Source organism: Bacillus sp. BS3(2021) (assembly GCF_021043345.1).
In the GTDB taxonomy this organism is placed as follows: Bacteria; Bacillota; Bacilli; order Bacillales; family Bacillaceae; genus Bacillus; species Bacillus paralicheniformis.
Genome location: NZ_JAJNDM010000014.1, coordinates 1 through 57,671, shown reverse-complemented (window position 1 = coordinate 57,671; position 57,671 = coordinate 1). Strand labels below are relative to the sequence as shown.

General features: G+C 47.6%; 56 protein-coding genes and 2 pseudogenes (1 of these 58 running past the window's edge). 18 read left to right on the top strand and 40 right to left on the bottom strand.

From position 1 onward, the window contains the following. The 9 genes and pseudogenes from LQ247_RS21455 to fabL form a co-directional block, all read right to left on the bottom strand. Positions 1–677 carry the 5' portion of an ABC transporter permease gene (locus tag LQ247_RS21455; RefSeq protein ID WP_231006586.1) on the bottom strand. It extends 325 nt beyond the left edge of the window, so 677 of the gene's 1,002 nt are visible here — the first part of the coding sequence; it begins with the start codon at positions 675–677; its stop codon lies beyond the left edge, outside the window. A gap of 13 nt (positions 678–690) precedes the next feature. Continuing rightward, positions 691–2,289 (bottom strand): ABC transporter substrate-binding protein, encoded by a 1,599-nt coding sequence (locus tag LQ247_RS21450; protein WP_231006585.1) that lies wholly within the window; start codon positions 2,287–2,289, stop codon positions 691–693. Next, positions 2,286–3,242 carry an ABC transporter ATP-binding protein gene (locus tag LQ247_RS21445; RefSeq protein ID WP_048350613.1) on the bottom strand — a complete coding sequence of 319 codons (957 nt, stop codon included), beginning with the start codon at positions 3,240–3,242 and terminating at the stop codon, positions 2,286–2,288. Before LQ247_RS21445 ends, LQ247_RS21450 begins: the two co-directional genes overlap by 4 nt. Continuing rightward, positions 3,239–4,219: an ABC transporter ATP-binding protein gene (locus LQ247_RS21440; protein WP_023855992.1), complete on the bottom strand. Its 981-nt coding sequence runs from the start codon at positions 4,217–4,219 to the stop codon at positions 3,239–3,241. Before LQ247_RS21440 ends, LQ247_RS21445 begins: the two co-directional genes overlap by 4 nt. Before the next feature lie 130 nt (positions 4,220–4,349). Further along, complete coding sequence (locus LQ247_RS21435) at positions 4,350–6,092, bottom strand: ABC transporter ATP-binding protein (protein ID WP_080131291.1); 1,743 nt, start codon at positions 6,090–6,092, stop codon at positions 4,350–4,352. A gap of 75 nt (positions 6,093–6,167) precedes the next feature. After that, the gene (ntdP, locus tag LQ247_RS21430; protein ID WP_003179942.1) at positions 6,168–6,698 is read right to left on the bottom strand and encodes a nucleoside tri-diphosphate phosphatase; all 531 of its coding nucleotides are present in this window, start codon (positions 6,696–6,698) and stop codon (positions 6,168–6,170) included. Positions 6,699–6,861: 163 nt separating this feature from the next. Then, a complete protein-coding gene (locus tag LQ247_RS21425; protein WP_003179940.1) occupies positions 6,862–7,107 on the bottom strand; it encodes a YgaB family protein in 246 nt (81 codons plus the stop codon). Positions 7,108–7,282: 175 nt separating this feature from the next. Continuing rightward, a pseudogene (locus LQ247_RS21420) lies at positions 7,283–7,432 on the bottom strand (gamma-type small acid-soluble spore protein); the annotation flags it as partial. An 83-nt stretch (positions 7,433–7,515) separates the two neighbouring features. After that, on the bottom strand, positions 7,516–8,268 hold the full coding sequence (gene fabL, locus LQ247_RS21415; RefSeq protein WP_020450629.1) for an enoyl-[acyl-carrier-protein] reductase FabL: 753 nt from the start codon (positions 8,266–8,268) through the stop codon (positions 7,516–7,518). Between the two features lie 82 nt (positions 8,269–8,350). Here fabL and LQ247_RS21410 point away from each other — a divergent pair, with 82 nt between their 5' ends. Further along, complete coding sequence (locus LQ247_RS21410; protein WP_020450628.1) at positions 8,351–8,575, top strand: hypothetical protein; 225 nt, start codon at positions 8,351–8,353, stop codon at positions 8,573–8,575. Between the two features lie 25 nt (positions 8,576–8,600). Here LQ247_RS21410 and mutY read toward each other — a convergent pair whose 3' ends face one another. Next, positions 8,601–9,686 (bottom strand): A/G-specific adenine glycosylase, encoded by a 1,086-nt coding sequence (gene mutY / locus LQ247_RS21405; protein WP_020450627.1) that lies wholly within the window; start codon positions 9,684–9,686, stop codon positions 8,601–8,603. A 206-nt stretch (positions 9,687–9,892) separates the two neighbouring features. Here mutY and LQ247_RS21400 point away from each other — a divergent pair, with 206 nt between their 5' ends. After that, the gene (locus tag LQ247_RS21400; RefSeq protein WP_023855996.1) at positions 9,893–10,876 is read left to right on the top strand and encodes a metal-dependent hydrolase; all 984 of its coding nucleotides are present in this window, start codon (positions 9,893–9,895) and stop codon (positions 10,874–10,876) included. Here the strand turns inward: LQ247_RS21400 and LQ247_RS21395 are convergent. From LQ247_RS21395 to LQ247_RS21380, 4 genes are all read right to left on the bottom strand, one after another. Further along, on the bottom strand, positions 10,873–13,458 hold the full coding sequence (locus tag LQ247_RS21395; protein WP_231006584.1) for a YfhO family protein: 2,586 nt from the start codon (positions 13,456–13,458) through the stop codon (positions 10,873–10,875). The genes LQ247_RS21400 and LQ247_RS21395 overlap by 4 nt on opposite strands. Then, positions 13,455–13,856, bottom strand: coding sequence for a GtrA family protein (locus LQ247_RS21390; RefSeq protein WP_020450624.1), 402 nt, complete (start codon positions 13,854–13,856; stop codon positions 13,455–13,457). Before LQ247_RS21390 ends, LQ247_RS21395 begins: the two co-directional genes overlap by 4 nt. Beyond that, positions 13,825–14,784 (bottom strand): glycosyltransferase family 2 protein, encoded by a 960-nt coding sequence (locus tag LQ247_RS21385; protein ID WP_020450623.1) that lies wholly within the window; start codon positions 14,782–14,784, stop codon positions 13,825–13,827. Before LQ247_RS21385 ends, LQ247_RS21390 begins: the two co-directional genes overlap by 32 nt. A gap of 742 nt (positions 14,785–15,526) precedes the next feature. Beyond that, positions 15,527–15,796, bottom strand: coding sequence for a YfhJ family protein (locus LQ247_RS21380; protein ID WP_026580622.1), 270 nt, complete (start codon positions 15,794–15,796; stop codon positions 15,527–15,529). Positions 15,797–15,926: 130 nt separating this feature from the next. Here LQ247_RS21380 and LQ247_RS21375 point away from each other — a divergent pair, with 130 nt between their 5' ends. After that, positions 15,927–16,076, top strand: a complete 150-nt coding sequence (locus LQ247_RS21375) for a small, acid-soluble spore protein K (RefSeq protein ID WP_003179924.1) — start codon at positions 15,927–15,929, stop codon at positions 16,074–16,076. Between the two features lie 26 nt (positions 16,077–16,102). Continuing rightward, positions 16,103–16,273 (top strand): YpzG family protein, encoded by a 171-nt coding sequence (locus tag LQ247_RS21370; RefSeq protein WP_003179922.1) that lies wholly within the window; start codon positions 16,103–16,105, stop codon positions 16,271–16,273. 29 nt (positions 16,274–16,302) lie between these two features. Here LQ247_RS21370 and LQ247_RS21365 read toward each other — a convergent pair whose 3' ends face one another. Both LQ247_RS21365 and recX read right to left on the bottom strand, forming a co-directional pair. Continuing rightward, positions 16,303–16,617, bottom strand: coding sequence for a YfhH family protein (locus LQ247_RS21365; protein ID WP_224146587.1), 315 nt, complete (start codon positions 16,615–16,617; stop codon positions 16,303–16,305). 4 nt (positions 16,618–16,621) lie between these two features. Further along, a complete protein-coding gene (gene recX / locus LQ247_RS21360; protein WP_231006583.1) occupies positions 16,622–17,413 on the bottom strand; it encodes a recombination regulator RecX in 792 nt (263 codons plus the stop codon). Between the two features lie 68 nt (positions 17,414–17,481). Here recX and LQ247_RS21355 point away from each other — a divergent pair. From LQ247_RS21355 to LQ247_RS21340, 4 genes and pseudogenes are all read left to right on the top strand, one after another. Further along, a pseudogene (locus LQ247_RS21355) lies at positions 17,482–18,362 on the top strand (TIGR01777 family oxidoreductase). Between the two features lie 266 nt (positions 18,363–18,628). Continuing rightward, a complete protein-coding gene (locus LQ247_RS21350) occupies positions 18,629–19,159 on the top strand; it encodes a GNAT family N-acetyltransferase (RefSeq protein WP_043054191.1) in 531 nt (176 codons plus the stop codon). Positions 19,160–19,226: 67 nt separating this feature from the next. Beyond that, a complete protein-coding gene (locus LQ247_RS21345) occupies positions 19,227–19,340 on the top strand; it encodes a YfhE family protein (protein ID WP_023856002.1) in 114 nt (37 codons plus the stop codon). A 68-nt stretch (positions 19,341–19,408) separates the two neighbouring features. Beyond that, the gene (locus LQ247_RS21340) at positions 19,409–19,603 is read left to right on the top strand and encodes a YfhD family protein (protein ID WP_020450618.1); all 195 of its coding nucleotides are present in this window, start codon (positions 19,409–19,411) and stop codon (positions 19,601–19,603) included. Positions 19,604–19,636: 33 nt separating this feature from the next. Here LQ247_RS21340 and LQ247_RS21335 read toward each other — a convergent pair whose 3' ends face one another. The 7 genes from LQ247_RS21335 to LQ247_RS21305 form a co-directional block, all read right to left on the bottom strand. Further along, entirely contained in the window at positions 19,637–20,215 is a 579-nt protein-coding gene (locus LQ247_RS21335; protein ID WP_020450617.1) for a nitroreductase family protein, read from the bottom strand. Positions 20,216–20,317: 102 nt separating this feature from the next. Beyond that, positions 20,318–21,214: a PhzF family phenazine biosynthesis isomerase gene (locus tag LQ247_RS21330; RefSeq protein WP_020450616.1), complete on the bottom strand. Its 897-nt coding sequence runs from the start codon at positions 21,212–21,214 to the stop codon at positions 20,318–20,320. A 112-nt stretch (positions 21,215–21,326) separates the two neighbouring features. After that, positions 21,327–23,879: a bifunctional lysylphosphatidylglycerol flippase/synthetase MprF gene (gene mprF / locus LQ247_RS21325; RefSeq protein WP_023856445.1), complete on the bottom strand. Its 2,553-nt coding sequence runs from the start codon at positions 23,877–23,879 to the stop codon at positions 21,327–21,329. Between the two features lie 180 nt (positions 23,880–24,059). Continuing rightward, positions 24,060–24,590, bottom strand: a complete 531-nt coding sequence (locus tag LQ247_RS21320; RefSeq protein ID WP_079289356.1) for a YfiT family bacillithiol transferase — start codon at positions 24,588–24,590, stop codon at positions 24,060–24,062. Between the two features lie 14 nt (positions 24,591–24,604). After that, positions 24,605–25,216, bottom strand: coding sequence for an NUDIX hydrolase (locus tag LQ247_RS21315; protein WP_048350617.1), 612 nt, complete (start codon positions 25,214–25,216; stop codon positions 24,605–24,607). Further along, a complete protein-coding gene (locus LQ247_RS21310; protein WP_231006582.1) occupies positions 25,213–25,806 on the bottom strand; it encodes an NAD(P)H-dependent oxidoreductase in 594 nt (197 codons plus the stop codon). Before LQ247_RS21310 ends, LQ247_RS21315 begins: the two co-directional genes overlap by 4 nt. 128 nt (positions 25,807–25,934) lie before the next feature. Then, complete coding sequence (locus LQ247_RS21305) at positions 25,935–27,407, bottom strand: extracellular solute-binding protein (RefSeq protein ID WP_231006581.1); 1,473 nt, start codon at positions 27,405–27,407, stop codon at positions 25,935–25,937. 50 nt (positions 27,408–27,457) lie between these two features. Here LQ247_RS21305 and LQ247_RS21300 point away from each other — a divergent pair, with 50 nt between their 5' ends. Beyond that, the gene (locus LQ247_RS21300) at positions 27,458–28,303 is read left to right on the top strand and encodes a helix-turn-helix transcriptional regulator (protein WP_161513130.1); all 846 of its coding nucleotides are present in this window, start codon (positions 27,458–27,460) and stop codon (positions 28,301–28,303) included. Here the strand turns inward: LQ247_RS21300 and LQ247_RS21295 are convergent. From LQ247_RS21295 to LQ247_RS21280, 4 genes are all read right to left on the bottom strand, one after another. Then, positions 28,300–29,847, bottom strand: coding sequence for a glycoside hydrolase family 43 protein (locus LQ247_RS21295; RefSeq protein ID WP_231006580.1), 1,548 nt, complete (start codon positions 29,845–29,847; stop codon positions 28,300–28,302). The genes LQ247_RS21300 and LQ247_RS21295 overlap by 4 nt on opposite strands. Then, positions 29,837–31,435, bottom strand: coding sequence for a glycoside hydrolase family 43 protein (locus LQ247_RS21290; protein ID WP_101561783.1), 1,599 nt, complete (start codon positions 31,433–31,435; stop codon positions 29,837–29,839). The genes LQ247_RS21295 and LQ247_RS21290 overlap by 11 nt, the downstream gene beginning before the upstream one ends. A 160-nt stretch (positions 31,436–31,595) precedes the next feature. Beyond that, entirely contained in the window at positions 31,596–32,456 is an 861-nt protein-coding gene (locus LQ247_RS21285; RefSeq protein ID WP_231006579.1) for a VOC family protein, read from the bottom strand. Further along, the gene (locus LQ247_RS21280; RefSeq protein WP_020450606.1) at positions 32,428–32,886 is read right to left on the bottom strand and encodes a DoxX family protein; all 459 of its coding nucleotides are present in this window, start codon (positions 32,884–32,886) and stop codon (positions 32,428–32,430) included. Before LQ247_RS21280 ends, LQ247_RS21285 begins: the two co-directional genes overlap by 29 nt. Before the next feature lie 230 nt (positions 32,887–33,116). Between LQ247_RS21280 and LQ247_RS21275 the strand changes: the two genes are divergently transcribed. The 3 genes from LQ247_RS21275 to LQ247_RS21265 all read left to right on the top strand — a co-directional run bounded on the left by LQ247_RS21275 (position 33,117) and on the right by LQ247_RS21265 (position 35,271). Beyond that, a complete protein-coding gene (locus tag LQ247_RS21275; RefSeq protein WP_020450605.1) occupies positions 33,117–33,455 on the top strand; it encodes a winged helix-turn-helix transcriptional regulator in 339 nt (112 codons plus the stop codon). Between the two features lie 153 nt (positions 33,456–33,608). Next, positions 33,609–34,586 carry a glycosyltransferase family protein gene (locus LQ247_RS21270; RefSeq protein ID WP_026580630.1) on the top strand — a complete coding sequence of 326 codons (978 nt, stop codon included), beginning with the start codon at positions 33,609–33,611 and terminating at the stop codon, positions 34,584–34,586. 106 nt (positions 34,587–34,692) lie between these two features. Then, complete coding sequence (locus LQ247_RS21265; protein ID WP_026580631.1) at positions 34,693–35,271, top strand: class I SAM-dependent methyltransferase; 579 nt, start codon at positions 34,693–34,695, stop codon at positions 35,269–35,271. 149 nt (positions 35,272–35,420) lie between these two features. On the opposite strand, the gene LQ247_RS21260 is transcribed toward LQ247_RS21265, so the two are convergent. From LQ247_RS21260 to glvA, 3 genes are all read right to left on the bottom strand, one after another. Next, positions 35,421–37,013: an alpha-glucoside-specific PTS transporter subunit IIBC gene (locus LQ247_RS21260; RefSeq protein ID WP_025810194.1), complete on the bottom strand. Its 1,593-nt coding sequence runs from the start codon at positions 37,011–37,013 to the stop codon at positions 35,421–35,423. Between the two features lie 15 nt (positions 37,014–37,028). Then, a complete protein-coding gene (locus LQ247_RS21255) occupies positions 37,029–37,799 on the bottom strand; it encodes a MurR/RpiR family transcriptional regulator (RefSeq protein ID WP_020450601.1) in 771 nt (256 codons plus the stop codon). A gap of 107 nt (positions 37,800–37,906) precedes the next feature. Then, the gene (glvA, locus tag LQ247_RS21250; RefSeq protein WP_020450600.1) at positions 37,907–39,256 is read right to left on the bottom strand and encodes a maltose-6'-phosphate glucosidase; all 1,350 of its coding nucleotides are present in this window, start codon (positions 39,254–39,256) and stop codon (positions 37,907–37,909) included. Positions 39,257–39,438: 182 nt separating this feature from the next. Here glvA and LQ247_RS21245 point away from each other — a divergent pair, with 182 nt between their 5' ends. Beyond that, entirely contained in the window at positions 39,439–39,768 is a 330-nt protein-coding gene (locus LQ247_RS21245) for a YnfA family protein (protein WP_161513128.1), read from the top strand. Here LQ247_RS21245 and LQ247_RS21240 read toward each other — a convergent pair. From LQ247_RS21240 to LQ247_RS21220, 5 genes are all read right to left on the bottom strand, one after another. Beyond that, on the bottom strand, positions 39,765–41,600 hold the full coding sequence (locus tag LQ247_RS21240) for a sigma-54-dependent Fis family transcriptional regulator (RefSeq protein ID WP_101561778.1): 1,836 nt from the start codon (positions 41,598–41,600) through the stop codon (positions 39,765–39,767). The two genes, LQ247_RS21245 and LQ247_RS21240, sit on opposite strands and share 4 nt — an antisense overlap. Before the next feature lie 102 nt (positions 41,601–41,702). Continuing rightward, positions 41,703–43,079, bottom strand: coding sequence for a dihydrolipoyl dehydrogenase (lpdA, locus tag LQ247_RS21235; protein ID WP_216922033.1), 1,377 nt, complete (start codon positions 43,077–43,079; stop codon positions 41,703–41,705). 18 nt (positions 43,080–43,097) lie between these two features. Continuing rightward, positions 43,098–44,225: a dihydrolipoamide acetyltransferase family protein gene (locus LQ247_RS21230; protein ID WP_231006578.1), complete on the bottom strand. Its 1,128-nt coding sequence runs from the start codon at positions 44,223–44,225 to the stop codon at positions 43,098–43,100. A gap of 22 nt (positions 44,226–44,247) precedes the next feature. After that, a complete protein-coding gene (locus LQ247_RS21225; protein WP_231006577.1) occupies positions 44,248–45,282 on the bottom strand; it encodes an alpha-ketoacid dehydrogenase subunit beta in 1,035 nt (344 codons plus the stop codon). Positions 45,283–45,303: 21 nt separating this feature from the next. Then, complete coding sequence (locus tag LQ247_RS21220) at positions 45,304–46,278, bottom strand: thiamine pyrophosphate-dependent dehydrogenase E1 component subunit alpha (protein ID WP_231006576.1); 975 nt, start codon at positions 46,276–46,278, stop codon at positions 45,304–45,306. Positions 46,279–46,489: 211 nt separating this feature from the next. Here LQ247_RS21220 and LQ247_RS21215 point away from each other — a divergent pair, with 211 nt between their 5' ends. From LQ247_RS21215 to LQ247_RS21195, 5 genes are all read left to right on the top strand, one after another. Next, complete coding sequence (locus LQ247_RS21215; RefSeq protein ID WP_231006575.1) at positions 46,490–47,041, top strand: DJ-1 family glyoxalase III; 552 nt, start codon at positions 46,490–46,492, stop codon at positions 47,039–47,041. A 267-nt stretch (positions 47,042–47,308) separates the two neighbouring features. Continuing rightward, positions 47,309–47,683 carry a DUF2294 domain-containing protein gene (locus LQ247_RS21210; RefSeq protein ID WP_016886253.1) on the top strand — a complete coding sequence of 125 codons (375 nt, stop codon included), beginning with the start codon at positions 47,309–47,311 and terminating at the stop codon, positions 47,681–47,683. A gap of 175 nt (positions 47,684–47,858) precedes the next feature. Then, the gene (locus LQ247_RS21205) at positions 47,859–49,391 is read left to right on the top strand and encodes an NADH dehydrogenase subunit 5 (protein ID WP_231006574.1); all 1,533 of its coding nucleotides are present in this window, start codon (positions 47,859–47,861) and stop codon (positions 49,389–49,391) included. Then, positions 49,388–52,009 carry a DUF2309 domain-containing protein gene (locus LQ247_RS21200; protein ID WP_231006573.1) on the top strand — a complete coding sequence of 874 codons (2,622 nt, stop codon included), beginning with the start codon at positions 49,388–49,390 and terminating at the stop codon, positions 52,007–52,009. Before LQ247_RS21205 ends, LQ247_RS21200 begins: the two co-directional genes overlap by 4 nt. An 11-nt stretch (positions 52,010–52,020) precedes the next feature. Beyond that, positions 52,021–52,527 (top strand): carbonic anhydrase, encoded by a 507-nt coding sequence (locus LQ247_RS21195; protein WP_231006572.1) that lies wholly within the window; start codon positions 52,021–52,023, stop codon positions 52,525–52,527. Between the two features lie 34 nt (positions 52,528–52,561). Here the strand turns inward: LQ247_RS21195 and LQ247_RS21190 are convergent, their stop codons facing one another. From LQ247_RS21190 to LQ247_RS21170, 5 genes are all read right to left on the bottom strand, one after another. After that, positions 52,562–53,404, bottom strand: coding sequence for a PRD domain-containing protein (locus LQ247_RS21190; RefSeq protein WP_020450591.1), 843 nt, complete (start codon positions 53,402–53,404; stop codon positions 52,562–52,564). A gap of 42 nt (positions 53,405–53,446) precedes the next feature. Continuing rightward, positions 53,447–54,820 carry a sucrose-specific PTS transporter subunit IIBC gene (locus tag LQ247_RS21185; RefSeq protein ID WP_231006587.1) on the bottom strand — a complete coding sequence of 458 codons (1,374 nt, stop codon included), beginning with the start codon at positions 54,818–54,820 and terminating at the stop codon, positions 53,447–53,449. A 317-nt stretch (positions 54,821–55,137) separates the two neighbouring features. Beyond that, positions 55,138–55,878 (bottom strand): YfjL-like protein, encoded by a 741-nt coding sequence (locus tag LQ247_RS21180; protein ID WP_020450589.1) that lies wholly within the window; start codon positions 55,876–55,878, stop codon positions 55,138–55,140. Continuing rightward, a complete protein-coding gene (locus LQ247_RS21175; RefSeq protein ID WP_026580644.1) occupies positions 55,871–57,076 on the bottom strand; it encodes an MFS transporter in 1,206 nt (401 codons plus the stop codon). The genes LQ247_RS21180 and LQ247_RS21175 overlap by 8 nt, the downstream gene beginning before the upstream one ends. 103 nt (positions 57,077–57,179) lie before the next feature. After that, positions 57,180–57,503 carry a YckD family protein gene (locus LQ247_RS21170; RefSeq protein WP_231006571.1) on the bottom strand — a complete coding sequence of 108 codons (324 nt, stop codon included), beginning with the start codon at positions 57,501–57,503 and terminating at the stop codon, positions 57,180–57,182. Positions 57,504–57,671 lie beyond the last annotated feature (168 nt).

Here is a 57,671-nt window from a genome sequence, read left to right as displayed (position 1 = left end):
TCTATCATGCTGGCCCTTGTAATTCTCGCAATGATCGCGGCGGGAATGGTGGCAAGAGCGGTTCCCGGCAGAATTAAATGGCGGATGGTTTCTGCAAACTGATCAAATCTTCCGTGTAAAAGGGTGTCCAGTGTATGAATGTAAGTAAAGGCTTCGACCGGATTTCTGACATTCTCCCTTCCCGTTGTCGGCAGCCAGCCGAGCTCGATCGAAAAGAACCACTGGCCCATCAGACCAAGCCAAAAAATCGGCATCGACACGCCAATTAAAGCAACCAGCATCGCAATATAGTCGAATACCGAATTCTTAAACCACGCGCTGATGATTCCGGCATTCACACCGACAAACACTGCGATCAGCATCGCGAAAAAAGCAAGCTCGAGAGTGGCGAACAAATACGGCTTTATTTCTTGCGTAATCGCCGCTCCCGTGCGGATTGATGTCCCGAGATCCCCTTTCAGCAAATCCCCGATATATCTGGCGTATTGCACATACCACGGCTGATCAAGGCCGAGCTGGATGGTCAGCTGCTGCACCGCTTCCTTTGTCGCCCTCTGGCCGAGAATAACCTGGGCGGGGTTGCCGGGAATAAAGCGGATGACCGAAAAAACGACCAGTGTCATGCCAATGAGAACGGGGATCAGCATCCCCGTCCGTTTTAAACAGTACGCAAGCAATGGCTGTCACCACCTATTTAAACTCTACGCCGGACAATACTTCACTCCCTGTCGGATGCGGAGCATATCCTTCGATATCTTTTGAACCGGCCAAAATCGGCGTGGAATGGACAAGCGGAATCCAAGGCGATTCTTCATGGAGGAGCTCCTGCGCATCTTGATACAGTTTATTTCTCTTCTTTTGGTCAGGGTCTGACTGCGCTTCGATTAAGATGTCATGAAGCTCGTCATTGCTGAAGTACGTATAGTTGTTACCGCCGATATTATCTTTATCAAGCAGGGTATAAATGAAGTTGTCCGGATCTCCATTGTCTCCGGTCCAGCCCATCAAAAACGCGTCAGCTTCCCCTTTGCTCACCTTATCCAAATACGTCGCCCAGTCGTAAGTGACGATTTCCGCTTTGACGCCGATTTTTTCGAAGCTTGATTGAATCACTTCGGCTATTTTCATACCGTCCGGCATATATGGCCGCGGAACAGGCATTGCCCAAAGCTTCATTTTAAACCCGTCCGGGAATCCGGCTTCTTTTAAGAGTTCTTTTGCCTTTTTTAAATCATACGGATATTCCTTTATCTGATCGTTGTATCCTTCAAGTGAAGGAGGGAGCGGGTTTTTGGCAGATTCGGCGAGGCCTCCGTAGAAGGAATCGATAATCGCCTGTTTATCAACAGCATGATTCAGCGCCTGGCGGACCAGCTTATTGTCAAATGGTTTTCTTGTCGTCGTCATTCCGAGATACCCGACGTTCATTGAAGGCCTTTCAAATGTTTTCAGATTGGCGTCTGCTTTGATGCTTTCGATATCAGACGGATTGACGCCGTCCATTAGGTCGATTTCGCCCGTCTTCAACGCATTTAAGCGGGCTGAGTTTTCAGGAATGGCTCTGAAAATGATCTTCTGCAATTTCGGTTTGCCTTGATCCCAATAGTCTTCATTTTTTTCAAGAACGATCCGGTCGTTCGGCTTCCATTCGACAAATTTGTAAGGGCCCGTGCCGACGGGGTGCTCCCTGAATTTTTCGCCGTATTTTTCGATGGCGGCAGGACTCGCAATCCCGAATGAAGTCATGGCAAGGTTCTTTAAAAACGGCGCTTGCGGGCGTTTTAAAATGAACTGAATCTTATGGTCGTCGAGCACTTTTATATCTTTGATGACATGCCCCTCATCTTTCTTATAGCCTCCGAACATGCCGTAGTAAGGAAATTTTTCTTCATCCCCGCTCATCCACCGCTCAAAATTGTATTTGACGGCTTCTGCATTAAAATCCGTTCCGTCATGGAATTTCACGCCTTGCCTCAGCTCCAGTGTGTAGGTCAAACCGTCATCTGAAGCGTCCCATTTGACCGCGAGGCCTTCCTTCAGCGTAGTGTCTTGTTCTCCGTAATTCAGCAAGGTCTCAAACATATTGATCGTCACTTTAAACGCTTCGCCTTCTGTCGTTGTGATCGGATCAAGCGATGTTGAATCACCGCCTCTGCCGATGATCAGCGTATCTTTTCCCCCGTTCGTCTCTCCGTCGTTTTTTCCGCTTTCGTTACCGGAGCATCCCATTAAAAAAGCGGAAACAGACAGAATCATTCCCAAACAGATCAGCCAGCTTTTCTTTTTCATCGTACTGCCTCCTTATTGGTAAAATGGCATGCGACATAATGCCCGTCCGCAGTCTCTTCAAGAGGCGGCTCCGCTTCCAGACAAACCGCTGCCCGCTTCATGCATCTGCTGTAAAAAGGACAGCCCTTTTCACTCATGCGGGGCGCGGCAATATCCGGTGCCGTATGAACCGCTTCGCCTTTGCCGATGACCGGTACTGCCGCTAACAGCGTTTCTGTATACGGGTGTTTCGGCTCTCTAAATAACGATTCGGCGTCCGCCATCTCGACGATCTTTCCGAAATACATCACGGCCACCCTGTCGCTGATATAGCGAACGACTGCGAGATCATGAGAAATAAACAGAAACGTTAAATCGAATGCCTCCTGCAAATCATTCAGCAGATTTAAGATCTGCGCCTGAACGGATACATCAAGCGCGGAGACAGGTTCATCGGCAATGATTAGTTTTGGCTTAGTGATCAGCGCTTTTGCAATGCCGATCCTTTGCCTCTGACCGCCGCTGAATTGGTGTGCGTACCGGTCGCCGTATGAAGCATCAAGGCCGACAATTTCAAGCATCGAGCGCACGACCTCTCTCCTTTCCGCCTTCTTTCCGAGTTGATGAACGATCAGCGGTTCTTCCAAAATATCCTTTATTTTCATGCGCGGATTTAACGAAGCGTACGGGTCTTGAAAAATCATTTGTATATGCCTTCTCATATTGCGAAGATCTTTTGCATCAAGGCCTGTCATCTCCTGCCCGAGAAAAGTCACCTTTCCCGAAGTCGGTTCGGTCAGCCGCAATATCGATTTTCCTAAGGTCGATTTTCCGCAGCCGGATTCCCCGACAACCCCTAAGATTTCGCCTTTTTCAACTGACAGTGTAACATCATCTACCGCTTTCACGATTTTCTTACGGGACACGCGGTAATACGTTTTCAGCTCTTGAACGCTCAGCAGTTCGCGATTCATGTGAAAACACCTTCCTCTTCATAGAGAAAGCAGCTTACAGCATGATCATCCTTCAGCTTGTTCAATCCAGGCGCTTCTTCAATGCAGCGTTCATGTTTATGGGGGCATCGCGGCGCAAACATACAGCCTTTTTTAATCGATCCCGGCTTCGGCACCTGCCCCTCAATCGAAGACAGCCGCTCGGATTTGTCTGTGAATGCCGGAATAGAGGCGAACAAGCCTTTTGTATAAGGGTGTTTCGGACTGTCAAAAACAGCGGTGACACCGCCCTCTTCAACGATCCGGCCGGCATACATGATCATCACGCGTTCACATGTATTGTGAACGACGCCAAGGTCGTGGGTAATGAGGAGAATGGCTGTGTTAAATTCGGCATTGAGCTTTTTCAGCAGGGACAGAATCTGGGCCTGGATGGTGACGTCGAGAGCTGTTGTCGGTTCATCGGCGATCAGCAGCTTCGGTTCGCAAATTAATGCCATTGCGATCATGACCCGCTGCCTCATGCCTCCCGACAGTTCGTGGGGATACTGCTTCATCAGCTGGTCCGCCCTCGGCAGGCCGACGGTTTCCAGCATTTGAACGGCTTTTCTTCTTGCTTCTTTTTTATGAATATTGGTATGGCTGGAGAGTGCTTCTGTTAATTGATCGCCAATTGTGAAAAGGGGGTTGAGGGAGGTCATCGGCTCTTGAAAAACCATTGCGATGTCATTGCCGCGCATCTGTCTCCATTCTTTTTCAGACTGCATGAGAAGATCTTTGTTTTGAAACTTGATCCGGCCCGTCGTCCGGGTGTTTGCGTTCAGCCCCATTAAAGCCAAAGAGGTGACGCTCTTGCCGCAGCCGGACTCTCCGACGACTCCCATGATTTCTCCGGGATGGAGATCGAAAGAAATGCCTTGCACAATCGGGGTTTCAGACTTTTTCTGGTGAAACGAAATCGACAAATCCGATACTTCAAGCAATTTTTCTTTTGTCACTTATACACCTCCGGAGCTTGTATTTTTTAAATTGTATTTAGACGGGATAGGAAATATGTACGAAATTTGCATGGAAAGAAAAAGCCTGACAATCGTTCGGCTTCAAACGAAAGTCAGGCTTTTGGCGGTTTTAGTTTAATTTTTGAATGGTAAATAAATGCTTATAGTGGCCGTCGCGGCTCATTAATTCGTCATGTGTGCCGACTTCCGCGACACGTCCGTTTTCGATGACGACGATTTTGTCAGCGTGGGTAATCGTCGACAATCTGTGGGCAACGATAAAGGTCGTCCGGTCTTTCGCGAGCTTTTCCATCGCTTCCTGAATATAGTGCTCGCTTTCAAGGTCAAGCGCTGATGTCGCTTCATCCAAAATTAAGAGAGGCGGATTCTTCAGGAACACCCTGGCGATTGATATCCGCTGTTTTTGGCCTCCGGACAGCTTGACGCCCCTTTCTCCGACCTTTGTATCATAGCCTTGCGGCAGTTCCATAATAAAATCGTGGGCATTCGCGGCTTTTGCCGCTTCAATGATGTCTTCCATCGAAGCTTCGGGATTTCCGATCGATATGTTTTCACGTACCGATTCGCTGAATAAAAATGTATCCTGAAGCACCATGCCGATTTGGTTTCTAAGGCTCTGCGCCTGGTAATCGCGCACATCGATGCCGTCAATCTCCAGGCTTCCGGCTGAGACATCGTAGAATCTCGGAATGAGGCTGACGAGCGTTGATTTTCCGCCTCCGCTCATCCCGACGAGTGCGACCGTTTCGCCCCGTTCGGCTTTCAGAGAAAGATTCTGCAGAATCATTTCTTCCGACTTTTCGTATTGGAAGGAAACATTTTTGAATTCAACAATTCCTTTTAACCGCTCTGCTTTTACAGCATTGGGTTTATCTTTTAATTCATACGGTTCATCAATAAATTCAAACAGCCTGTCCATCGATGCGATCGACTGCGTCAATGTTGTCGACGAATTGATCAGGCGGCGCAGCGGGTTGTAGAGGCGTTCAATATATCCGAAAAACGCCACCATCGTTCCTACAGTAAGGGACCCGTGAATCACATAGTAACCCGCAACCGTAATGATGATCAGCGGAGCGAGGTCTGTAACCGTATTGACGACGGCAAACGTTTTGGCATTCCAGGCCGTATGGCGGATTGCTTTGCCGAGAAAATTCGCGTTCTCGTGATCAAATTGCTTCTGTTCATAATCCTCGATCGCAAAACTCCTGATGACAGGCATCCCCTGAACCCTTTCATGAAGGTGGCCCTGCACCTCGGCCAGCGCCTGGGAACGTTCTCTCGTCAGCTTTCTGAGCCTGCCGTAGAAGAATTTAACAGACAGTCCGTAAAGCGGAAACAGCACGATCGAAATAAGCGTCAGCTTCACATCCATCGTCAGCATGATGGCGATGGCGATAAAAATCGTCATCACGTCAAGCCATACGTTCATCAACCCGATGATGACAAATTCCTTTGTCTGCTCGACATCGTTGATGACCCTTGAAATGATTTCTCCTGCGCGGGTGTTTGCATAATACCTGAGGCTCAGCTTTTGAATGTGTGCAAACAGCTTGTCCCTGATATCATAAAGCACCTTGCTTGCCGTCCACTGTGCGAAATATTGCCGATAGTATTCGACAGGCGGCCGAAGCACCAAAAAAATGGCGAACATAACCGCCATTACCATGAATAATGTGGATGTTTTTTCTTCAGTGGTTCCGCTCCCCTGGATGATGTCGTCAACGACGTATTTCAGCAGAAGCGGGATGACCAGCGGAATAGAAAATTTAATAATACCGATTAAAACCGTCAAAACGATTTTCCATTTATACGGCTTCACAAATTCCATGTACCTTCTGATTACCCCCACACGTCTTCCCCCCTCTATATCTTGATGTGTGAGTACACCGCAAAAAACCTGTTGGTCTCAACAGGTTTTTCAGGTTTATTTTGTATAATGCAAATACCGTTCATACCAAATATCAATAAATTCAGATGCAAACGGGCCTTTTCTTTGGTGTATCCAATGCAGCAACGTATTTAAGTGGTACCTTAAAATGCCGTCGATTTCCTTCGGATAATTCATCGCCTTTTTATGATCCGCGTACTCATCTTCATCAAGAATATGATACGTCATATCCGGAAAGACTTTCACGTCTAAATCATAGTCGATGTATTTGATGGCTTCATCGTCCAAAGCAAACGGCGAGCTGATGTTGCAATAGTAATAAATCCCGTCTTCGCGAAGCATGCCGATGACGTTAAACCACTGCTTTGCATGGAAATAACAAATTGCGGGCTCTCGCGTCACCCATGTCCGGCCGTCAGATTCTGTGACCATTGTCCGGTCATTGGCGCCGATGATGCACAATTCCGTTGCTTTTAAAATCGTTGTTTCATTCCAAATCCGATGAATCTGTCCATTGTGCTTATAGCTATGAATTTGAATGGTTTCTCCTTCCTTGGGAAAGCCCATGTTTTTCTCCCCTACTTTCTTTGCAAAAGCCTTACAAGTCAGTGTGTCACATCGCCTGTCCGACAGTTCTTTTATTTATTATAACGTTTGAAAATAAAAAATGAAAATAAAACAGCCACTCCCGAACAGGAATGGCTCTTTTCTAAAAACGATAAAGAGAGGCTCATGCTTCGATTCTTTGATAAGCCTGAATCACCTGCTCCGTCTGCTTTTGGAATAAATCCTGAATTTGAGCAAGATCTTTCCGCTTCTGGGATATATCTTCCCGGATCGATAAAAGCTGGGCTTTCTTTTCAAGGGCAGCCAATTCTTTTTCAATTTTCTGGCATCTTTCAATCTCCGCTTGCAGATACAGCAGCTTATCCATAATCTCCATCTGCCCCTGAACCAAGTTTTCAAATTCCGGCATTCGGGATCCTCCATTCTATGCTCTACTCCATTTATTGCCTAACTAACATTTCTCTATACATGCCGGATGTCCTTTGACTGATTCTGGCTAAGATTCGGATGTTTTGTCGGATCAAAAAAACGAAAAGAAAAAAGCACCTCATCCGATGGTGAAGTGCTTTTTCCTGTTTCAGTGATTAGCTGTTTTGCTGTTTTTTTTGCTCAGCTTGTTGGTTATTTTGTCTTACTTGCTGCGCGTCAGTTTCGCTGGCAAATTCAGTGCCGAACTGACCACCTTGTGCAGAAGCTTGGTTTTGTTGTCTTACTTTTTGTGCGTTTGTTTTGGATTGTTGGTTAGCCATTGTATATCACCTCCACGACCATTAGATTGTGCAGGAGGATGATATCCTATTCATTGAACGCGAAAAATTTACACGAGCAGTGAACGGCCGCCGTCAATAATGATCGTCTGTCCGCGGATCATATCCGCTTTCCCTGACGTTAAAAATTCCACCGCATCGACCATGTCGCTAATCTCAACCATGCGGCCGGCAGGCGTATTTTGCCGGGCATCTTCCAAAAGTTCTTCGCGGTTCGGGAAGTGCTTCAGGGCGTCTGTATCGATCGCGCCTCCGGAAACCGCATTGACGATGATGTTTTTCGCCGCAAGCTCAACAGCGAGATATCTTGTCAATGATTCAAGCGCAGCTTTTGAAACGCCGACTGTCGTATAGTTTTCCAAATAACGGATCGAACCGAGCGAACTGATGCTCACAATGTGGCCGCCTCCCGTTTTCTCCATCAGCTTTGCCGCTTCCTGCGCGCAGAATAGCAGAGCTTTCGCATTGATGTTCATCGTCCAGTCCCAATGGCTTTCCTCAAGCTCCATGACGGGGCGTAATACGCCGGATGCAGCATTGTTGACGAACACGTCCAGTCTGCCGAAGGCTTCCTCGATTTGCTGAAACATATCTTTTATTTTCGCCGGCTGCCCGACATTCGCCTTGACGACCAATGCTTTGACACCGAGCTTTTCGATTTCTTCAGCCGTCTCAAGGGCCGCTTTTTTGCTTCTTGCATAGTTGATGACGATATTGTAGCCGTTTTCGGCAAGCCTCAGGGCGGCTGCTTTGCCGACGCCGCGGCTGCTTCCTGTAATAAGGGCACATTTTCTTTGTTCCATTTGTCATTCATCTCCTAGTATAGTGATTAAAAATCTGATAAAAAATAGCTCATAACACGATCAAAAAGGAGGCATTCGCCTTATGTACGTAGGACGCGATATGAGCGAGCTCGACCACACGCCGAAAAACGAGTGGAAAGATGCGGAGCTTCTCTATTTTCACCGCGCCTTCCAGCAAATCATGCCATTCCTTAATGAAGAAGGGCATGCCGAATACCTGGAGGTTGTGAAAGAAATTCAAGCAAGAGGCGGACTGCGCCGCCAGGAAGCCGATTATACGCACGGCACCACCATCCAGTACGACTAACGGGCAGCATGCACAGTCAAGCTGCCTATTTCATATACATATTCCATATTTTCTGATGCGAAACCGGGAAGGCATATTCAGCGAGCTCTTCTTTCGTGACCTTTTTAAAGTATGAATCATCCGGTTGATCGAGCGTTTTCCCGAAAAAGACAGAAATGTTCCAGACAAGGTGTGTAAACACGTGTTCTACGATTCCTTCAAGCGGACCGATTTCGGCCTCTATTCCGGCTGCTTCTTTCAAAAAAGCCGCAAGCTGCTCGCGCTCGTGCTTCAGCCCTTTCTGCGTTTCTGTGTTCGGGAATTCCCAAAGGTTTGCCAAAAGGCCTGATGCCGGTCTTTTATGGATATAGATGTATCCTTCTTCATCAGTCAGGACAACGGCTGCAAGAGTTTTTACCGAGGGTTTTTTCTTTTTGCTTTTAACCGGAAGCTCTTTTTCACAGCCTTCTGCAAAAGCGGAACAGTGTTCTCGGACGGGACAGAGAAGGCAGGATGGCGATTTCGGCGTACAGATGACAGCGCCAAGCTCCATCAGCCCCTGGTTAAATTCGGACGGTTTTTCTTCAGAAATAAACGCTTCGACAATTTTTTCAAACAGGGTTTTGGTTTTAGGCTTTGCGATATCATCCCATACGGAAAGAATCCGTGACATGACCCGCATGACATTTCCGTCCACCGCGGGTACCGGCTGATTGTAGGCGATGCTTAGCACCGCGCCTCTTGTATAAGGGCCGACACCTTTTAAGCTGCCGAATTCCTCTTTTGAAGGAGGAACCACTCCTCCGTATCGTTCGTGGACTTCCCTGACAGCGCTCTGCAAGTTCCGAACTCTTGAATAGTATCCCAGTCCTTCCCAGGCTTTAAGCACTTTTTCTTCGTCGGCTTCAGCGAGCGCTTCAACGGTCGGGAATTTTTCGATAAAGTTGTTGAAGTAAGGAATCACCGTGTCCACTCTCGTCTGCTGAAGCATCACTTCTGACACCCATACCTTATAAGGGTCGCTGTCTGAGCGCCATGGCAGATCCCGTTTTTCTTGCTCATACCAAGAAATTAAATCTTCTTGAAATTGTTTGATGTTTTTTTGCTCTAATTTCTTTTGCAGATCCATCATGAAACTTCTCCTTGCCTGTGCACGTCACATTTGCATACCGATCTTTTGTTACTTCGGCTTTTTGTTGTAAACTATATGCATATACGATAACATGTTACATTAAAAGTGAAGAAAGCAAAAGCGTTAAATATTTCAGGCAAGGTCCGTCGTTCGTTCTGTTTTTGGAAAATAAAATGATTTTCTAGCACCATTAGGGGAGGTCACCAATGGATACTGGCACACATGTTGTCATGGGCGTTGCACTCGGAGGCATTGCGACGCTTGATCCAGTTGTCGGAATGGACCCATCAATGGCTCAAGCCGTGATGATTGCGACAATCGCCGGATCTCAGGCTCCGGATATCGATACCGTTTTGAAATTGAAAAACAACGCTGTTTATATTAGGCACCACAGGGGATTCACCCATTCCATCCCCGCTGTTCTCGCCTGGTCGCTGATGATTCCGGGCATTCTCATGCTCTTTTATCCCGAAGCCAATCTGCTTCACCTGTGGCTTTGGACCTTTGCCGCGGTCGCGCTTCATGTGTTCGTGGATATTTTTAATGCATACGGAACACAGGCGATCAGACCTTTTTCAAGGAAATGGGTAGCGCTCGGCTTGATTAATACATTTGATCCGTTTATTTTCGTCAGCCATCTCATAGCCATCGCCTTTTGGCTGGCAGGCGCTCATCAGGGCTATACATTTTTGGCTCTTTACATCGTCTTGGCCGGTTATTATCTGGTGAGGTATTTCATGCAGAGGAACATCAAGCATGAGCTCCGTGAAAAAATCGAAGATATTGAAGAAATCATTATTTCGCCTACGATGAAATTCAGGCAGTGGCGAATTGCCGTCAAAGCAAAATCGGCTTTTTACGTCGGACGAAGCATGGACGGAAACGTCGTCATCGTCGACACCTTCAACAGGGTGCCTGTGCCGGATACGAACGTGATGAAAGCGGCGAAACAAGATAAGAACATTTCGGCGTTTCTTTCATTCTCACCGGTTTACAAATGGGAGATCGATACGTATAAAGATCACTACGAAGTCCGCTTTATCGACCTGCGATACCGCAGCAAAGGACACTACCCTTTCGTGGCGATCGCGCACATCGACAGAGACACGCTCGAATTAATCACCTCCTATACGGGATGGATTTTCAGCGAGGAAAAACTTCAGAAAAAATTAAAGCTTGGCTCTGTTTAAGAGCCAAGCTTTTTTCTCCTTCTGCCGTACCAGATTCCGATGATGAGGCTGATGACTGTCACGGCCAAGGCAGCTTTGAAGTACGGCGGGTAATAAACGAGCCGGATGTCGTTTTTCCCTTTTTCTATTGAAAATCCGATAAACGCGTAATTTGCCTTATGGACGGTTTGCGGTTTTCCGTTTACAGTGACTTCCCAGCCTTTTTCGTACGGAACCGGCAGGACCATGTAGCGGTCTCCATTTTGATTGTCAAAGCTGATGGACACTTGATTGTTCCGCCAGTCCAAGTCGGCGGCCGGCGCTTTTTGGGCGGCCGCTTTTTTCAGCAATTGATAGTCTTCCTGGTGCAGGCTCAAATGGTCCAATTGATATTTCCCTTTTGGCAGCCTGATTGAAATTTTATCTGTTTTCGGGACCCTGATCGTTAAATCGTAAACACCTGTTTTGTAAATCGACTCGTTCGATTTTCTTGATGTTACATAATCATTGACCCGCAAGTTAAAGAATTGGTCTTTTGCAAGGCTTTTCAAATAAAATCCGACATAATAGTCGCCTTCTTTCAGGAGCCCGCCTTCGGGAATGAGATCGATGCCGCCATTTTCGGCGGTGACGTCGAGGACGCCGTTATGATAGCTCGCCCCTTCGGTTTTCAGCTTTGTCTGTTTCATCAAATCAGGAACGTCCGGCGGCTGCACTTTTCCATCATCGCCATTCTCAAGCACGATTCCTTCAAGCATCGCATGCTCCCGCGCTAAAACAGGCGCATCCGCTAAATCTTTTTCCGTAAATACTGTCCGCGCGGTCCGGATAAACGGCATGGTGTATTTGTTTTTATAGACCGCGTAGTGCTCTGATTCATCCGTTTTGATAAACCCGTACGGAACATTGGCGGCATTCTCTTTTTCCGTCATGTAATACTTGCCGTACAGCAAGCTGTACAAGTTGGCCCGGTCGCCCATCGATGCGTAGCGGCTGACGCTTTCCCTTCCCATATCGATTTGCAGGTCTTCCCAATAAAACAGGAGAAGATCGCGATTGAGAATGCTTGAGTAGGCGCTGAAGCCGTTAAAATCCTGCATCAGCGGAGTATTGTTGCGCACGCCGTTCATCCAGTCGATTCTTGTATACGGGTCACCGTCATCGTCTTTTCGAATGTTGTTTAAGAGGCGGCGCTGTTCTTCGCCATTGTACTCATTGCTGGTCAAATAGCTTTTTGTGACGTCTTTAATGCCGCTTGACTCAGACAGAACATATTTCTGATACGTGTTCGCCACGAGAACGGACGATAATAAAATGCAGGCTTGCAAAAAAAGCTGCGATTTCTTATATTGAAACCCCGCCGCCGTAAAGATGGCGATTGTCAGGAACAGAAGCACAAGCATGCTCCAATTTTGCATCAGTGATAAATCCACGTCTTTTCGCCAAATGACCGCGATATAAACCAGAAGGGCGAGCAGGATGGACCATATCATCTCTTTCCGCCTGATGTTTTTCAGTTCGGTCATTCCTGCGGCCGCCGCTCCCCCGATCGTAAAAGCGAGCAGGTATTCAAAGCGGTTCTGCGGAGCGGAGAAGCCGTTGAACGCGCTTGCCGCAAGCGGGCTGTAGTGCAAAAGCACAAGCAGCACACTGATTGAGGCAAACAGCCTGAACGTTTTATTTTTATAGAACGAAAACGCGAACAAGAACAGCATAAAGACAGCAGGCAGCAAGACAATGCGGCTGGAAAACAGAATGTTGTCCGTCAGATCGTATACAGCGACAGCCTGTTCATACGGCGGCCGTAAATTGTTTAAAAATCCGTAAACTGCAGGCACAAAGGAAACCGCGCTGATTCCGAAAGAAATCAGGCATGAAGCGGCGAACATCCCGAATTGTTTCCACCTCGGCGCTTCCTTTTCCGGGTCTAGCCGGATCAGCCAGCGGAAGATAATATAGATCGCAATGAAAATCAAGTTGATATAGGCAAAATAAAAGTTATTGATCAGCGTTAAAGAACAAGCCGTAATAAACAATCCTGTCCGCTTTTCCCTGATAACTTTCTCGGCTCCGGCAACAAGCAGCGGCAGCCACAGCATGGCGTCGCTGAAAAATTCCCAGAACACCGTGTGCCTGAAATAGATGACCGACGTACCGTACAAGACCGCACCCGTAAAGGCGGCAAGCTTGTTTTTCACCATGCCGTTTAACGCATACGCTGACGCTAAAATGATCAGGCTGAGCTTGATGACACTGATGAATACAGAGGCCTGCGCCCAAAACAAAGGGTCCGCATCCCCGGCCAAATGCAAAAGCTGCATCAGAAAAATGGCTGCGGATGAAGCGATGAAGACAAAAGACGTCGTGAAATAATAGCCAAGCTGGCTGTAGATCCCGCCTCCGAGACCGAAAGAATACGAATAAAAGAAGTTCCCTTGTTTGTATTGTTCAAAAAGAAACGACTTAAAAATAATCATTTGTGCAAGTCCATCGCCGTTCCCAGTCATGTAGCGGTCATGCGCCCATTCATACAGAAAAAAGGAATGGGCGGCCAAGGAAACTGCAACGCTTGCGATCACAAATAAAAAAACTGTTTTCTTCATACTCTTCCCCTGTCTTTTTTCAAAATCTTCCCTGTCACTAAAAATGTCAGAGGAACGGTTAAAAACATGGAGGCAAGCGGAGCTGCCTCACTGTTCATCTTGAAAAAATTCACAAACGTGTAGACGAACAAAGAAGATACCGTCAAATTAAACAGCTGTGTCAGCGGAAATTGCAAAAACTTTGCCAGCGTCGGCTTGATTTTAAATGTAAAATAGCAGTTCAAGAAAAAAGAAATCACAAGACTGACGAAAAAAGCGGCAATATGAGAAACCATATAATTCAACTGAAGCAAAACATGCAGCAGCAAATACACCGCATAGTAATTCAAAGTATTCACTGCACCGACGACGGCGAAGCGAATAAATTCAGGATTCACGATTTTCATGAGTTTCTCCATGAGCGATGTTTGCCTCCTGTATTAAGTAATGAGGCCGCTTTTTCGTCTCATAATAAATGCGCCCGATGTATTCGCCGATGATTCCGAGGCTGAGAAGCTGGATGCCGCCGAGAAACAGGACGGCGGAAATAATCGTAAAATAGCCGGGAACGATCACACCGTATTTTAAGATTCTGATGAATGTCGCAGCGATATAAATAAGCGATAGAAAAAGGATAAAAATACCGGCGTAAAAACAAATTCTCAGCGGTCTGTTGTTGAACGACACAACCCCGTCGATTCCATAGTTCAACAAGTGGCGGAACGACCACTTGGACTTTCCGTTTTTCCTTTCGACGTTCTCGTAATAAACAATCTTTTGGTCAAAACCGATCCAGCAAAACAGCCCTTTTGAGAACCTGTTGCCTTCGCTCAGCTTCAGCATCGCATTGACGGCTTTTCTGCTTAAAAGACGAAAATCGCCGACGCCGTCCCTTAAATCGACTTCCACGGCATTATTGATAAAGCGGTAATAAAGGGACGACAAGTAGGAGCGCACAGGGTTGTCTCCCTTTCTGTTGCGCTGGGCGACCACTTGATCATAGCCTTCCTCATACCCTTTAATAAAATCGTGCAGGAGGTATGTCGGGTGCTGCAAATCCGCATCCATCACCACAACGGCATCGCCGCGGGCATGCTGAAAACCGGCAAGGATGGCTGCCTCCTTGCCGAAATTCCGTGAAAACGAAATATATTTCACACGCTCGCTTTTTTCGGCTAGCTTTTTAATTTCCTCCAATGTTTGATCAGTGCTTCCATCATTTATGTAATAAATTTCATAATCATAATCAATGGATTGAAATTCGTTCCTCAACGATTCATAAATCAATTTAATATTGCTTGCTTCATTGTATGAAGGAATAATGATTGAAACGAATCCTCTCTTCACTTAAAGGCACCTCTTTTGGACATAATAAAATTGCATCCGGCATCCGTTTGGCAGGATACTTGCATCTAGCCGCTTCCCACACAACAAAAGGAAAACTGTGGGCACGCTGTACTATTTTCTACAAGATTATTTTGTCATTATATCAGACATCTATGAACAAGTGGTAAAAAAATGATATTGCTTTAGAATCAAACACGATAGCCTAATGGTTTTCCCATTTTACGACATTTTTCGCATTGAATCATATTTTTCCAAATTAAACCCCTGCTCTTCACCAAAAGCCAAAGAAGCCGCAGGGAAAACCTCGTAAGGACCGCTTGTCAAACCGGAGGTCAAAGCCCGCCGCCGCAATCAAATCCTTCCCCTTAATATGCCCTTTGTCATCGGGTGAAAACCGGATTTGATTTCTCCGACTGTTCCATGATGGAAGACCGAACGCTGCAGACAGAGCTTTTTTCATGACTTCACGCCGTTATGCTGCAGTCGAAACCGTGACCCCGCTCCTCTTGCGGCTCCTCCCGACAACCCGGGAATCGGCGAATGACACAATGTAATGGTCATTGATCAGGCAAGCTTACACCAGTCTTCGCTTCAACGGACAGACGGCTCCCGCTCCGGCCTCGCCTTGCCTTCACGCCCTTCATGCGCCATCCGGGCTCCTTTTGATATGCGGCGCTGGCACCGGCAATCCGGAACCAATGACAATCGCTTTCACGCCAATCATTCTTTTCGAAAGAAATGCTTAATGAAGCAGCCCGCGGCCTCCGGAGAACAGATCCTTGTAATAAGGCTTATCATTTTGAAATAAATGCAACTTGCTGCCATAGTGCTCAATCCACTCTTTGACGACACGCTCTGTCAGCTCTTTTCCTCTGTACGGGTGGCCGGCCTTTGCAAATGTCGCCTCGAAATCCCCCCACAGCAGTTCAACCCATGTTCTGGCTTGTGCGTAACTCAGCATATGATTTTTTTCAAGAAGCGCATTTGTCAGCTTTTCAAAGTACTCTTCCACTTGGCTTTTCCCCCTTTCCCTAAGGAAAAAACTTTCTTTTTGAAAACGTCGTCCTTTTCATATACTAACCTTACGTCTTCCGAACCGAAGACGCAAACATTATGGACTTGATTGGAGGAGCCTAAAAGAGATGCGAAATAAATCAAGAGGCTTTCCGAACATGAACAACAATAAATTTGAAGGCGAGCCCCGGGCCAAAGATGATTTTGCTTCAAAGCGCCCTGACGGAAGCACAAATACTCATCCGCAAGAAAGAATGAGGGCTTCTGGCAAACGCTAAACTTTTCTGGGATGGAGTGATTTCTTTTGTGTGCAAATCGCAAACCGTATACAAACGATTTTAACCAGATGAAAACGCAAAACTATCCGCAGCCATGGGCAAACACAAAGCATGCACGCGCGCAGGTAAACGGAGAAACGCAGCAGACCCAGGACCTCATCATTCTCCAGCGCAACACGCGCATCCGGACAAGATAACATTTGCGAAAAGGGTTTAAGCTTTTGGCTTAGCCCTTTTCTTTTAATAAAGAAATCGGCAGAGCCTCTTCATGATCAGGTGACGAAAGACGGTATCCCCAGGCGAACACGCCGTTTATATAGCGGATATGGAAATCGTCGCCCCCATTTTCGATTTCGTATACGTTGCCGGCTTTAAAATCGGCCGGATCAAGAAGGTAAGCTTTCGCCATCGCGATTTTTCGTTCGTGGACGGCCAGTTCATTCACAATCCCCATTTGTTCCGCTTTTCTTGCCTTTTCGGTCAGACCCGCGATTTCCTGGTGCAGTTCGTGTGCAGTCATTTCACTGTATCTTTTCTCCATATTCTCATCCCTTTTCATCTAAAAATTGATCAATCATGTCGATTGAAAAGCCTTTTCTGAACAGATGCTGTTTGACCTTCATTTTCGTTTCGTATGATCCGTCATAACCGCACCTCTTCATCGCTTTTTCCCCTTGCTTCTCAAGCGCTTCCCTTTCAGCGCTGTCGTCGTTTTCGTAATCCGTTTCCTGAAGCGCGGCCGAGATGACATCGAAGGAGAACCCCTTTCTGACAAGGTGCTGTTCGATGGCCTGTTTCGTCTCTTTGGAGGACAGCTTTTTTTCTTTTTTCAGCACTTTTTCCGCATGCTTGACCGCGGCCTCGACCTGATCGGAAAACGAAAACGAACTGAGCGCTTCCTGAATCAGTTCATCATCGATCCCTTTCAATTTAAGCTCTCTGAATAGGACATCGGGGCCTTTGCCGCTCGTTTTTCTGTGGGAGCTGACATATGCAGCCGCAAATTCGCGGTCGTCCAAATAATTATAACCTTTAAGCATATGCAGGATTTCTGTGATCGCGGAGTCTGCGACGTCTTTTTTCTTGAGATGGTCTTTAACTTCCTTTGTCGAGCGCATCCGGTATGACAAATAATCGAGCGCTTTTTTGAACCCTTTTTTAACGTCGTCTCCGTACTGAATCTCAATGATATCAAGCTCATCAAGCTCTTTGCCTTTTCGCAGGTCAAACTTGACGAGCACGTCCAGGTCGACGCTGAACGCATACTTTTCATCCAGAAAAATATTGACCCGCTCTTCATTGTTTTTCTGGGCAGAAATCTTTGTAATATATGGCATAAATAACTCCCTTCTTTTGTTTTCTTCTTTTACAATAAGGTTAATGATCATGAAAGGGAGGAATCATGATGAAGATTGCGATTTCCGGCGGGACGGGTTTTATCGGCAGGCATTTGACAAACGCCTTAACCGCCCGGGGACATCACGTCTATATTTTAACAAGAAAACCGGCTGAAACCGAACAAAAAAACACTTCTTACGTTCTCTGGCAAAAAAACGGCACCCGCCCTGAAACAGAGCTGACCGATATCGATGTTTGGATCAATTTAGCCGGAAAATCACTTTTCGGCCGTTGGAATGAAAAAACGAAGGCGGAAATCGCTGCAAGCCGCCTCCGCTCCGTGCAGGAGTCGGCCCGTATCATACAAAGTCTTCGGAAGAAGCCGAACACCTTCATTCAGGCGAGCGCAGTCGGCATTTACGGAACGAGTCTTGAACAGACATTCACAGAGGAATCCCCCGTCTCAGCTGAGGATTTTTTAAGCAGAACGACAGCGAACCAATTGAAGCGCTTGGCATCCGCACCGTCTGGATGCGTTTTGGCATGGTGCTTGGAAAAGACGGAGGGGCGCTCCCAAAAATGGTGTTCCCCTATCAATTGTTTGCAGGCGGACGCGTCGGCTCAGGGCAGCAATGGGTGCCGTGGATTCATATCGAAGACGTCGTCGGCATGATATTATCAGCGATTGAGCAGCCTCAGCTGTCCGGCCCTGTCAATGTCACGGCACCGAATCCCGTTCAGATGGAAACCTTCGGACAAACCGTCGCGAAAGTAGAAAAGCGCCCCCACTGGCTTCCGGTTCCCGAATTTGTAATAAAAGGCATCCTCGGAGAAATGAGCATGCTCGTGCTGAAAGGGCAGCGCGTCCTCCCGAAAAAAGCGCTTCAGAACGGCTATCATTTCATATATCCCGAACTGGAAGATGCCCTGCAACACCTTTTGACATAAAAGCTGTTTTCCCAACAAAAGCCTTGTAGCTTTTCCTTTCCCAGCTGCGTAAAATGTAAGTATCTTTTTAGCAGCATACAATACAGGGAAGGCAAATGGTGCGCCACCAGGTCTCTGGTTTTAGTGGGTTCGATTCCCACCCCGAATTTTTTAATGGATGTGCAAGATACGCGGACAACTGTTTCCGCAAATTAAAAAATTCCGAGGGTGGATTTATGCGTCCCGTTCTGCTGTAAAAGCCGCCCTCAAACTAAGGAGGGGCTGCCATGCTGAAGAAACGGGAACTGACCGACTGCTATGCACTTTTTGAACTGATGATTCATCCGGATGTCTTCCCTTTTGTCAGAAATAAAGCGGAGACGATTGAAGAGTATATGTTTCATGTCAAAAACATGATCGAAGAAGAAGAACAGGGAAAGCTGATATCGCGAACGATACTTGATGAATGGGAAAACCCGGTCGGCTGCATCAGCTTGTATGAAATCGAAGATCAAAAAGGCTTCCTTGGCACATGGCTCGGCAAACCTTATCATGGAAAAGGCTTGAATCAACGGGCGAAAGACACGTTTTTTTGCGAGCTTTTTTATGAAAAGCAAATCGAAGCCGTTTTTATGAAAATCAGAAAAACAAATATGCGCTCCCTCAAAGCGGCGGAAAAGCTCCCCTATGCCGTCAAGACTGATCTTGACTGGGCCGGCAGCGATACATTTCACCTGTATGAAATTCCGAAAGATATGTACACGCTGTACAGCATGAGAACATTCGAAGAGGAAAACCGCCGGTTAAAAGAAGCTTAAAACTTGTATAAATGCCGTTGAAACGGACAGCCTGTGAATAACTGAGGTTTTGAGGAGGCTTGAAAAGATGGCTGACAAGAAAAAACGGGAGCATTTTAAATCCTCTCTGAACAAGACGCAGGAAGTCAGATATTCGCGCGAATTTAAAAGGGCTGAGCGCGCCGCAAGGGAAAAATCGTAATGCATAGCGGGAGCCTGATCAGCGAACAATAAAGCTTGACCGGCCGATTATTGATGAGGAGTGATCATATGGGCAGAAATGCAATCCACAAAAACCGTGACAAAAACAAGCAAAAGCTCCCTCAAGTTCCTGATCAGTATAAGAGAGAAGCTGACGGAGTATACGAGGAATATTCTGCTGAACTCGCCGATCAGGATGACCGCGAAGCACAAGCCCGCATGCAGGCGGCTGATAAGCGCGCGGAAAAGCGGCAGTCAAAATAATAATCGAGGCCCGGGATTCCCGGGCCTCATTCTTTAAGTTAATTCGGTCAGTAGCTGTGCTGCCGGGGTCCTGTGCTTCGCTTCAGGAATTTCCGCAGGATATCCGATCTGCAAGAGAGCTGCTACCCGCTCATCGCGCTTCAGCCCCATTAACCTGTGCAATGTTTCATGAGAAAGAACTTCCCCGCTCTTCCATACCATGCCGATGCCTTTTTCCCAAGCGAGAAGCTGAAGATTCTGGATCAAACAGCTGACGGCTGCAAAATCATCTCTTCTGACCCGTTCGTTTTCGTCTTCTTTCATAATAACGAAGAGAAAAGCCGGAACGCTGAGAATATGCTCTCTGAACTTATTGATTTGTTCTTCCTGCATATTCGGCTTGAGCTCTTTAAACGCCGCTTTTAAATTGTCGGCATGCTTCTTTTTCCCGCTTTCCGTCCCGATATAAATGAACCGCCACGGTTCTGTCAGCTTGTGGTTCGGCGCATAAACCGCATCTTCCAAGAGTTCCAGCACCACTTCTTTCGGCACCGGATCCTGTTTAAACTTTCGAATCGTTCTTCTATTTCTGACACAATCGCGAATACTTTGAATTTCCAGCGTGTCGTTCATGTGGCCGCCCCCTCAAATGAAAATGATTATCATTGTTGATTATAATGTTTACCGCTGGCGTTTGCAATGATCATCACTCGTTAAAAAAAGGCGGTATCTGTTTTACACCTCGAAGCTCTGCTTTTCAGCAAATACAGCGGTTCCTGTCATCCGCACTTTCATGATGCCGTTTTGTTCCGCAACTTCGATTTTCACTTTTCCGTCTTTTCCCATTTCCTGGCCCTGTTCGATTAGAAAATCAGTCCGGCCCTCTTCACAGAATTCCTTTCCGTACGTTTTCATATAAGCGCCCATCACTCCTGATGCTGTTCCTGTGACAGGATCTTCACTCGTTCCGGAATAAGGCGATGAAAAATGCCTGCCGTGAAGCTGGCAATCCCGATGAATCGTCTCCAGGCAAAACGGGTGGACTGATGCCCGCGGCATTTCGGTTAAAATGTTGGGGAATTCAGCTTGAACGGGCTTCATCCTGCGGATTGCGGCCAAATCTCTCACCGGCACAAGCAATGTCCATATCCCTGTGCTGCCATAAACAACGGGCAATGCTTCATGAAAGTCCGCTTCGCTGATCCCCAGCGCTTCCGCCAGTTGGCTTCTGCTTCCTGTGAATGACTGAAAACTCGGTGGCGCCTGCTCCAACGTCACCAAAAACCGCTGATTGCCGTCAGAAGCGGTATACACGGAAAGAACACCCGCTTTTGTTTCGACCTTCAACTCCGCCCCGGCTTCGATCGCGCCTTTTTCCAGAAGCGCATAAAGTGAAGCAACAGTCGCATGTCCGCATAGATTCATTTCATGGCCCGGCGTAAAGTAGCGGATCCTTATGTCGGCCGACTCGCTCGGCAGCAGGAAAGACGTTTCGTTATAGCCTGCCTGTTCAGCGATCTTCTGCATTTCACGATCGGTCAATCCGTCTGCTTCAAGCACGATGCCCGCCGGGTTTCCCAGACCCGCCGTCTTTGAAAATGCGTCATATCTTAATACTTCAATTTGCTTCATTTTGATCCCCCATTTGTCGAGTTCGATCCTTTCCTTCCAATCATTTGCAGTATACCGCCTTTCATTGCTTCTTACAATGGCAATCTAAAAAAGACCGTTTTAAAAAACGGCCTCACTTCGTTCTCCTTCCGATCAGCCTCGTCACAAGGATCATCGTCACCGGGAGAGATCGGTTTTTCCGGTAGGCTAAATATTTTCCCCGCCAAACCGGTTTATATTTTTCTTTAAAAGACCGCAGTCCGCTAAAACTGTACATGTAGCTGACATTGTTGAAAATCACAGCGGCTAATCGCTCCGTCCAGAATGACTGAAACGATGTCCCTACATTCGATAAAGGGGCCATTCCCATATTGAAGGCCGTGTAGCCCTGTTCTTTTCCCCATTGAAATAAATAGATGAACAGCGCATCCATGATTCCTTTCGGCGCTTTCTTCGAATAGCGCATCAGATCGATGGATATTTCCCCTTCGCGGTACATCGGCATGATATTCATAAACGCGACGATCTCGCCTTCTTCGCTTTTTAAAACGGCAATCGGCGCTTTCTGCAAATAATCTTCATGAAAAAACCCGAGCGAAAAGCCTTTTTCTTTTTTTCGGCCGAGCCATTCATCAGATACCTGCCTCAACTCGTTGAGGAATTCTGCCGAAAACGGCGGCTGTTCGACATGAAATGTATACCCTTCCCGTTCAAAGCGGTTGTGAATCGCCCTTAACCCGGCCCGCTTTTTTCCGGTGATTGTAAAGGTGTCAAGGTCGACAATCGCCTCTTCTCCAAGCTTGAAAAAACGGTATCCGAAATCATGATAGAGCCCCATGTCTTCTCGTTCGATCTGATAGAAAATGACAAGATACCCTTTTTGGTCAGCCGTATGAAGAAATTCTTTGATCACGAGCGGAAACGAGCCTTCCAGGCCGGACGGGTCGCCGAGCACAACGAGACGCTGACCGACTTTGGCGAATTGAATCAGCGCATTCCCGTCGCTTGAATAAAAAAACCGCTTGTCACCTAAAAAACCCAAATGACTCAAAGCGTTTCCGCCTTTTTCTTTTAAGAATGCCTCCAGTTTCTCCGGGTCAGGAGCTTCACCGACCTCTTTCGTTTTCCTGTTAAACGTCCAGATGAAAACAACGAAATACAGCGGAACGAAAAATAATGCAAAAAACGTCGCGAAGTCGACATGACGTTCACTGTGAATGAAATAATCTTTTACGAGAATATGGCCGAGCGCCTCCCAAATGTTTGAAGCGATAATATTGTAATTCAGCAAAGTAAAGAGAAAGATAAAAGCTCCCCATGCGATTTGCCCGAATGTGTAGACAGCCCGCTCCCTTGTAAACTGCCCCCTCAGCAGGACAAACAGGACAAATACCACAGGAATCATGAAGACCGCGCTAATATTAAAACCTTTAAAAAGCGTGAACAGAAAGGCAAGAACCAAAGCGGTCAGCGTCATATAATAAGATCTCTTTGTCCTCCGATAAAGCTCCAGCGGCAGGATCAGCAAAATCAAGCCGAAACTGAGGGACAAGCCGTTAAAAAACACCAGCATGTACTTCGGAATATTCGGTATCAATGTAATCCTGTCAATCGGCAGCGCCACGGATGCGATCACAATCGCTCCGCTGCAAAACGCGATGACTGAAAGCGAACCGTTCAGCAGTCTGAATAACAGCGCTCTGTGTAAAATCAACAGAATATTGGTCGTTTCTATTGCCGGGGCAATAATCGGCTTTTCTTCGAGCTTCTTCATTGTATTCCCAGTCAAATCGGCTGCTGCAAAAATAAGGCCGAATACAAAAGGGATAAACGAATAGGCAAGCCTGTAAAGCACAATCGCCGTCAGAGTGATTTCCTGATCAACCCCAAGCTTGCTCATCCCCACCAAAAAAAGCAGGTCGAACGAACCGAATCCGCCGGGAACGAGACTGATCATTCCGGCTACAGATGCAATTGTAAAAACGCCGAGAACGGTTTTCGCATCTAAATCGACCCCCATCGTTACAAGGGAATAATACATAACCGCTGCAGCGGCAAACCACTCGATCACAGATGCACCCAAATACGAAAAGAAGACCGAAAGCCGCATGCCTTTTTCGGCTCCTGCGCTTCTCCTCTTTTTGATCATTAAAATGATGGCCGTACCGGGAGCGATTATCGCCGTACCGGTAACAGCCAGCAGCACCCACGCTTTTTCTGTAAACAGATCTCCGGCAGGCAGAATCCCGGCAAGGACGAGAAGGCAGAGGACAGACAGCCCGAGAAGAATCGAAGACGCAAGCCATGCGATCCCCCTGATCAGCTTCTTCACATCATCAACATGCTCTTTGTAAAGGATCGTTCTCAATCCTGCACCGGACAATCCGCCGAACCCGAGAACATTGTTAAGCGAGTTAGCGATCCAGGACACCTTGATCGTCTTCCATTTCGAAACCTTCATTCCGAGGGAGCGAACCAGAACAAAATCGTATAATGTCATCGCCAAAATGGCGGCAAGTCCGAGAAAAACAAGGATAAACAGGTCAACCCGATTAATTTGATCGATAATCAAAAATGTTGCTTTAAAAGACAGCCCGGCCAGTTCTTTTTTCGCTTGAAAAAAGACAAACAAAAGAACAGCCGCCGGAATTACAATCCTTAAAATCGCCAGCGCATTTTTTTTCATGAAAAACCACTTCTCTCTAATCACAGGATAAATCCATCACGTTTTGAGTGATAACTCATATATCTTACCTTAATTTACCGGCTAGAAAAAGCAAAAACCAACGATTCTGCTGTTATGTTAGTGTTAACCATCCCCCCTGAAAACAAACGGTAAACAAAAAACGCGCAGCGGCGCGTTTTTTCAGTTCCAACCCATTCTTTTTCGAAGCTCTGTAATATGGGCAATATGGTGGTGTGAGTGCCACACATAGAGAGCGAGCGCTTGATACAGCTTCATTTCCTCTCCTGTGTCAGGATAAATGTACGCTTTTTCAAAATCCGCTTCTGTTAAAGATTCAAAAAAAGCGGTCCAGCGCAGATGCAGCGTGTTCAAAAGCGCCAGCGACAAAGCCGGATCGAGCGTTCTGGCATCGGTAAGTCCGGCCCAATTCTGTTCGTCAAACGTGCGGATCAAAGGCACCTCCTCAGTCAGTGCCAATTTGCTTCGAATATAGCCGTTCATATGGCTGTCGGCAAGATGGTGAACGACTTGCCGGACAGTCCAGCCTCCGGTCCGGTACGGCGTATCAAGCTGTTCTTCATTTAGTCCCGCCACCGCGCTACTCAGGAGATGCGGCGCTTGCTTCAGATCCCCGATCCATTTTTTCCGTTCCCTTTCTTCCGCTTCAAGCGGTTTTGAAAAAGTGCCGATCGGATATTTCAACTGATCCATTGTCTGTTCCTCCCCTAGTCGCAATACACTGCATCATGCTTTCCAAAAAGGTATTCGATCTGTTCATACGTATTCCTTGCTTCCGATAATTCAGGCAGATTCTCCAATGGGAAAAATCCAAGGTTTTGCGTTTCCATCCCCGCTTCCGCCTTGCCTCCGACAATTTGACAGGCAATAAACAGCTTATAGATGTGGAAGGCGGAAGGAGGGTGGTTGTGGCGCTTTTTATCCATGACCGCCAAAAGTTTGTGCGCCTTGACTTTCAAACCTGTCTCTTCAAGCGTTTCTTTAACCGCAATTTCTTTCGGCGTAAAGCCGATGTCTGCCCATCCGCCTGGCAGCGCCCATTTACCGTCTGCTTTTTCCTGGACAAGGAGGAGCTTATGATCTTTAAAAATCACGGCTCTCACATCGACTTTAGGTGTTTGATAGCCTGATTCTCCGGCAAAAAGCTCTTTCACTTTTGAGAAATCGGTTTCCGCATAATCGGCGATAATTTCACAGCTCAACTCGCGAAGCCGCTCAAAACGTTCACGATCAAAGTCATCTTTTGTATAGGCAAGCCCCGCCTGGGCGATGGCTTGAATTTCCTTTGCCCAATCCAGCCATTTCAGATCCTTTTTCATTCGCTGATCCCCCGATCTGCAGGAGCTATAGACCGGTAGACACGGTCAAGCCATTGCGTTCGTTTTCCGTCGGAGCTGTCTTTCACACCGGCAAACAGCAGTCGCCTTACCCGCCGTACGCCGCAAAACTTCAACATCACATCTTTAACCGTCACCCAGCCGGCATCCCGCCGCCAAAACCGCAAATACCATGATGGGGCGTCAGCCGTGTAGTAAACCGAAGCCGTAGGCGCCTTCAGCAGGCCTTTTGGCAGCTTTCCTTGATATGTATAAGCTTCTCCGGCTACAAAAACGCGGTCAATAAATCCTTTCATGATCGCCGGCATCCCGCCCCACCAAAGCGGATAAATGAAAATCAGATGGTCGGCGTTTTTGACAATTCTTCGATATTCGGCGGTTTCCGGGTCGCGCTTCATATCAGAGCGCCTCTTCTTTTCATCAAATAAAAGAACGGGATCAAACCGGTCTTTGTACAAATCGATGACATCATAAGAATGCTTACCGTCCTCAAGCGCCTTTATGACTTGATTTAAAATGGCTCCGTTGAAACTGTTTGGATTTGGGTGTGCATATATAACGGCAGTCTGCATATCGCTTCCTCCTTTTCGTCCTTTGATGGAATTATATTGTTTATTTTGCAGAATTTAAAGAAAATGAACTTGGAGCAAATATGATGAAAAACCCTTTCCTTTTGAAAAAACGGAAAGGGTTTTTCTGTTTAGTTTGCCTTTTTCAGATCTTCATTCAGCTCTTTCATAATCGTTCCGCCGCCATGCTTCTCCCATTTTACGACTGCCTTGTCAAAGCTTTTTTCATTGATTTCCCCGAGAATAAATTTGAATGTGGCGTCATCGATGATTTTCTTCAATTCTGTTCCCCTGTCCATCTGTGCGGCGGAATACAGCGGTTCGGCCGGATTCTGGACTGCGATTGCCCGGTTGTCCTCCTCAAGCTTTTCATTTTTGGCGCGCAGTGGATCTTCAGCGCTTTTTAAAGCTTGTTTATTGATGCCGATCAGCTGGTTTAACGGCTGAATTTCCGCTTCCCACAGATGGTAGTATTCCTGTTTTCGAAAATAGCCGCTGTCGCCTTTCTTTTCATAGTGTACGCCTTCTATTCCATACAGCATTAAATTGTTGAGGTCTTCTTCAGCGATTCTGTCAAAAAATGCGAGAATTTTTTTGACCTCTTCTTCAGTCTTGACGCTTGATTTCGAAATGGCGAACATCCCGCCATGACCGCCGAGCGCCCATGTGCGCTCCTTGCCGTCGGGGCCTTTGATCCGGTTTGCGATCTCAAGCTGAAATTCGGGATTCAAAGCGAGTCCCTGATCACGCAAGTTCATGGCATCGCTCATTGCGCCGATGTAGATTCCCGCTTTTCCCTGAATCACTAAATCCTGCTGCTGCGTTTTGCTTGTCACCGCGAAGTCCCGGTTCATCAGGCCTTCTTCATAAAACTTTTTCATATATGCCATTGTGTCTTTATAGGCCTCATGCTTAAAATAAGGAAACAGATTTCCGTCTTCGTCGGTCCCCCATTCATTCGGTGCGCCAAAGTACGAAGCCAAGGTTTTAAACGCTCCGAAGGTGAGGTCATTGCGGTCGGCAAGGCCGATCGTGTCGTCTTTTCCGTTTTGATCGGGGTCCTGTTCTGTGAACGCTTTTGCTATTTTATAAAGGTCATCAACGGTTTCCGGCATTTCCAAGCCGAGATTGTCGAGCCAATCTTTCCGAATCACGACTCCCTGTCTGGCCATCGGCCTTTCTCTATAAATCCCGTAAACTTTGCCATCAACCGAGATATTTTTTAAAATGGTTTTATCAAGCGTTCTTAAATTCGGATAGTCTTTTAAATACGGACCGATTTCCCAGAACATTCCCGAACGCAGCGCGCTGACAACCGCTGAATCTTCAAGATCAGGCAATGTCATCACTTTAGGCATGCTTCCGCCAGCAAGCGTTGTATTGATCCGCTCTTCTTTTGTTGAATCCGGAACCCAAATGAGCTTCAGCTTTGTATTCGTTTTGTCTTCAATGATATCAAGCGGCTTCTCCTTCGGAGGCTGCGGCGTGTGGAGCGGTACGAGCCAATCGATTTCAAGCGCCCCGCCCTCTTCTGTTGACGCCTTTTGCTGCGTGCAGCCCGCTGAAAAAACCAAGATCAAGATCAGGCAACATAACTTTTTCATATGATCCCTCCCGCTTGATAAGAAAACGTTTTCAAGGAGGAATGCCCGACATGCTCCATCCTAAATATTTCATAGCCGAGCATTCTTTTTCGATTCAATATATGCAGAGAAAAGGATTTACCGAGATGAACGCGCCGCATGTTCATGAAGGCTATGAACTGTATTATCTGCTCAGCGGAGAACGCACGTATTTTATTAACCAAAGCGTCTATACCGCGGAAAAAGGCTCGATGATCATCATCAACCCCCACGACCTCCACCGAACGTCAAGCACGGAAGTTCAAGAGTTCGAACGCATCCTGATTAATTTCTCGCACAATTTCATTGAACCATTGCTTGAGTGCAGCCATTATCGGCTGCTTCCGTTTCCGGAACATCAAAATTTCATCGCATTTTCCCTCCGTGAACAGGCGGCAGTCGAACACCTGCTGATGGAGATGAAGAAGGAGTGCAAGCTGAAAAAAGAAGGACACGAAGATGTCGTGAGGGCGCTATTGTTTCAGCTGCTTTTTACCATTTACCGGAGCCTTGCGGGCGGCGGACGCAATCAAACACGGCCGCTTCACCCGATGGATGAAAAAATCTCGGAAATCGCTTCATATATCAATGGCAGCTTTCAAGAAACGATGACATTAAACCGGCTGGCCGGACAATTTTATATCAGCCCATCATATTTAAGCAGAGTGTTTAAAAAAGTGACCGGCTTTCATCTTCAGGAGTATATCCGGCATATCAGAATCCGCGAAGCGAAAAAACGGCTTCGTGATACAGACGAGAAAATATTGGACATCGCCGCGGATACCGGTTTTAAGCATATCAGCCACTTTAATAAAGTGTTTAAAGAAATCGTCGGCATCCCGCCGCTTCAATACAGGAAAAAAAGCAGAGACATTTAATATGCGGTATAACGGAACCAGTCAAAATCAGCGACGGCCTTTCTGCCGCTTCCGCCATTATTGGCGAATACCCCCACCATCGTTCCCGTATGTCCTTTTGCGTCACGCGACCCCTCATCGCTTAAGAAACGGGCATCATAAGTACCGCCTGCGTGATGCCAATGCTTCCCTTCATAACTGTAGTAAAAATCCCTCTTTTGCTTATTGATGACGGCTTTTAAATACAGCGGGCCGGCTTCGGCATGTTTTTCCCCAAGCGTTTTTTGGAAGCCGGAGCGATTTTCCATGACCTTGATCTTTAATCCTTCTTCATAGGTCAGACAGCATTTCAAATAATTATGCGTGCTGTAGTAGCAGACGATCCCCGCTTGCTCGCCGGACGCCGCAGGTGAAAAGTCGAGTTTCACGCCGGCGCTGTATTGGTGGTGCTTTTCCCTTCTGACGACCGTATTTTTTGCGCTGATGTCGTGTAAATCCCAATCACCTGTCCATAGCCTGAGATATCCCGGTCTTTCGGTCAAAGACCAGCCTGAATGGTCGGGATTTCTGACAAACTGCCAGTCAAGACCGAGCGTATCATCGTCAAAATCGTCGAAAGTCTTTTCATCCCATTTGACCGGAGGAAGGTTGGGAGCGCGCTGGATCAGACTCGGGCCGTTCAAGCCGTTGATGACAAACCAGCCGTCATCCTTCCATTCGACGGGATCCAAAGCGGTCTCTCTGCCAACCGTTGTATAGTTTCCCTCATTGGGCCGCCCGCATAGATACACCGCCCACCATTCTCCATTCTGGGTTTCAACGAGCTTGCCGTGCCCCGCTCTTTGAATCGGAGCATCCGGGTCTGTCTGCGTTAATATCGGGTTATACGGGCAGGGCTCATAAGGACCGTACAAATGCGTCGAGCGGGCTGTCGTGATCGAGTGGGAATATCCGGTGCCTCCTTCCGCCAATATCGCGTAGTAATACCCGTCTTTTTTCAGCACATGCGGCCCTTCAGGCGCCCTTCTCCCGGTCCCTTCCCAAATCTGAACCGGCTCGCCGGAAACTTCTGTGCACTCGTCATTTAAAGGAAAGAGCGTGCAAGCAGGACTGAGCAGCATATAGTGTTTCCCGTCGTCATCAACAAAGTGAGACGGATCGATGCCGCTTCCTTCATCAATGAAAACGGGCTTTGAATAAGGGCCTTCGGGACGGCTGGACTTGATCATGATCTGTCTGCGGATCAGCTCTCGTCCATTGATGACGGTCGGTCCGTTCAGCCTGTGTGTCGCGAAAATGTAGAAGGTTCCGTCATGATACGAGATATCGGGCGCCCAAATGCCGTGTGAATCATTGATATCAGACAGATCCAATCCGTCATTCTCCGTAATTCCGTGGCCGATGATCTTCCAATGGACTAAATCTTTAGAGTGGGAAATAACGATTGCCGGGAAATACTGAAACGTTGAGTTCACCATGTAAAAATCTTCCCCGACTCTGATAATTGAAGGATCTGGGTGAAAACCGGTCAACACCGGGTTCGTATATGTGTGTTCACCATTCATGACATTCCCCTCCTGCCGGTTCGACCCTGAACCAATCGATATCGCACCAGCCGTCCTGTCCGTCTGCTCCTCCGGTATCCGTGCAATATACACCTGCCTTGGCACCCGTCCATCGCCCGGGAACAGCCTGAAACGAATCCCCAATCTGTGTGAAATGACGCTGATCTATGCTGTAGCTGAAACGGCACACCGCCTGTTCATCAACAGTCACGCGCAAATAGACCGTTTCCGCCTGTACACCGTGCTCTTCTGTTTTGACATCTTCCTGCTCACCTTCCATACGGCCTTTGTATACAGAAAGCCGATAGCCGTTTTCCGATTTCGAAAAGCCGAGATAGGCGTATTCCCTTCCCATTACAGCCAAGCCGGCCAGCATAGTGTCCGAGAAGGCGTTTAGCGACAATTTGACTGTTGCTGTAAAGCTTGGGCCCGAAAATTTCTGCATCAGAAGGTTCGGCAGACGGCTCAGTTTGAACGGATGCGGGATGCCGCGGCTGTACAAGCGAAGCCGGCCGGGACTGGCGCTGAGAGAGTACCAGTCTTGCTTCGGATTCGCTTCCCATTGCCAATGAAGCGCAAGGCGATCTGAAGAAAAATCATCATTGGCATGGTCAAAGGGCTGTTTCACTTCTTTGGCGTTTGTCTTCGGCTTTTCCCATTGCAAAACAGGTTCGCCGATCCCGTCGCCGTCTATGTCTTCGCCCATCAACGGCCAGCCGTCGATCCAGCGGACAGGTTGAAGGTGCACTACTCTGCCGAATGCTCCGCGATCTTGAAAGTGGATAAACCATGATTCTTCGGAATCAAGCTCAATCCAGCCTCCCTGGTGCGGACCGTTAATCGCTGTATTTCCTTGGTGGAGGACAACCTTATCTTCATAGGGACCGTAAATCTGCTTGCTCCGCAAAACCGTCTGCCAGCCTGTCTTCACCCCTCCGGCCGGGGCAAAGATATAATAATAGCCGTCTTTTTTATACAGTTTCGGCCCTTCAATGGTAGGATGGTTCAGCGTACCGTCAAAGACGATCTCGCCATCGTCTTCCAATGCCGTTCCGTCTTTTTTCATTCGGCAGAGATTCAGCTTGCTCTTGATTCCGATTCTGCTGTTGGCATAGGCGTGGATCAAATAGGCATTTCCGTCGTCATCCCAAAATGGACAAGGATCAATCCAGCCCTTTGTCTTTTTGACGTGTATGAGAGGCTCCCATCCTTTAAACGGATCTGATGTTTTGCTCATAAAGATTCCCTCATCAGGCGTAGCGAAATACACCAGGAATTCCCCGTTATGGTACCGAATGCTCGGCGCCCATGCTCCTTTGCCGTGAGCAGGGGCCTCGTATTCGCCGAAGGGGAGCTCGTCAAACACATGGCTGATCAAAGACCAATTCACCAAATCTGTCGAGTGCAAAACGGGAATTCCGGGAAAACAGGAAAAACTCGAGGCCGCCATAAAAAAGTCGCTGCCTTTCCGAACGACATCGGGATCTGAGTAGTCCATGAAAAGAACGGGATTGCAAAACCGCCCGCCGTCAACATTCGGATTCCAGACAGGCGGATGTTTCGCCTTGCCAGTCAGGCTTTTTGCCATCAACCTTCACCCCTGTTTCATTTCCAATTTTTCAAATTCATGTTAGCACAGCTGCCACCCCTGAATCTTTGTTATTAATGTCTGTTTATTCTCATTCTTTGCTATTGTTGTCCTTTGATTGAATGGCATAAAAAAAAGGCGAAACTAAAGTTTCGCCTTTTCAAGCAGTCAACCTGATATCAATGCCTGAAGCCGGGTCTTTAACAAACCATGCGTTTTCTTGATGCTCAACGGCATAACCTGAGCTTTTCAGTTTTTTCACGATGCGGTCCAATTCCGCCTGACTCGGGAGAAGAACCGTGTAATATGTCATGCCTGCCGCATTAAGTGGAGCAAATGGCGCATGTTGTCCGGCCCAGATGTTTAAGCCGATATGGTGATGGTAGCCTCCGGCAGAGACGAAAAGCGCTGACATGTGTTGATAATCTCCTGTAATATCAAATCCCAGCACAGAGTGGTAAAATTCTTTCGCCAGCTTTAAATCCTTGACGTGAAAATGGACGTGTCCGATTTTTGTTTCAGGGGGAAGACCTTGCCATTTGTGACCATCGGCTTCTTCAAGAAGACCTTGGACATCAACCGGCTCCGTACCCATCACGTAGTTCCCCTGTTCATCACGCTTCCAGCCCTCGCGCGGGCGGTCCCGGTAGATTTCAATTCCGTTTTGATCAGGATCTGACAAGTAAAGCGCCTCGCTGACAAGGTGATCTCCCTGGCCGAGTTCAATGCCGGAGCGGAGCAAATGCTTCACAGCCATGCCGAGCTGCTTGCGACTTGGAAGCAAAATGGCAAAATGATAAAGGCCTGCTGCCGATCTTTCAGGCAGCACAACAGCATTTGGAATTTCCTCAATAATCAGAAGCGGATTTTTCCCGTCAACTGTGAACTCCGCCGTTTTTCCGTCACGTTTTAATACTTGAAAACCGATCACATCCCTGTAAAAAGAAACCGATCTTTCAAGACTGCTCACCTTCAGCTTCACATATCCGAGCTCAGTGCCCGGGTGGATTTGCTGCGTCATCTGTTTTTCCTTCTTTCCTTGGTTTCTCCTGCCCTTTGGAACGGAATAAACCATCAAGAGACAGCATGCGGCTTCCGCTCAAGCCCAAGTATACAGACATTGCAAGAAGCGCTACATCAAATTCATAGCCTGCGCCTCCATCCGTTCCCATGAATCCGGCGGATAGCTTAACAGTGAAAATGGCCCCCAGCATGACAATCGCAAATAAAAGGCCAATCACACGCGTACCGAGCCCGAGAATCATTAAAGCCCCTCCGGCCAATTCGATAATCGCTACGATATAGGCGAGAAAGCCCGGAATTCCGACACTGCTGAAAAATCCTACAGTATTTTCAATCCCGCCTTGAAATTTTGAAAGACCGTGAAGCAAAAATGTAAGACCGGTAACCAAACGTAAAATAAATGCACCTAATTCGTATTTGTTGTTCATTATTTTCTCCTCTAGTTTATTTTTTATTTAAAAGACCAATGACGTACACCAACTTTATCCATCTATCAACATATCATCCGCATAAGAAGTCTGCAGTGTCCTCCTTTTTTCGTTCGTTACTTACTTTGTGTAAGTTAGTATATATAAATAAGAAACTTACGTCAAGACATTTTATGAGCTTTGCTCATTCATTGATATACCGTTATAATAGACCTAGAGAGGTGAGAAATATGAGCCTATCATCTTTATGTCCGAAATTCGAAAAAGGAATGAAAATGATAAGTCAGCGCTGGAATGGATTCATCATTCACCAGCTTCTTAACGGCCCGCAGCGGTTTTGCCATATAGAATCTTCCCTTCCCATCAGCGGAAGGCTGTTATCCGAAAGATTAAAAGAACTCGAACACGAAGGCATCATCCACCGGCACGTGTATCCAGAAACTCCGGTGCGGATCGAATACTCCCTGACTGAAAAAGGACAGGCGCTCGAATCGGTCCTTAAAGGAATGGAAAAATGGTCGCAGGAATGGATCGATCCGGACGGCGCCAATGAACGGGAAAATCATTAAAAAAGGCGTGCATCTCAGGTGCATCGCCTTTTTGTTTTGCCGTTTTATTCCGCATATTTTTCAGATCCCCGCCTTTTTCATGCTTGCCTGAACATCAATTTTTAATCCTCATATATTAAATAGGGAAAGATTACTTCCTGAGAGGAGAAAGAAATGCGGAGATGCTTGAAAATATTAGTTCTGATTAAAACGTTTTGGAAGACCATGCCCAAACATGAAGTAAAGTATAAAATGATGAAATCTCTGGAGGAGTTTGCCGAAGTCATGTACTGGCATACAGACGGCTATCTTCCGGATATTTTGGACAAAATCCAATTTCGCCCTGATTTCATTTTCCACTACGACATTGCCTACGGCTTCTCATTATCCCCAAACATAAGGGGGCTCAAGGATACAAACATCCCCACCGGCGCGTTTGTGATCGATTCTCATTTTAATCAACAGATCAGAAGCAGCTATTTCGAAGAAAACCAAATTGATTTAATTTTTTCAGTGACAAAAGAGCATTTTTTAAATGAATATCCCCAGTATGAAGAAAAATTCAGATGGGTTCCATGGGCAGTTGATCCAGAAATATTCAAGGACTGGAAGTTGAAAAAAACGATAGACTATTTGCTCATGGGGCTCGTGCATGAAGGAAACAAAAGATACCCTCCAAAAGGAAAGTACCTTTTTAGGGAAGCTGTACTGCAGACCATGAAGCATGAAAAAGGGTTTGTTCACCACCCCCATCCCGGCAATGTCATAACTGATGAAGAAGAAATCAAGCAGGCTTTTTTGAATGAAAAGTATGCCCAGGAACTGAACAGGGCCAAGATATTTTTCACGTGCGGAAGCACCCTTCGCTATCCGTTGTTGAAATTTTTTGAAGCTCCTGCCTGCAGAACGTTGTTGCTGGCGGAACCAAATCAAGATATTTACGATCTTGGTTTTAAAGACGGCACCCATTTCATTGCTTGTGAAGTTGAAGACTTTTATGATAAAGCAAAATACTATCTTCAAAACGAAAAAGAAAGGCAGCGTATCACAGACAACGGCTACCGTCTCGTTCATTCGCGGCATACCTATCATGCGCGCGCACAAGAAATAGCAGACGCGATAATAGATTTTTTGGAGCAGCGGAAACGGTGATGAATGGATCCATTTTTCTTATCCGGCGGGATTGTTCCCGCACGCATTTTCTTTTCGGACATATATTTCTATTACTGATGATTTAAAAGATTTCGAGGTGAAAAACATGGGAACGGAAATGCCCGCTGAGTTTTATGATCAATTTATTGACCGACATCTGATTCCGCTTGAAAAAAGCCCTTGGAAAAAGGTGTATGAAGAAGCTGCACGTCTATTGCCGGAGTCCAAAGATGAAACGATTGTTGATATTGGCTGCGGCACAGGGAGATTCGCAAAGCTTTTATATGACAAAGGATACAGAAAATATTTAGGCATCGATTTTTCCAAAGGAATGCTTGAAGAAGCCAAAAGGTATAATCCCTCGTTTACTTTCATCGAAGGGAATGTATATGACGAGGCGATCGTCCGGATGCTGCAAAAATACAATGTTTTTGTTTTGCTGGAAGTGTTAGAGCATATCGAGAAAGACAAGGCGTTTTTATCAAGTCTTCCTCAAGGGAGCGATATGGTGATTTCTGTGCCTAACTATGATTCTCGCGCCCATGTCCGCCACTTCAAACATATTGACGAAGTCATCGAAAGATACGACGGCATATTGGATTTTCAGGGCAGCGAAAAAGTCGTCATTAAAACATCTGAACAGCTGAAGAATGAAATTTACGTGCTGAACTGCAAAAAAAGATAATAAACGGGAATTGGCATGCAGCGAGCTAATGCGGATAACCTGTGAAGCGTTAGCTTGTCTCTGCATCAAAAGAGCATCCCCCAATCGTACATGCAAGTCTCCGCAACTTGCATTTGTCGTTTCAGGAGATGCTATTTTCCCCGGCACAATTATGATTGATCCAGCAGCTTCTCAACCCTTTCACGGACTTGCGGAACCGAAAGACCGATGATAATTTGCAAGGCTTTTCCGTTTCTGACGACACCGTGAACGCCAAAGGACTTAAACGTACTGTCCGGCTCCACTTTCGATTCATCATACACGCTGACTCTCAGTCTTGTCGCACAATTCGTCACTTCAGCTATGTTTTCTTTTCCGCCGAGCGCTTTGATGCAAAGAACCGCCTGATCGGTTTCATCCATTTCCTGCGCAGCAGAAACCTCTTTTTCGGACTCTTTTTTCGCCTTGTATTCTTTTTTCGAATAAAATTTGGTCTCCTGCTGCTGGTCTTTTTCACGCCCCGGTGTGGCGATATCCAATTTTACAATCAAGAACCTGAATACGAAGAAGTAAATGGCGGTGAAAGACAAGCCGATCAAAATTTGAAAAATATAAGTGCTGCCATGCTGATGAAACAGAGGGATCCAGTTGAGCGTTAAAATCTCGATTAAACCGCCGCCCATATTTCCGACAACCCCTGCAGCATACATCAAGGTTGCCATCGTCGCGGCCAAGAGACTGTGTACGAAAAACAGCAGCGGCGAAATGAACAAAAACGTAAATTCGATCGGCTCCGTGATCCCCGCAATCACCGCTGTCAGCGTGATCGGAATCAGCAGACCGGCAACGATTTTCTTCTTTTCTTTTTTGGCTGTTACATAGATCGCGAGCGCGATCCCCAGAATTCCGAAGATTTTAGAGTTTCCGTGGAGCGCGAATCCGCCTTGAGGAAAGAGCTCTTTCAACGGCTCAGAGCTTGCCGAGAACTCGCTGAGATGCTGCGCCCAATAGGTGACAATTCCGCCTTCAACTACGGCCGGGCCGAAAACAAATGGCGTGTAGATGAAGTGATGCAGGCCTGTAGGGATCAAAATTCTTTCCAAAAATGTGTAAACCCATACACCGAATGCTCCTGAGGCGACAAGGAAGCTTTGCAGCGACGCAATGCCGCCCTGCACCATCGGCCAAATCCACGCGGTCGCAAGCGCTACCGGAAGCATGATCGCAAATGAAATGATAACGACAAATGAAGAGCCTTGAAATATTCCTAAAAAATCGGGCAGCTTCTTATCAAAGTAGCGATTGTGGATATAAACGACAATCGATGAAATCAGAATCGCCCCGATAATGTTCGTATCAAGGGTTTTGATGCCGGCGATTTCCGCAAGTCCGCTTGTTCCTCCGGCTTCCTGTGTCATATCAACACCGAAAAAATCGCCCCATACTGTCAAAATGGCGCTGACAAAATAATTGAAGGTCAGATAGGTAGTAAGCGCTTCCAAACATGCCCTCGCCTGCGCTTTTTTCGCCAGTGCGATCGGAATTCCGACCGCAAACAGCAGCGGCATTTGCCTGAAGACAGTCCAGCCGCCTTCTTCAAGGATATACCAGAATTGATACCAAAAGGTGTCCTGACGGGCAAGCGCTCCCATCAGCTGCTCATTTTTAAATAATGTGCTGAGGCCCACGACGATCCCGGCAAAGGCAAATAGCAAAACCGGCACAAACATGGCGCTTCCGAATCGCTGTACTTTTTGCATCAATGCGAATCCCCCCTGTTATTCCTGATTTTTCTTTTCTTCAGCATAGTCGACATAGCTGCGAAACAGCGCTTCCCCAACGAGAAAAAAGGGCGCAAAAGCTGTCAGCTCCGTTTTTGGATAAACCGTCACCGTCTGGCTCGGCGCATAGAGATTGTAAGGCGTGAGCTGGGCGAGCAGATTATTTTTCAAATTAGTCAAAGAGATAAAAGGAATGCCTTTTGCCGACAGAGACTGTGCCTGCGGAATCAGCGACGGGGTTTCTCCTGACAGCGAAATGATGATGATCAGATCGGCCGGGCTAAAATCAGGAAACATGAGGTCGAAATCGATTTGATCTTTGATCACCGTCAAATAACGGTGCTGAGAAACAAACATTCGCTGCAGCTCATAAGCGCACGTGGTCTGAGCGGTACCTGAACCATAGACAAAAATGCGGTCTGCTTCGTCAATGAGCTGACACATCTTGCGCAAATCCGTATTTTTCAAATACTTCATGCTTGCTTCCATATCCCTCATGAGGCATTCAAAGGAACGGCAATCTTCCCGCTCTTCTTCCCGTTTCTCGGCCTCCCATTTCAGAAACACCCTGAACTCACTGTACCCGCTGAAATCCAATTTTTGAGAAAGCCTTAAAATCGATGTGCGGGATACGTTGCATTTCTTTGCTAATTCGTTGATGCCCAGCTTGTAGCAAGTGTCTTGATGGTTCAAAATATATTTCAAAACATGAAAGTCGTTTTCGTTCAATTTTTTATAATGCTTGTTCATTAATTCTTCCAACTGCATCATTTTCACCCCATTTATTCTCTGTCTCTATTATATAAAATACGAGAATAAATGGGAGATATGCCTGGGCTGGCCGGTATGGCTCAGGAGCCCAGGCGCTTTCATCCTTAAAGCGACGGCTGAAGATGTTCCGCGGAGAGCTCCGGCCAATATGCTTTGTTCGCTTCAATCAGATCATCGAGAATCAGTTTGGCTGTTCTTGCATTCGGCACGGTGCGCGACAAAATCAGAGCCTGCCAAAGCTTTTGATACGATTTTTCAATCCAGGCTTCAACGACAAGCTTTTCAACAGACACCTGCTGTTCCATCAGCCCTTTTTGGAACTGCGGTATCTTGCCGATTGTGATCGGCTCCGGACCGTTTTTGCCGACAATGCAAGGCACCTCAACCATCGCCGATGAATCGAAGTTTTGGATCGCTCCGTTATTTTCAACAATTAACAGCATCCGTTCACCGGTATTAAAAGCAAGGGCGCGCGCAAGGTCGACAATATATGAAGCATGATCATCAATTTTGATTTTGCTGCCGGCGCTGGATTGGGCTTTTGCGATTTTTTCACACTCGCCGAAAATGAATTTTTCCCGCCCTTCCATTACTTCGTTCGCCCGCGTGAATTCAGGGTTTGATTTTTTCACCATGTCATCGGGATAAAAATAATATTGCAAATACGTATTTGGAAGCGTCTCAGGATCGAGTTCATATACTTCCCTCGCTTTTTTGAACGTGTCGTTCCAGCTGGCCTCAGCCTTTTCATGTTCGTGTTCAGGAATATAGCCGAACTTCCCGACGTGCTCCTTGATCGCCGGCATCAGATCATTGCCGTTTTTATCACAAATTGACGTCCACCAGCCAAAATGATTAAGACCGTAATAACGGACGACCATCTCTTTTCGTGATGACAGCCCGAGAATTTGAGCCATCCTGTCTTCGATACCGATCGGCATATCGCAAATGTTCAGCACTTTTGATGTCGGCCGCAGCCTTCTCGTCGCTTCGGCAACGATTGCAGCCGGGTTTGAATAGTTCAGCATCCACGCATCAGGTGAATAAGTTTCCATATAATCAATGAGCTCAAGGACGCCGCCAATCGACCTCATTCCGTACGCAATCCCTCCGGGTCCGCACGTCTCCTGGCCGACGACTCCGTATTTCAGAGGGATCTTTTCATCGAGCTCGCGCATCGCATATTTGCCCACTCTGATATGAGCCATGACAAAATCAACATCGGAAAACGCCTCTTCCGGATCGGTTGTCGCTAAAAATTGAATGTGCGGAGCCCTTTCTCGAACCAACACTTCACAGGCGCCGGCTATCTTGTCTTGCCGCTCCCCATCATTGTCATACAATTTCAGCTGTCGGATCGGGAAATCATCCAAATTGTCCAAGAGCATCAATACAATTCCCGGGGTAAATGTGCTTCCTCCGCCTGCAATGACAATCGAATACGTTTTATCCATTTTTAAAGCCCCCTTATAAGCGTTTACAATTTACTTATATCATGCTGAAGGAGCCGTTCCAACAGGTTCGGGAAAGACAGTTCCTATACTCGCGTTCTGTTTATTTTCCCGAAAAACGGGAACTTTCCCGGCCGTTTTATGTCGTGTAGAATAAAGGCAATTCACTGAATTGGAGTGTGTTGTTGATGCTGATCGCAATCGGTTTATTTTTGCTGGCGGGCTTGGCTGAAATCGGCGGGGGCTATCTCGTATGGCTGTGGCTGAGGGAAGCCAAACCGCTGTGGTACGGGGTAGCCGGAGGGCTGACTTTAATCATTTACGGCATAATCCCGGCTTTTCAGGCGTTTCCATCGTTCGGGCGCGTCTATGCCGCGTACGGGGGCGTATTTATTATTCTGGCTGTGCTTTGGGGTTGGCTGGTGGACAAAAAAACCCCCGACCTCTATGATTGGGCCGGGGCCGTGATCTGTTTAGCCGGTGTCAGCGTCATGCTTTGGGCGCCGAGAGGTTAAAGGTTATACTTTCGAAGCCGCTTGTAAAATGTGCTTCTTGGAATTCCGGCCTGCTTAGCCGCTTCGGACACATTTCCTTTCGTTTTTTGCAAAGCTTCCATCATCGTTTGTTTTTGAACACGTTCTCTGAATGTGAGCCGGTCTTCTTCAGAAGGCGCGCCGCTTTTCCAATGGAGTCCGTCCAGCACCGCGCTGTATTGGGACGGGGCGATCAGCCCGCCGTCCGGAAATAAAACCCTGAGCCTTTCAAACGTATTAAAGAGCTCACGAACGTTTCCCGGCCAGTGATATTCTTGAAGCCGATTGAAAAAAATCGGCGGAAAATCGGCCTTCCACCCGTGTTGCTGCTGATAGTGGCGGAACAAATCAGGTATGTCCTCTTTGCGCTCTCTGAGCGGCGGTACTTTTACCGGATAAACATGAAGGCGGTAATACAGATCTTCACGTATCTTTCCTTTTTGGAGAAGATCTTTCAGATCACGGTGTGTTGCTGTGATGATTCTGATGTCGAGGGGAACTTCACGGGTTCCGCCGATCGGAGTGACCTTCCGCTCTTCGATGATCCTTAAGAGCGCCACTTGCATCTGATAAGGGATCTCACCGATTTCATCGAGAAAAATCGTACCGCGGTGAGCCTGTTCAAACTTCCCTTTTGAACCGCGGCGCTTTGCCCCTGTAAATGCACCTTCGGCATAGCCGAACAATTCGCTCTCCATCAGGCTTTCAGGAATGGCGCCGCAGTTGACGGCGATAAAAGGCCCGTTTCTCCGGGCGCTTGCCTGATGAATGGCCCTTGCGGCAAGTTCCTTTCCGGAGCCTGTCTCCCCCCATATGTATACATTCGCATCCGTCTGAGCCGCAAGCCTCATGTCGTTAAGCGCCTGCTGAAACGCCCGGCTTGTTCCTGTTTCTCCTGGATAGATGAAACGGGATGCGAGTGATGGAGCTGTTTTTTTGCGGGAGACTTCAGCCAGTGCCATCGACTTTCCGAGGGGCCTGCCGTCTTTTGCGGAGAAAATCGTCTGTTTGTGCACGCCGGCAAACCCGCGCTCATACAGATCATTGACATCCATTCTCCTCCAGTCGGAAAAACGTTCCCGCACCGGTCTGCTCGCAGCTACGATTTTGTCTTTTTCATTGCAGACGATAAACGGCTGATCCGAATCGATTTTTTCAAGACAATGGCTGATGAGCTCGGCTTCGTTTTTTTTCGTGTGTACGCTGACCTCGCGCTCGATGGCGTGTGCGGCAGTAGCAGCCATCCCAAGCATAAAGGGATGCCTTCTATCCGTGAGACAGGAAATATCAATCAAACCCATAACAGTGCCGTCTTCATCGCGAATCGGTGCAGCAGAACAGCTCCAATGATGGGATGCCACCGAAAAATGCTCGGTCCCGTGAATGGTGACAGCTTCGCCGATTTCAAGTGCGGTTCCGATGGCGTTCGTGCCGACTTCTGTTTCCGTCCAGCGCACACCCTCAACAAAATTGATTTTTTTCGCCTCTTCAAGCGTCCTCAGGCATCCGGCCAAACTCAATACGTACCCGTCGGCATCGATCAAGAGCGCCATCATTTCCGACTCTTTTAATTCACGGCTGATATTGTGTAAATAAGGCAGGGCGATATCGAGGAATAACGAATGTTTCTTTTTTTGAGCGTTGAATAAATCCTTTTTTAAAATTGACTGTCCTTTATCTAAATACGGATTTACATTTCGGCTTTTGCAGCGGTACCATGATTCCATGACTCTTTTGTTCAAGCGGGCCTGGTCAAGGAGCCCCTCCTGAACAAAACGTTTCCACGTATTTAAATAGCAGGGCGTCGGATTCATTCCATCCTCTCCTAATGCTTTTTCCTCATTATATTATAAAAGCGCTTTCAATATCGATAAAAAAAACTCCGCACTTACCTGCTGTGCGAAGTTTTCCATTATTCAGCAATGAACCGCCTGGCCTGCGACTTGCAGCAAAGCTTCGTGAATCGTTTCCGAAAGAGTCGGATGAGCCGCGATGAAGTGCTCCATTGCGTCTGCCGTCAGCTCAGCGTGCATCATCACGGCTGCCTGGCCGATCAGTTCGGTTGCTCCCGGACCCACGATCGAAACCCCGACAATTTCCTGATACTCCGGCTCTGTGATGATTTTGACCTTTCCGGCAGCCTCATTTAAAATAAGTGCTTTTCCGTTTGAAGAAAACGGAAACTCACCGATACGAACATCCCCGTAGCGCTCCCTCGCCTTTTTTTCATTTAAGCCAACGCTTGCGATCTCAGGCGAGGTATAGATGCAGCGCGGAATGATTTCACTGTTGACCTTCATGTCTTTGCCCGAGGCATGGGATGCGGCGACGATTCCTTCGTGAAAGGCGGCATGCGCTAGCTGAACTCCGCCTGTGATATCCCCGCACGCATAAATATGCGGAATGTTTGTCTGCATATGCTGGTTGACTTGAATCCCTTTCCTGTCATATCGGACTCCGATATGCTCAAGCTTCAAATCAGCAGTTCTCGGTTTTCGGCCGACGGCGACCAGACATCGATCCGCTTGAATATTAAAGCTGTCATCGCCATTTTTCAGAAAGACGCGCTGCCGGGCAGGATCAAGACGCTCCACTTGTACAGATGTGAAAACACGGACGCCGGACTCTTCGAGACTTGTGTGCAGAAAGGCGGCAATATCCGGATCTTCCTCAGGCAAAATCTGTTCCGCTTGCTCGGCTATCACTACGTTCGCTCCCAACCTGCTGTATATACTGGCAAATTCACAACCGATGATTCCTCCGCCGATAATAAAAATTGTTTCAGGAATGGACGGCAATGACATGGCATCTCCGCTGTCGATGATCCAGCTCCCGTCAAAAGACGCAAAAGGCAGTGCGGCAGGTTCCGCTCCTGCCGCTATAATCACATGCCCGGCATTGATGACCTCCTGTTTTCCGTCCTTTTCAACAAGTATGTCGTGTTCCGACAAGAACGATGCTTTTCCTTGCAGCACCTTGATTTTGTTTTTATTCATCAAATATTTAATACCCCCGGCGAGCCGCTGAATGATCTCTCTTTTACGGCTTTGGACGGCCTCCCACTGAACCGTCGGGCTTTCGCCTGCCAGCCCGATGCCGAATGCGCCGGCGGACTTTACTTTCTCGAACATATCGGCGCTCTCAAGAAGCGCTTTTGTCGGTATGCACCCTTCATTTAAACACGTCCCTCCGAGGGGGCCATCTTCAATCAGGATGACTTCTCTGCTATTCTTGGCGGCTGTTATCGCCGCCACGTAACCCGCAGGTCCCCCTCCTATAATCGCGAGTGTCACAGTCTATCCACCTTCTCTCTATAAAAGAATCGATGCAGGATCTTCCAAATATTTTTTTACATCTGAAAGGAATGCTGCAGCAGGCGCACCATCAAGCGCGCGGTGATCAAAAGTCAGACTGAGCGGCAGAATGGCGCCCTTTGTCAGTTCTCCGTCTTGATAGACGGGGGCCGAATACATTTGGCCGATTCCAAGTATCCCGGTTTCTGGCGGATTTAAGATCGGCGTAAAGTGCTCGACACCATATGCGCCGAGATTTGTAATCGTAAATGTCGATCCTTCTATTTCGTCGTGCAGAAGCCTACCTTCCCGCGCTTTTTTGGCGTACCATTTGATTTTCTTGGCCAGTTCGATCAGCGGGAGCCGCTCGGCATGACGGATGACGGGAACGGCCAGGCCTTCGTCCAAAGCGGCCGCCACTCCTAAATGAACATGCTCAAAGGTCGCAAGCCTTCCGTCTTGATAAACGCTGTTCATAGACGGATGATCCAAAAGCGAAAAAACAGCTGCCCTGGCGGCAAAATCAGTGATCGTCAGCTTTGTATCATACCTGGATTGAGCTGTTTCATTAAGCTGTTTTTGCAGGGCTGTTAATTTCGTGATGTCCGCCTTCATCGTAATTGTCAGCTGGGCGCTGTTTTGCAGGCTTTCCGTCATTCTTGCGGCAATCGTTTTCCTCATCGGGCTTGCCGGCGGGCGATCTTCAGCCTTATCCGCCTGCTTGTTCGGCCTGTCGGGAAGCGCCTGCAGCACATCCGCTTTCGTAATTCTCCCTCCGGGCCCCGTGCCTTTCAGCGTTTTGATGTCTATATTTGCGCTTTGCGCGATTTTGCGTGCAGCCGGAGAAATTTTAATCCGTTCTTTCGGGGAATCCGGCTGTTTTGTTTGACTTTCCGGCGTTTGTTCGTTTTCATTCCCGATCTGGCAGATGACCGTTCCCGGCGGCACTCCCTCTCCTTCGGACACTTTGATGTCCAACACGGTTCCGTTTGCCGGAGATTCGATTTCCATTTCGATTTTTTCGGAATTGATGCTGGCAATGCTTTCTCCTTTTTCAACGGCTTCACCGACTTTTTTATTCCAGACGGAAACCGTACCTTCTTTCATCGCCATTCCCAATTTCGGCATGACAACCTCGACAGCCATGTTCTCCTCTCCTTTCCAATCTTTATACCGTATGTGTTGAGATTTCTCCGAGCATCTCCAGCACGGTGTTCACCACTTTTTCCGGCGTCGGCAAATACAGGTCTTCAAGAGGCGGTGAAAATGGAACCGGCGTATGTGGAGCCGTTACCTTTTTAACCGGTGCATCAAGCGAATCAAATCCTTTATCTGCCGCCAATGATGCGATATCCGCGGCGATGCTGCATCTCGGATTGGCTTCATCGACGATCACAAGTCTGTTTGTTTTTTCAACAGATGCAAGGACGGACTCCTCATCAAGCGGTGAAAGACTCCTCGGATCAAGGACTTCGGCTTCGATTCCCCGCAGTGAGAGCTGTTCCGCCGCTTGAAGCGCCGTATGAACCTGTTTGCCGACTGCGACAATCGTTACATCAGCGCCTTCCCGCTTGATATCGGCTTTTCCGATCGGAAGCGTGTAATATTCTTCCGGCACATCGCCTGTCATGTTGTACAGCGTTTTGTCTTCAAAAAAGATAACCGGGTCCTGATCCTCAATCGCAGCGAGCAATAAGCCTTTCGCATCGTACGGGGTCGACGGCACAATCACTTTCAAGCCGGGAATGCTTGTAAATAGGGCATACAAGCTTTGCGAATGCTGGGCGGCTGCCCTAAAGCCGGCGCCGTGGGTCGTCCGGATCGTAATCGGAACTTCCGCTTTTCCGCCAAACATGTAGCGGAACTTCGCTCCCTGGTTCAGCACCTGGTCCAAACACGTGCCGATAAAATCGTTAAACATCAATTCCGCGATCGGCCTTAAACCTGTTGAAGCCGCCGCCATGGCTGCGCCGATGTACCCCGCTTCACTGATCGGCGTATCAAGGACGCGCTCCCGTCCAAATTCCTGAACAATCCCTTTCGTGACGCCAAGCACACCGCCCCATGCTTCATCATCCTGCAGATGATCGACATTCGCTCCTCCTGCGACATCTTCCCCCATTAAAATGACGTGATCGTCCTTTCTCATCGCAAGTTTGATCGCTTCATTCAATGCGGCTGACATGCTGATTTCCCTCGTCATGTTTCCTTCCCCCTTCATGAATTAATAGGATACATATACATCTGTCAGCAGTTCGGTTTCTTCCGGATAAGCGCTTTTTTCGCTGAATGCAACCGCTTCCTCGACCGCTCCTTCAACTTCTTTTTCAATCCGTAACTGCTCTTCTTCACTCATCAGCCCTTTTGCCAGCAATTCGCTTTTGAACACGGCAATGGCATCTTTCTCTTCCTGATGCACCGCTTTTTCGTCATTTGTTTTGTAGCGCTGGGCATCTCCTTCAAAATGGCCGTAGTTCCGGTATGTCATACACTCAATAAGCGTCGGTCCTTCACCGTTTTTGGCACGCTCTATCGCCCGGCCCGCAGCCTGGAAAACCGCGGCTGCATCTTTTCCATCCACGCGAATGCCCGGAATCCCGTAGGCGGCCGCACGATCTGCGATCGACTCGCAGCTTGACGCATAGGAAAACGGCGTCGCTTCGCCATACCCGTTGTTTTCGGCGACAAATATGACAGGGAGCTTCCAGATGGCGGCAAGGTTGATCCCTTCGTGAAACGTCCCCTGGTTGTTGGCGCCGTCGCCAAAAAAGCAAACGCTTACATTTTTAGTCTTTTTATACTTTGCAGTGAGGGCAGCTCCGCAGGCCAAGGGAAATCCCCCGCCGACGATTCCGTTTGCGCCTAGCATCCCTTTGTCAAAGTCTGCGATATGCATCGATCCGCCTTTTCCTTTGCAAAGTCCTGCAGATTTCCCGTATATCTCGGCCATCATCCCTTTCAAGTCGCACCCTTTTGCAATGCAGTGCCCATGGCCGCGATGTGTGCTCGTGATGGTGTCTTCATCATTCAGATGGGCGCAGACGCCCGCAGCGACCGCTTCTTCCCCGGCGTAAAGATGGACAAAACCCGGCAGTATCCCTTTAGCAAACAGCTGATGAACCCGATCTTCGAAATAGCGGATTTCCAGCATTTTTTGATACATCCATACCGCCTTTTCCTTTGTCAGTGCCTCTTCCATATGAAAAAACCTCCTGTCTTTTTTTACTCACACGTTATGATGCAAAAATCGTGCCAGCTCTCCGACGCGAACATGAAGCTCTTTTCAGACGGACATCCTTCCAAAACAAGAGACAAAACGAGACGGGTGTCTCAATTTGTCTACTTCATCAGTTGCGGAAATGTCTTTGCCGCAGTTAGAATGAACGGTAGAGACGAAGGAGGTTTTTTTCATGAAGAAAGCGTATGTTTTTTTAATCGGCGGATTTGAAGAAATCGAAGCGATAGCAACGATTGATATTTTACGGAGGGCTGAAGTCGAGACCGTCACCGTCTCGCTTGATCCATCGCGCAGCGTGAAAGGCGGGCATGACATTGTCGTCGAGGCAGACGTCATGTTTGAGGATGCTGATTTTCAAAAAGCGGATATGCTGATTCTTCCGGGCGGAAATGTAGGCAGCAAAAAAATGCTGGAACACCAAGCTTTGCACAAGACGCTGACAGAAGCGGCGGATGCAGGAAAATATGTCGCCGCTATCTGCGCCGCAACGATTACGCTCGGAAAAACGGGGCTTGTCAGCGGGAAAAAAGCGACCTGCTATCCCGGGGTTGAAGAACATTTAACAGGAGCGGATGTCACTGCAAATGAAAATGTTGTCGTAGATGGAAACATCATTACTTCCAGAGGCCCGGCGACCACGATTCCATTTGCCCTCAAGCTTGCCGAATTGCTGAACGGCAAAGAAAAAGCCGATGCAGTTGCCAAGGGAATGCTCGTCTGCTAAGACGGCATTCCTCTTTTTTATCCATAAAAGAACGGTATTGACATCATAAATCTTAAAAGATATGATATTTAAAAAGTAATTCCGTAAAATCAATAATTGTAATCTCATGCAAAAGAGCTTTAGCATTCGGCTATAATCCCTATGGTCGCGTGAAAAAGCACCCTTTACCATGTATGACATTAACATTTTGATAGGACGGTATATTTCATTTTCCCTATACTCATGTATAAGGAAAAGAAATATACCGTTTTTCAGGAGGATATAACATTGAAAAAACAGAAAGTGACAAAGGGGTCTCTGGAGGCGGAGATCAGCAAAACCTTAACCCAATGGGAAAAAGACTATTTGGGCCGCGGCTCCGTGTCTGTTAAAACAGACATTCTCAGAAATATGGTCATCATTTCCCTGAACGGTATTTTGACACCCGCCGAATACGAACTTTGCAGTACAAAAGAAGGCCTGCTGTCAATTAAAAGAACCCGCTCCGGTTTGGTGGAATCGGGTATAGAACAACTGAGCCGCATAATGAAGGAGCTGACCGGTGAAGAGACGATCAGCTTTCACACGGATATCAGCACCCGCACTGGCGAGCGGATCATGGTATTTAAATTGGCAAACGACCTGCAAAAAAAATTGGCATAGAAAAACGGAAGATCTTTAAAGCATGAACATGAGTTAAAGATAAGCCGGTATTATTCAGAAAGATTGGCTGAAATGGGCCGATCCTGAATATACCGGCTTTTTTTACGTTTTCAGAAAGGAAGGCAAGACATGAAACAGTATGTTCTTTTCCATCATCCCGACGGAGGGATGCCGGATGTTTGATCTGCTAGATTCTTTATTTTGGCTGAAAATATTTTTCGCGTCGCTTGCGCTTTGTTTGTTCAGCGCACTGCTCGTCCTGAATCGAAAGGTTCCATTGGCATATGTACGGATTCACGCCAAGATCATCGCCCTGCCGCCGCTTGCCGCGCTGGCAGCATTGATAACGGCAAATCCCGGGCAAGCTGGAGCTCCTTGGCGCTTGGATTCGCTGGCTTGGCTGATCGCCTTGTTTGTCTTGACAATCGGCTTCATCGTCCAGCGCTACTCTGTCCGGTATTTGTTCGGCGACCGCTCCTACCGTAAATTTTTTGTGCTGCTGACGCTTACAACAGGAGGCGCTTCATGCGCCTGGCTGAACGATGATCTTCGCTGGCTCCTCTTATGCTGGGGTATCACGCTTTTCGGCTTGACCGCGCTAATCGGCTTAAACAGCGCGTGGCAAGCGGCCAAAAATGCCGCTTTGTATGCGGGCCGAATCTTTGCACTCAGCTGGCTGGCGATAGCAGCAGCCGCTCTTTGGCTGTCTCTCGCGACAGGACACTGGCAGCTATCATCCGCCATAGCGGAGGAAAGCCTTATACAGCTCAGTTCATGGGAGAAAACCGGGATTGGCCTCCTTATCATTTTAACGGTGATGATTCCTGCGGCACAGTGGCCGTTTCATCGCTGGCTGCTCGATTCGGCAATCGCTCCGACTCCCGTTTCCGCGGTCATGCACGCCGGACTCGTAAATGTAGGCGGCGTCATGCTGACCCGTTTCGCACCGATGTTCAGCGGTGATGGTCTGCAGCTTATTCTGCTTGTTCCCGCCGTCTTTTCCGTCTTGCTCGGAACGGGCATGATGATCGTCCAGACGGACTACAAGCGGCAGCTCGCAGCTTCAACGGTCGCGCAGATGGGTTTTATGCTCGTCCAATGCGCATTAGGAGCCTATATTGCGGCTGTTATTCACCTCATTTTGCACGGCCTGTTCAAAGCCGCCCTTTTCCTGCAAGCCGGATCAGCGGTGCGCCGTTATGAATCGTTCGCCTCTAAACGGGGCAGACCGGCTCTTTTCTGGGACATGATAGGCGGCGCCTTTGCTCTTACTGTCGTCATCGGAATCTGGGTCTCAGCTGCGGACGATGGCTATCAATTGATCAGCGCCCTTGTTTTAGGCTGGGCATTGTTCATTGCTTGGAGACAGCTTGTCACAGCCAATGACGGTCGTGTCACACGAATGGCCGGGCTTTTCATTTTAACGGGGGCTTCAGTCGCGTTTGCCATCATTCATTCCGGTTTACACGGGCTCCTGAAGGAAGCTGTTGTACAGGGGGCGCAACCGCCCGTCATGGCGGCCGTTTTAACGGTAGTCGTTTTGTTAGCTGGTACTGCGGCCGGCGCCTTGATCGTTCGGCAGCGGTTTGCATGGTCCGGCGCACTTTATCTGCGTCTTGTAAAAACGGGTGAGCCTCATTTTGAATCGGTCGAAGAACGGCCGAATTATCTTGACCAATATCTTACTCAAGGAGGTCGTCAATCATGAAAGCAGCACCCACATTGTCTAAACAATTGATCTTCAAATATGAACATCAGACAGCGGACTTTAATATTGATGAATCGGTTCAATCAGCAGCACGAGTCATTGCGCCGCTTTGGCCGATTGAAACCTTTGCCGCGCGCCATCCGTGGATGGGTCTTGAAGAACAGACATTTGAACAGACGGCCCGGCAGCTTAAACAGCAGCTTCAGGTTGATATATACCCAAAGTCCTCCATTTTCCGCTCCGCAAAACAAAGGGGAGAAATCGATGAGGCCATTCTTGAAAAAAAGCTGACGCATTGGCTCGATTCACATCAGCCCGGCATGCAGAGGGAAACAGCGGAAGCGTTTTGCAAAGCCGCGCTCAAGCTGGATGAAATCCCTGAAAAGCTCTTGAGATCCCCGCAAGTCGAAAAGCTTGCCAAACAAGCGGCGCGCGGGACAATCGATGATCAAAAAACACGCTTGATCAAACCGCTCAGCGTTTTTGCAGGACAAAAAACCGCTCACCTTCTTGATCATCATGTGATTAAATGGTGCAAGCTGTTTCTCGATGAATCACAATCGGAATGGCGGCTTCCACATCGCGAGAAAGGGTTTTACAGCGCTTGGCGGCAGCTTGTTGAACATGATCCCGCCCTGGCGCGAGCGGAACGCCAACGACTGAAAGGGTGGCCGGAGGAGCCTCGGGACGCGATGAAAAGAGCACTCCGAGCGCTTGATATTTCTGATGGAGACGTTCAGGCATACCTTGAAGCTCATTTGCTCTCTCTTCCGGGATGGGCCGGGATGATGCTTTGGCGTTCCCAGCAATCGCAGGACGAACAAGGGCTGCTTCTCGAGTATTTGGCCATCCGGCTTTCAATGGAATGGATGCTTATTGAACCTTATTTGCCGCTGTCTAAGCCAAAACCTGAAAAAGAGATGCAGGTCGTTCCTTTGATTTCGGCCTGGCTGCATTGGGGCGGCCTGACGCCTGACGAATGGCTCAAACTTTCAGCAGCAGAGCAAAAAGCGAGATTAACACTCGCCCGCCGCTTTGATGATCTAACGCGCAGGCGCATCTGGCTGGAAGCATGGGAACAATCATACGCTGCTGAGGTAAGGAACCTCATCACGGCAAACAAACCTGCCGCTGCCGCCAAAAGTGAAGCGGCGCTGGCCCAGCTTGCATTTTGTATTGATGTCCGTTCAGAGCCGTTCCGACGGGCATTGGAAAAGTCAGGCCCTTTTGAAACGTATGGAACAGCGGGCTTTTTCAATCTGGCAATCGAAACGTGCGAACTTGGCACTAAGCACACTCACAGCTCTCTGCCGGTCATCCTTAAACCTCAGCATCGAGTAAATGAAACGGCCGATGAATCAAGCTTTAAATCGTATCAAGAACATAAAAAAGCAGCAGCTTCGCTGAGCTCCGCCTTTAAAAAGATGAAACAGAATCTATTGGCGGGTATGCTCCTTCCCGAAGTGAGCGGGCCATGGCTGAGCCTGCAAATGGCCGCGCGCAGCCTGGTCCCCCGCACAGCCGGGCAAACTTTCCGGAATGTGCGGAAAACATGGCTGAAAAAGCCTCAGGCAAAGCTCTCGCTTGATCGTATGGAAACATCTGATGCCGGTATTCCGGTCGGATTTACGGATGAAGAAAAAGCCGCCTATGCCAGACAGGCATTAAAGATGATGGGGATCACCGACCGGTTCGCTCCGCTGGTTGTCATTTGCGGGCACGCCAGCAGAAGCACGAATAACCCTTATGCATCGGCATTGGACTGCGGCGCCTGCGGAGGCGCATCAGGCGCTTTTAATGCACGCGTCCTAGCCGCTTTATGCAACCTTCCGAGCGTCAGACAGAGGCTCCGCTCCGACGGCATTTTTATTCCGGATGATACGGTATTCGCCGCCGCAGAGCACATTACAACATTGGATGAACTGCAGTGGCTCTATGTACCTGAGCTTCCGGCTAAAGCTCAACAAGCGTTCGACCGCATCAACTCGGTGCTTCCCGATGTGAGCCGCACTGTCGGAGCCGAACGCTTAGAAGAGCTGCCGCAGCTCGGCTACCAAAATCCGCGGAATGAAGTTGAGCGCTTCGCCGAAGATTGGAGCGAAGTCCGTCCAGAATGGGGGCTGGCACGAAATGCTTCATTCATCATCGGCACACGCCGGCTTACACGCGAAGCTGATCTTGAAGGAAGAGCTTTTCTGCACAGCTATGACTGGCGGAATGACGAGGACGGCTCCATCCTCAGCGGCATCATTTCAGGGCCTGGAACAGTAGCCCAATGGATCAATCTGCAATATTACGCGTCAACCGTCGCACCGCATTATTATGGAAGCGGAAATAAGGCAACTCAAACCGTCACTTCAGGCCTCGGCGTCATGCAAGGAAATGCAAGCGATCTTTTGGCCGGTCTCCCGTGGCAGTCCGTCATGCGGTCGGATGACGAAATATATCATGCGCCTCTCAGACTCCTGATCGTGATCGAAGCACCGGATGATGCTATCGAACGTCTCCTTGACCGCGATCACAGCTTCAGGCAAAAGGCGGAGAACGGATGGATCCACCTGGCATCTATTAACCCGGAGGGAAAATGGAAGAACTGGACAAACACGATAAATGAATGAGGTGAAATGTCATGGAAGAAAACAAAAAAATACTGATGATTATCGGAATCGAGAAACAGCTTGAACAGACCATCTGCCGGGCAGGGAATATTCAGCCTGAGAACGCCCTTGTTTTAAAAAGCGTCTTCCCTGATATTTCACAGCCCTACGGTGATATGATGAGGGATATCATTACCCTTGTCCACCGGAACAAAGCGGAAGAAATTTGGATTGTCCGCGATAAATACGAGCAAACGGCAGATAAAGATATTTCTGACCTTTTAAATAGAAACAAAGATTTAAGCGATAGAATGCAAACTTTAGAGTACCTTTTCCAAAACTGCCGTCCGGAATTTCCGTACGGCAGCATCGATGAATGGCTGTCACCGAGCGAAAATGCGGCCGAAGGCGTCCAAAAAAGCGTCGCCGCCATCCGACAGCACCCGTTAATCCCTTCGCACGTCAATGTAAAAGGATTTCTAATCGAAAATTCGGTTTTAACGGAAATTGAAACCTTAAACAAAAACGGAGCCCGATAACAGGGCTCCGTTTTGTCTTAAACACAGGCATTCTTTACACAACAGCAGACCGCTGATAAAATCTCTGAATATGCATGGTAATATAGCACAGCTCTTTTTCCGGAAATTCAAAGCCATACTCCCGCTTCACAAATGCCCCGATTTCTTCTGCGCACATAAACGCTTGTCCAAACTTCTTTTTAATGAGGCTGATCATTTCACCATCCATTTCGTAAAATGTCTCTCCCGATTCAATATGCTGAATGGCGAAACGGAGATGGTTGACAAGCCGCTCATACGAAATCGTCTCATCCTTTATTTTAATGTTGAGTTTATCTTCGATAATCTCGATAATATCCTTGATCATCGTTGTGAGATCGAGCGTTTTTGTCATATCTCCCGCGTTTGTTTTCGCTGTATGAATATGAAGCGCAATATTGGCGACTTCATCCTCCGGAATATCGATCTTCAGCTTATCTTTAATGAGGGCCTTTGCCCAGCGGCCGATTTGAAATTCTTTCGTATAGAGGACTTTAACTTCCTGAAGCAGCGGATTTTTAATGACCATTCCCTTGCTTAACCGTTCTATCGCGAATGATAAATGATCTGAAAAAGCGACATGGATTCGCTCATTGATTTTGATCCCGAGCTCTTTTTCCGCATGAGAAATAATGTCCTCCGCCACCTGAATATGATCTTCCGGCAACGTTTTTAAGATCTCCTCGAATTGGCGGTATTCTGTTGAATCTTTCATCACAAATATTTTTTCAATTTTAGATCTATCGACAATATCATTCTTCTTTTTTTGAAATGCGATTCCGGAACCTAATACGATCTTTTCCTCGCCGCCATCCTTGACGACGAGCGCATTGTTATTTAAGATTTTTTTTACTTTCATAGCTGCCTTCCTTTCATCCTGTTTTAATGAATGAAAACGGAATTATTCTTTTTCATCTTTAAAGCCAAGACACAAAGTCGCAATGAATGCTGAAATCACCGCAATCGCAAAAGCGATTAAATAATGAATGAGATTGGCGGTGCCAAGAGGGAGAATGATTGAAATCATCGGGATGCCGGACAATCCGTAAGAGTTTGCCGCAACGTGTGTGAAAACGGCGTATGCACCTCCGATGGCGCCTCCGATCGATGCGCCGATAAACGGCCTCGCGAGCTTCAGATTGACGCCAAACATGACAGGTTCGACGATTCCCAAAAAAGCGGTGAGAGAAGCCGGAATCGCAATCTTTCTGATAGCGGCATTCTTTGTTTTCAAAAATACGGCGAGCCCCGCTCCTCCCTGCGCGACATTGGCCATCGACCATATTGGAAGCAGAAAATTGACCCCATATTCGGGATCTGCGAGCAGCGACGCTTCAATCACATAAAAACTATGGTGCAGGCCGCTCAAAACGAGTAAGGAGTAAAGCCCGCCAAATAAAAATCCGGCGCAAGCCCCCCCAAAATGATAAACAAACCCGAGACAGTCGCTTACGAAATGAGCGATGATCAGTGAGAGCGGCCCCATGATAAACAGCGCGGCAAATCCGGAAGCCATAACTGTAATAAACGGTGCGACAAGCAAATCTAAAGAACAGGGGACGATTCTTTTTAAGAATTTTTCGATTTTGCTCATTATGTAGACGGATAAGAGAATCGGTATGACCGTCCCCTGGTATCCGATCAAAGGGACTTCAAGGCCGAATACTTCGACGGATTCCGGCTTTTGGCTGCCGAGCAATGAAGGATCGAGTAAATCGGGATGGGTCAGAATTCCGCCGATGACAGCGCCTAAAAACGGATTCGCTCCAAACTGTTTAGCCGCACTGAACCCGATCAGCACAGGCAAAATGACAAACGCTGAGCTTGAAAAAATATCGAGCATTTTCATCAGCGGGCTGCCATAAGCGCCGAGGCTGAATTCTTTAAGCACACTGATGAGACCCATGAGCAATCCGCTCGCAACGATTGCCGGAATGATCGGCACAAAGATGTCTGACAGCGTTTTGGCAAATCGCGTCAATACGTTCATGTTTGGCGGCGCCTCCCGCCGGGCTTCTTCAAGAGAAGCCGGATCGCTGTATTGAATCATTTCCTTATAAATCTTATTGACTACACCTGTACCGAAAATGATCTGAAACAAACCGTATCTGAAAAAAGTCCCCTGCACAGACTCCATCTTTTCAATAGCAGCTATATCGATTTTTTCTTCATCTCTGACATTGAAGCGCAGCCTTGTCGTACAATGGCTGATGCTGATGATATTCTCCGCGCCTCCAATGAGGGGCAAGAGAACTCTTGCAATCTCTTTATGCAGCACCCGGATCTACCTCCTCCAATTTTTCTATCCTATCAAATCAACAGAAGACGATCAAAATGAAAAATGTGCCATCACATCCAAAGACCCCCGGCGAAAGGAATAAAAAAAGACCTAAAACATGCGAAAGCATCAGCCGATAGGCGCAAAAAAAGCACACTAAGGTCTGTAGTTCCTTTAGCACATTTTAGGTCTTGCCTGCCTTACCAGTAACAATCCCGTCAATATTTGTTCTTAATATGATTCTATTCGCTTCGGCCTTGGACATCAATAGTGCAAACCGCCTATATATCCCCCGTATAAAAAAAGAGAAGGCGTTAAAGCGTCTTCTCTACATCTTCAATGGCTATCGCACGGTCCTTTAAAACATGCACACTGTACTTCACATAGCCTGGGCGGTCTTCCCCGTCTAAGCCCATACTGTCAATCTCAATGTTTTCATAATGGTAGCCGCTCAATAACTTTTTCACCACTTTTGCCTGGTCATAGACCTGCCTCCGGCCGTCCCGGCCTGAATTCAAGGTAACTGTAACAGCGATCGGTTCTGTTTGCTTCAGTTTTTTCCAATTTGTATTGACATCATAGCTTCCTGATAGAGAAACTTGGACGTCAATTACGTTTTTCAGCTTTTTTTCAAGCTCTCTCTTGATCTCATTTGAGGCTTCTTTGCTTATTCTGGCTCTCGTCTTTTCCTGTCTGGCTTCTTTGATGCCATCGTTTGTGACAGCCGGGTGCAATCCGCCTTTCACGCTGAAAATGTACTCATCATTCCGCTCATCTGACACACGAAAAAGGTATTCAGCAAACTTGAAATTATAGGAGCTCCCTTTCATATTTAAGGTTTCACCGGCGTGTGCTTCCTGCAAGTATGCCGATAGCTTTTGTTCAGCCAGGGCGCGGCTGAACGGATTTCCGTAAAAGGCGTTATACACATAACAGCCTGTCACAAGAATCAACAACGAGAGACCAGTAATGATGGCTTTCTTTTTCAATTCAATCAACTCTTTCCAAATTCTCGCGTCCCGTCCATTATGAAGGAGAATTCGGACATTAGGCAAGCTCTTTCTGCTTCGTCTCCGTCCCCAAAAAGAAGATCGCCGCGACAGCCGCAATAACGGCGACGCAGAAGATCAAAAAGATCATTGAAATCTCTGTTCCCCGGGCGACGAGATAGCCGACAAGAAGCGGGCCCAGGATGCCGCCGATTCGGCCAAAGCCGGCTGCCATTCCTGCGCCGGTCCCCCTGATTGATGTCGGGTATTGTTCAGGCGTATAAGCATAAAGCGCGCCCCAGGCACCAAGGTTGAAAAACGATAAAAACATACCTGACGCAAGCAGAAGCGCCAGCGATTCAGCCGACCCGAAGAAGTAGGCGCTGACAGCCGTCCCTAACAAGTAGACGGTAAGCACCATTTTCCGGCCGGCTTTTTCAATCAGCCATGCCGCGGAGAAATAGCCGGGCAGTTGAGCCAGCGTCATGATCAAGACGTACTCAAAGCTCTGGATCATGCTGAATCCTTTCATCACCATGACGCTCGGCAGCCAAAGAAACATGCCGTAGTAGGAAAAGACAACGCAAAACCAGACAATCCACAGCATGGCCGTAGGCCGGGCATATTTGCGGGACCAGACGTTTTTCACATTTTCCACGACGGTCGGCTTCCTTTCCTGCGAAAGCTTCTCATATTTCGGAGAATCCGGCAGGGCGATCCGCAAATATAAGGCGTAAATAGCCGGTATCGCGGTTATTAATAAAGCAACCTGCCAGCCGTAGGCCGGAATAATAAAATACGAAATGAGCGCTGCGGCCAGCCAGCCGAATGCCCAGAAACTTTCGAGCAGGACGACGACTCTTCCCCTCCGCTCCGGCGCAACCGTTTCGGATACGAGCGTAGATGCGACTGGAAGCTCTCCCCCAAGCCCCATACCGACGAAAAAGCGCAGGACTAAAAATGCCCACAATGTCGTCGTCAAAGCGGATAACCCGCTGCCGATCGAGAAAAACAGCAGCGTAATCATAAAAACGTATTTTCTTCCGACACGGTCAGCCAAAAGGCCAAAGACAAACGCCCCGACTGCCATGCCGATTGAGTTGACGCTGCCGATCCAGCTCATCTCCTGCGGCGTCAACTTCCATTCCACGTGCAAAGCGGCGATAATAAACGATAATATGCCAACGTCCATAGCATCAAAAAGCCAGCCGAGACCGGCGATGCCAAGCAGTCTGCGCTCTGAAACAGGACGGTTCTTCTTCATACTCACTACACCTCTTTACTCTCTTAGCAGTTTACATGAGTATTAGTTTACACCTGTCTTTACACTTTTGTCACGAAGAAAATGAGGCGCCGTCTATTTCAGTTTAATGAATATGATGCTTGTGAAACTTTTCTTTTTGGTGCTTCAACTTTGGCAGAAACCCGTTTTCCCGCTCTTTTTCATAACGCTTTTCAATATGAGATTTGATTTCTTTTCCCCTTTCCTGATCAAGAATTCCGTACTCCACATACTTATTGATCAGCTGTTTTTTCTTTTCCATAATGTCCTTTTGCAAAGAAGCCAGTTCATTTTTTTGCTTGTCGGTCAACTCTTGATAAACGCGTGTTTCCCCGTAGGCAGAAGACATGACAGCCGTACATGACAGCGGAATGACGAGAAGCAGGCAAACGCACAGTTTGCGCATCATGCAACATCCTTTCTGATCTATGATTCATTCTATTTTTATCTGTTTTGCGGAGTTTATGCATAAAAAAAAGCCGCTTGGTAAAGCGGCTTCAGATTGTTGACAAAATCCCAAAACGACTTTTAGTTTTGGGATTTTGTCATCCTTTCAGCGTGATTGAAAACCCTTGCA

Bases quoted from the DNA above. Each gene is read 5' to 3' on its own strand.
- LQ247_RS21340 (WP_020450618.1), top strand. From the start codon at position 19,409: ATGGGCAGAAATGCAATCCACAAAAACCGTGACAAAAACAAGCAAAAG.
- LQ247_RS21255 (WP_020450601.1), bottom strand. From the start codon at position 37,799: ATGCAGTTGGAAGAATTAATGAACAAGCATTATAAAAAATTGAACGAA.
- LQ247_RS21330 (WP_020450616.1), bottom strand. From the start codon at position 21,214: ATGAAGCAAATTGAAGTATTAAGATATGACGCATTTTCAAAGACGGCG.
- fabL (WP_020450629.1), bottom strand. From the start codon at position 8,268: ATGGAACAAAGAAAATGTGCCCTTATTACAGGAAGCAGCCGCGGCGTC.
- LQ247_RS21280 (WP_020450606.1), bottom strand. From the start codon at position 32,886: ATGAACAACAAATACGAATTAGGTGCATTTATTTTACGTTTGGTTACC.
- glvA (WP_020450600.1), bottom strand. From the start codon at position 39,256: ATGGATAAAACGTATTCGATTGTCATTGCAGGCGGAGGAAGCACATTT.
- LQ247_RS21400 (WP_023855996.1), top strand. From the start codon at position 9,893: ATGGATACTGGCACACATGTTGTCATGGGCGTTGCACTCGGAGGCATT.
- mprF (WP_023856445.1), bottom strand. From the start codon at position 23,879: ATGAAAAAAAATGCGCTGGCGATTTTAAGGATTGTAATTCCGGCGGCT.
- LQ247_RS21200 (WP_231006573.1), top strand. From the start codon at position 49,388: ATGAAAGCAGCACCCACATTGTCTAAACAATTGATCTTCAAATATGAA.
- LQ247_RS21320 (WP_079289356.1), bottom strand. From the start codon at position 24,590: ATGGATCAGTTGAAATATCCGATCGGCACTTTTTCAAAACCGCTTGAA.
- LQ247_RS21190 (WP_020450591.1), bottom strand. From the start codon at position 53,404: ATGAAAGTAAAAAAAATCTTAAATAACAATGCGCTCGTCGTCAAGGAT.
- recX (WP_231006583.1), bottom strand. From the start codon at position 17,413: ATGCCATATATTACAAAGATTTCTGCCCAGAAAAACAATGAAGAGCGG.
- LQ247_RS21345 (WP_023856002.1), top strand. From the start codon at position 19,227: ATGGCTGACAAGAAAAAACGGGAGCATTTTAAATCCTCTCTGAACAAG.
- LQ247_RS21230 (WP_231006578.1), bottom strand. From the start codon at position 44,225: ATGGCTGTCGAGGTTGTCATGCCGAAATTGGGAATGGCGATGAAAGAA.
- LQ247_RS21425 (WP_003179940.1), bottom strand. From the start codon at position 7,107: ATGCCGGAATTTGAAAACTTGGTTCAGGGGCAGATGGAGATTATGGAT.
- LQ247_RS21265 (WP_026580631.1), top strand. From the start codon at position 34,693: ATGGGAACGGAAATGCCCGCTGAGTTTTATGATCAATTTATTGACCGA.
- LQ247_RS21285 (WP_231006579.1), bottom strand. From the start codon at position 32,456: ATGACGCAGCAAATCCACCCGGGCACTGAGCTCGGATATGTGAAGCTG.
- LQ247_RS21275 (WP_020450605.1), top strand. From the start codon at position 33,117: ATGAGCCTATCATCTTTATGTCCGAAATTCGAAAAAGGAATGAAAATG.
- LQ247_RS21170 (WP_231006571.1), bottom strand. From the start codon at position 57,503: ATGATGCGCAAACTGTGCGTTTGCCTGCTTCTCGTCATTCCGCTGTCA.
- LQ247_RS21220 (WP_231006576.1), bottom strand. From the start codon at position 46,278: ATGGAAGAGGCACTGACAAAGGAAAAGGCGGTATGGATGTATCAAAAA.
- LQ247_RS21335 (WP_020450617.1), bottom strand. From the start codon at position 20,215: ATGAACGACACGCTGGAAATTCAAAGTATTCGCGATTGTGTCAGAAAT.
- LQ247_RS21445 (WP_048350613.1), bottom strand. From the start codon at position 3,242: ATGAATCGCGAACTGCTGAGCGTTCAAGAGCTGAAAACGTATTACCGC.
- LQ247_RS21350 (WP_043054191.1), top strand. From the start codon at position 18,629: ATGCTGAAGAAACGGGAACTGACCGACTGCTATGCACTTTTTGAACTG.
- LQ247_RS21175 (WP_026580644.1), bottom strand. From the start codon at position 57,076: ATGAAGAAGAACCGTCCTGTTTCAGAGCGCAGACTGCTTGGCATCGCC.
- LQ247_RS21450 (WP_231006585.1), bottom strand. From the start codon at position 2,289: ATGAAAAAGAAAAGCTGGCTGATCTGTTTGGGAATGATTCTGTCTGTT.
- mutY (WP_020450627.1), bottom strand. From the start codon at position 9,686: ATGATGGATCTGCAAAAGAAATTAGAGCAAAAAAACATCAAACAATTT.
- LQ247_RS21310 (WP_231006582.1), bottom strand. From the start codon at position 25,806: ATGCAGACTGCCGTTATATATGCACACCCAAATCCAAACAGTTTCAAC.
- LQ247_RS21270 (WP_026580630.1), top strand. From the start codon at position 33,609: ATGCGGAGATGCTTGAAAATATTAGTTCTGATTAAAACGTTTTGGAAG.
- LQ247_RS21390 (WP_020450624.1), bottom strand. From the start codon at position 13,856: ATGGAGAAACTCATGAAAATCGTGAATCCTGAATTTATTCGCTTCGCC.
- LQ247_RS21305 (WP_231006581.1), bottom strand. From the start codon at position 27,407: ATGAAAAAGTTATGTTGCCTGATCTTGATCTTGGTTTTTTCAGCGGGC.
- LQ247_RS21315 (WP_048350617.1), bottom strand. From the start codon at position 25,216: ATGAAAAAGGATCTGAAATGGCTGGATTGGGCAAAGGAAATTCAAGCC.
- LQ247_RS21375 (WP_003179924.1), top strand. From the start codon at position 15,927: ATGCGAAATAAATCAAGAGGCTTTCCGAACATGAACAACAATAAATTT.
- ntdP (WP_003179942.1), bottom strand. From the start codon at position 6,698: ATGGGCTTTCCCAAGGAAGGAGAAACCATTCAAATTCATAGCTATAAG.
- LQ247_RS21295 (WP_231006580.1), bottom strand. From the start codon at position 29,847: ATGAATGGTGAACACACATATACGAACCCGGTGTTGACCGGTTTTCAC.
- LQ247_RS21205 (WP_231006574.1), top strand. From the start codon at position 47,859: ATGTTTGATCTGCTAGATTCTTTATTTTGGCTGAAAATATTTTTCGCG.
- LQ247_RS21215 (WP_231006575.1), top strand. From the start codon at position 46,490: ATGAAGAAAGCGTATGTTTTTTTAATCGGCGGATTTGAAGAAATCGAA.
- LQ247_RS21365 (WP_224146587.1), bottom strand. From the start codon at position 16,617: ATGGAGAAAAGATACAGTGAAATGACTGCACACGAACTGCACCAGGAA.
- LQ247_RS21300 (WP_161513130.1), top strand. From the start codon at position 27,458: ATGCTCCATCCTAAATATTTCATAGCCGAGCATTCTTTTTCGATTCAA.
- LQ247_RS21395 (WP_231006584.1), bottom strand. From the start codon at position 13,458: ATGAAGAAAACAGTTTTTTTATTTGTGATCGCAAGCGTTGCAGTTTCC.
- LQ247_RS21225 (WP_231006577.1), bottom strand. From the start codon at position 45,282: ATGACGAGGGAAATCAGCATGTCAGCCGCATTGAATGAAGCGATCAAA.
- LQ247_RS21240 (WP_101561778.1), bottom strand. From the start codon at position 41,600: ATGAATCCGACGCCCTGCTATTTAAATACGTGGAAACGTTTTGTTCAG.
- LQ247_RS21410 (WP_020450628.1), top strand. From the start codon at position 8,351: ATGTACGTAGGACGCGATATGAGCGAGCTCGACCACACGCCGAAAAAC.
- LQ247_RS21195 (WP_231006572.1), top strand. From the start codon at position 52,021: ATGGAAGAAAACAAAAAAATACTGATGATTATCGGAATCGAGAAACAG.
- LQ247_RS21290 (WP_101561783.1), bottom strand. From the start codon at position 31,435: ATGGCAAAAAGCCTGACTGGCAAGGCGAAACATCCGCCTGTCTGGAAT.